The 57,671-nt window shown below is 40.1% G+C and carries 51 protein-coding genes and 2 pseudogenes (1 of these 53 running past the window's edge); 43 read left to right on the top strand and 10 right to left on the bottom strand.

From position 1 onward, the window contains the following. The 13 genes from UNSWCS_RS01090 to UNSWCS_RS01030 all read left to right on the top strand — a co-directional run. Window positions 1-795: the 3' portion of a Jag N-terminal domain-containing protein gene (locus UNSWCS_RS01090; RefSeq protein WP_021086926.1), read on the top strand. 288 nt of this gene lie to the left of the window's left edge; the window shows 795 of its 1,083 coding nt (coding positions 289-1,083); its start codon lies beyond the left edge, outside the window; its stop codon occupies window positions 793-795. Then, window positions 792-2,117, top strand: coding sequence for a tRNA uridine-5-carboxymethylaminomethyl(34) synthesis GTPase MnmE (gene mnmE / locus UNSWCS_RS01085; protein ID WP_021086897.1), 1,326 nt, complete (start codon window positions 792-794; stop codon window positions 2,115-2,117). The genes UNSWCS_RS01090 and mnmE overlap by 4 nt, the downstream gene beginning before the upstream one ends. Before the next feature lie 42 nt (window positions 2,118-2,159). Further along, window positions 2,160-2,741, top strand: a complete 582-nt coding sequence (locus UNSWCS_RS01080; protein WP_021086930.1) for an NAD(P)H-dependent oxidoreductase — start codon at window positions 2,160-2,162, stop codon at window positions 2,739-2,741. 68 nt (window positions 2,742-2,809) lie between these two features. Then, window positions 2,810-3,529 carry a hypothetical protein gene (locus UNSWCS_RS01075; protein WP_021086951.1) on the top strand — a complete coding sequence of 240 codons (720 nt, stop codon included), beginning with the start codon at window positions 2,810-2,812 and terminating at the stop codon, window positions 3,527-3,529. Between the two features lie 56 nt (window positions 3,530-3,585). Next, window positions 3,586-5,775: a phosphoribosylformylglycinamidine synthase subunit PurL gene (gene purL, locus UNSWCS_RS01070; RefSeq protein WP_021086904.1), complete on the top strand. Its 2,190-nt coding sequence runs from the start codon at window positions 3,586-3,588 to the stop codon at window positions 5,773-5,775. Window positions 5,776-5,778: 3 nt separating this feature from the next. Beyond that, complete coding sequence (locus UNSWCS_RS01065; protein WP_021086943.1) at window positions 5,779-6,828, top strand: SDH family Clp fold serine proteinase; 1,050 nt, start codon at window positions 5,779-5,781, stop codon at window positions 6,826-6,828. 1 nt (window position 6,829) lies between these two features. After that, on the top strand, window positions 6,830-7,555 hold the full coding sequence (locus UNSWCS_RS01060; RefSeq protein WP_035143322.1) for a TerB family tellurite resistance protein: 726 nt from the start codon (window positions 6,830-6,832) through the stop codon (window positions 7,553-7,555). Then, on the top strand, window positions 7,556-8,122 hold the full coding sequence (locus tag UNSWCS_RS01055) for a hypothetical protein (RefSeq protein WP_021086907.1): 567 nt from the start codon (window positions 7,556-7,558) through the stop codon (window positions 8,120-8,122). A 30-nt stretch (window positions 8,123-8,152) separates the two neighbouring features. Next, window positions 8,153-9,685 (top strand): bifunctional phosphoribosylaminoimidazolecarboxamide formyltransferase/IMP cyclohydrolase, encoded by a 1,533-nt coding sequence (gene purH, locus UNSWCS_RS01050; RefSeq protein WP_021086891.1) that lies wholly within the window; start codon window positions 8,153-8,155, stop codon window positions 9,683-9,685. A 76-nt stretch (window positions 9,686-9,761) separates the two neighbouring features. Continuing rightward, on the top strand, window positions 9,762-10,802 hold the full coding sequence (gene msrB / locus UNSWCS_RS01045) for a peptide-methionine (R)-S-oxide reductase MsrB (protein ID WP_021086914.1): 1,041 nt from the start codon (window positions 9,762-9,764) through the stop codon (window positions 10,800-10,802). Window positions 10,803-10,875: 73 nt separating this feature from the next. Beyond that, entirely contained in the window at window positions 10,876-11,214 is a 339-nt protein-coding gene (locus tag UNSWCS_RS01040; RefSeq protein ID WP_021086971.1) for a hypothetical protein, read from the top strand. A 1-nt stretch (window position 11,215) separates the two neighbouring features. Further along, complete coding sequence (locus tag UNSWCS_RS01035; protein ID WP_021086969.1) at window positions 11,216-12,406, top strand: hypothetical protein; 1,191 nt, start codon at window positions 11,216-11,218, stop codon at window positions 12,404-12,406. Between the two features lie 3 nt (window positions 12,407-12,409). After that, a complete protein-coding gene (locus tag UNSWCS_RS01030) occupies window positions 12,410-12,706 on the top strand; it encodes a metal-sulfur cluster assembly factor (RefSeq protein ID WP_021086915.1) in 297 nt (98 codons plus the stop codon). 275 nt (window positions 12,707-12,981) lie between these two features. Here UNSWCS_RS01030 and ftsZ read toward each other — a convergent pair whose 3' ends face one another. The 4 genes from ftsZ to UNSWCS_RS01010 form a co-directional block, all read right to left on the bottom strand. Further along, on the bottom strand, window positions 12,982-14,121 hold the full coding sequence (ftsZ, locus tag UNSWCS_RS01025) for a cell division protein FtsZ (RefSeq protein ID WP_012001610.1): 1,140 nt from the start codon (window positions 14,119-14,121) through the stop codon (window positions 12,982-12,984). 14 nt (window positions 14,122-14,135) lie between these two features. Further along, window positions 14,136-15,554: a cell division protein FtsA gene (ftsA, locus tag UNSWCS_RS01020; RefSeq protein ID WP_021086906.1), complete on the bottom strand. Its 1,419-nt coding sequence runs from the start codon at window positions 15,552-15,554 to the stop codon at window positions 14,136-14,138. Window positions 15,555-15,559: 5 nt separating this feature from the next. Then, window positions 15,560-17,017, bottom strand: coding sequence for a peptidylprolyl isomerase (locus UNSWCS_RS01015; RefSeq protein ID WP_021086935.1), 1,458 nt, complete (start codon window positions 17,015-17,017; stop codon window positions 15,560-15,562). Between the two features lie 139 nt (window positions 17,018-17,156). Further along, window positions 17,157-17,744: a class II aldolase and adducin N-terminal domain-containing protein gene (locus tag UNSWCS_RS01010; RefSeq protein ID WP_002940326.1), complete on the bottom strand. Its 588-nt coding sequence runs from the start codon at window positions 17,742-17,744 to the stop codon at window positions 17,157-17,159. 126 nt (window positions 17,745-17,870) lie between these two features. On the opposite strand from UNSWCS_RS01010, the gene rsmH reads away from it, so the two are divergent. Genes rsmH through UNSWCS_RS00995 form a run of 3 tightly spaced genes read left to right on the top strand, consistent with a single transcriptional unit; the run spans window position 17,871 to window position 21,030 of the window. Next, on the top strand, window positions 17,871-18,794 hold the full coding sequence (rsmH, locus tag UNSWCS_RS01005) for a 16S rRNA (cytosine(1402)-N(4))-methyltransferase RsmH (RefSeq protein WP_035143321.1): 924 nt from the start codon (window positions 17,871-17,873) through the stop codon (window positions 18,792-18,794). Between the two features lie 2 nt (window positions 18,795-18,796). Continuing rightward, complete coding sequence (locus tag UNSWCS_RS01000) at window positions 18,797-19,090, top strand: hypothetical protein (RefSeq protein ID WP_002940285.1); 294 nt, start codon at window positions 18,797-18,799, stop codon at window positions 19,088-19,090. After that, window positions 19,081-21,030, top strand: a complete 1,950-nt coding sequence (locus tag UNSWCS_RS00995; protein WP_021086888.1) for an FUSC family protein — start codon at window positions 19,081-19,083, stop codon at window positions 21,028-21,030. The genes UNSWCS_RS01000 and UNSWCS_RS00995 overlap by 10 nt, the downstream gene beginning before the upstream one ends. Here UNSWCS_RS00995 and UNSWCS_RS00990 read toward each other — a convergent pair. Then, window positions 21,009-21,515 (bottom strand): hypothetical protein, encoded by a 507-nt coding sequence (locus UNSWCS_RS00990; RefSeq protein ID WP_021086896.1) that lies wholly within the window; start codon window positions 21,513-21,515, stop codon window positions 21,009-21,011. The two genes, UNSWCS_RS00995 and UNSWCS_RS00990, sit on opposite strands and share 22 nt — an antisense overlap. Window positions 21,516-21,618: 103 nt before the next feature. On the opposite strand from UNSWCS_RS00990, the gene UNSWCS_RS00985 reads away from it, so the two are divergent. From UNSWCS_RS00985 to UNSWCS_RS00960, 6 genes are read left to right on the top strand one after another with little or no spacing between them, the layout of a single operon-like run. Further along, on the top strand, window positions 21,619-22,485 hold the full coding sequence (locus UNSWCS_RS00985) for a D-amino acid aminotransferase (protein ID WP_021086931.1): 867 nt from the start codon (window positions 21,619-21,621) through the stop codon (window positions 22,483-22,485). Then, on the top strand, window positions 22,482-22,925 hold the full coding sequence (locus UNSWCS_RS00980; protein WP_021086941.1) for a DUF523 domain-containing protein: 444 nt from the start codon (window positions 22,482-22,484) through the stop codon (window positions 22,923-22,925). The genes UNSWCS_RS00985 and UNSWCS_RS00980 overlap by 4 nt, the downstream gene beginning before the upstream one ends. Beyond that, window positions 22,918-23,412: a hypothetical protein gene (locus UNSWCS_RS00975; RefSeq protein ID WP_021086922.1), complete on the top strand. Its 495-nt coding sequence runs from the start codon at window positions 22,918-22,920 to the stop codon at window positions 23,410-23,412. The genes UNSWCS_RS00980 and UNSWCS_RS00975 overlap by 8 nt, the downstream gene beginning before the upstream one ends. Then, window positions 23,409-25,424, top strand: coding sequence for an SH3 domain-containing protein (locus UNSWCS_RS00970; RefSeq protein WP_021086970.1), 2,016 nt, complete (start codon window positions 23,409-23,411; stop codon window positions 25,422-25,424). The genes UNSWCS_RS00975 and UNSWCS_RS00970 overlap by 4 nt, the downstream gene beginning before the upstream one ends. Then, window positions 25,425-26,744 (top strand): ATP-dependent DNA helicase, encoded by a 1,320-nt coding sequence (locus UNSWCS_RS00965; protein ID WP_021086981.1) that lies wholly within the window; start codon window positions 25,425-25,427, stop codon window positions 26,742-26,744. It abuts the gene before it with no gap. Continuing rightward, on the top strand, window positions 26,741-27,280 hold the full coding sequence (locus UNSWCS_RS00960; RefSeq protein WP_009293697.1) for a hypothetical protein: 540 nt from the start codon (window positions 26,741-26,743) through the stop codon (window positions 27,278-27,280). Before UNSWCS_RS00965 ends, UNSWCS_RS00960 begins: the two co-directional genes overlap by 4 nt. A 27-nt stretch (window positions 27,281-27,307) precedes the next feature. Here UNSWCS_RS00960 and lolA read toward each other — a convergent pair whose 3' ends face one another. Beyond that, the gene (lolA, locus tag UNSWCS_RS00955; protein ID WP_012001621.1) at window positions 27,308-27,820 is read right to left on the bottom strand and encodes a LolA-like outer membrane lipoprotein chaperone; all 513 of its coding nucleotides are present in this window, start codon (window positions 27,818-27,820) and stop codon (window positions 27,308-27,310) included. A gap of 97 nt (window positions 27,821-27,917) precedes the next feature. Between lolA and secA the strand changes: the two are divergent. The 3 genes and pseudogenes from secA to UNSWCS_RS00945 form a co-directional block, all read left to right on the top strand. After that, window positions 27,918-30,314: pseudogene (gene secA / locus UNSWCS_RS00950) on the top strand (preprotein translocase subunit SecA); the annotation flags it as partial. A 108-nt stretch (window positions 30,315-30,422) separates the two neighbouring features. After that, window positions 30,423-30,524: pseudogene (locus UNSWCS_RS12715) on the top strand (SEC-C metal-binding domain-containing protein); the annotation flags it as partial. A 51-nt stretch (window positions 30,525-30,575) separates the two neighbouring features. Continuing rightward, window positions 30,576-31,775, top strand: coding sequence for an ABC transporter permease (locus UNSWCS_RS00945; protein WP_002940233.1), 1,200 nt, complete (start codon window positions 30,576-30,578; stop codon window positions 31,773-31,775). A gap of 265 nt (window positions 31,776-32,040) precedes the next feature. Here UNSWCS_RS00945 and UNSWCS_RS00940 read toward each other — a convergent pair whose 3' ends face one another. The 3 genes from UNSWCS_RS00940 to UNSWCS_RS00930 are packed head-to-tail and all read right to left on the bottom strand — an operon-like array spanning window position 32,041 to window position 34,932. Further along, window positions 32,041-33,666, bottom strand: a complete 1,626-nt coding sequence (locus UNSWCS_RS00940; RefSeq protein WP_021086900.1) for a cation:proton antiporter — start codon at window positions 33,664-33,666, stop codon at window positions 32,041-32,043. Between the two features lie 3 nt (window positions 33,667-33,669). Beyond that, a complete protein-coding gene (locus UNSWCS_RS00935) occupies window positions 33,670-34,044 on the bottom strand; it encodes a heat shock protein transcriptional repressor HspR (protein ID WP_002940240.1) in 375 nt (124 codons plus the stop codon). Between the two features lie 3 nt (window positions 34,045-34,047). Next, window positions 34,048-34,932, bottom strand: coding sequence for a DnaJ C-terminal domain-containing protein (locus UNSWCS_RS00930; protein WP_021086968.1), 885 nt, complete (start codon window positions 34,930-34,932; stop codon window positions 34,048-34,050). A gap of 155 nt (window positions 34,933-35,087) precedes the next feature. Here UNSWCS_RS00930 and UNSWCS_RS00925 point away from each other — a divergent pair, with 155 nt between their 5' ends. The 5 genes from UNSWCS_RS00925 (at window position 35,088) to UNSWCS_RS00905 (ending at window position 40,438) form a co-directional block, all read left to right on the top strand. Further along, window positions 35,088-36,491 (top strand): Do family serine endopeptidase, encoded by a 1,404-nt coding sequence (locus tag UNSWCS_RS00925; protein WP_021086953.1) that lies wholly within the window; start codon window positions 35,088-35,090, stop codon window positions 36,489-36,491. A 97-nt stretch (window positions 36,492-36,588) separates the two neighbouring features. Beyond that, a complete protein-coding gene (locus UNSWCS_RS00920; protein ID WP_002940190.1) occupies window positions 36,589-37,266 on the top strand; it encodes a response regulator transcription factor in 678 nt (225 codons plus the stop codon). Further along, entirely contained in the window at window positions 37,266-38,507 is a 1,242-nt protein-coding gene (locus UNSWCS_RS00915) for an ArsS family sensor histidine kinase (RefSeq protein ID WP_021086920.1), read from the top strand. Before UNSWCS_RS00920 ends, UNSWCS_RS00915 begins: the two co-directional genes overlap by 1 nt. A 30-nt stretch (window positions 38,508-38,537) precedes the next feature. Next, window positions 38,538-38,975: a pyridoxal-5'-phosphate-dependent protein gene (locus UNSWCS_RS00910; protein WP_002940300.1), complete on the top strand. Its 438-nt coding sequence runs from the start codon at window positions 38,538-38,540 to the stop codon at window positions 38,973-38,975. Between the two features lie 20 nt (window positions 38,976-38,995). Continuing rightward, on the top strand, window positions 38,996-40,438 hold the full coding sequence (locus tag UNSWCS_RS00905; protein WP_035143320.1) for a potassium/proton antiporter: 1,443 nt from the start codon (window positions 38,996-38,998) through the stop codon (window positions 40,436-40,438). A 199-nt stretch (window positions 40,439-40,637) separates the two neighbouring features. On the opposite strand, the gene UNSWCS_RS00900 is transcribed toward UNSWCS_RS00905, so the two are convergent. Continuing rightward, window positions 40,638-41,096 carry a methylated-DNA--[protein]-cysteine S-methyltransferase gene (locus UNSWCS_RS00900; RefSeq protein WP_021086958.1) on the bottom strand — a complete coding sequence of 153 codons (459 nt, stop codon included), beginning with the start codon at window positions 41,094-41,096 and terminating at the stop codon, window positions 40,638-40,640. A 121-nt stretch (window positions 41,097-41,217) separates the two neighbouring features. On the opposite strand from UNSWCS_RS00900, the gene UNSWCS_RS00895 reads away from it, so the two are divergent. The 13 genes from UNSWCS_RS00895 to UNSWCS_RS00835 form a co-directional block, all read left to right on the top strand. Continuing rightward, the gene (locus UNSWCS_RS00895) at window positions 41,218-43,803 is read left to right on the top strand and encodes a bifunctional aconitate hydratase 2/2-methylisocitrate dehydratase (protein WP_021086909.1); all 2,586 of its coding nucleotides are present in this window, start codon (window positions 41,218-41,220) and stop codon (window positions 43,801-43,803) included. Window positions 43,804-43,839: 36 nt separating this feature from the next. Next, window positions 43,840-45,051: an ankyrin repeat domain-containing protein gene (locus tag UNSWCS_RS00890; protein ID WP_021086923.1), complete on the top strand. Its 1,212-nt coding sequence runs from the start codon at window positions 43,840-43,842 to the stop codon at window positions 45,049-45,051. 8 nt (window positions 45,052-45,059) lie between these two features. Beyond that, window positions 45,060-45,806: an SDR family NAD(P)-dependent oxidoreductase gene (locus UNSWCS_RS00885; RefSeq protein WP_021086957.1), complete on the top strand. Its 747-nt coding sequence runs from the start codon at window positions 45,060-45,062 to the stop codon at window positions 45,804-45,806. Window positions 45,807-45,815: 9 nt separating this feature from the next. Beyond that, window positions 45,816-47,519 carry a Na+/H+ antiporter NhaC family protein gene (locus UNSWCS_RS00880; RefSeq protein ID WP_021086925.1) on the top strand — a complete coding sequence of 568 codons (1,704 nt, stop codon included), beginning with the start codon at window positions 45,816-45,818 and terminating at the stop codon, window positions 47,517-47,519. A 2-nt stretch (window positions 47,520-47,521) separates the two neighbouring features. Then, the gene (trmA, locus tag UNSWCS_RS00875; protein ID WP_021086977.1) at window positions 47,522-48,631 is read left to right on the top strand and encodes a tRNA (uridine(54)-C5)-methyltransferase TrmA; all 1,110 of its coding nucleotides are present in this window, start codon (window positions 47,522-47,524) and stop codon (window positions 48,629-48,631) included. A 14-nt stretch (window positions 48,632-48,645) separates the two neighbouring features. Next, window positions 48,646-49,857, top strand: a complete 1,212-nt coding sequence (gene ilvA, locus UNSWCS_RS00870) for a threonine ammonia-lyase (protein WP_021086918.1) — start codon at window positions 48,646-48,648, stop codon at window positions 49,855-49,857. 92 nt (window positions 49,858-49,949) lie between these two features. Further along, window positions 49,950-50,783: an MBL fold metallo-hydrolase gene (locus tag UNSWCS_RS00865; RefSeq protein ID WP_021086963.1), complete on the top strand. Its 834-nt coding sequence runs from the start codon at window positions 49,950-49,952 to the stop codon at window positions 50,781-50,783. A 56-nt stretch (window positions 50,784-50,839) separates the two neighbouring features. Continuing rightward, window positions 50,840-51,535 carry a DUF4230 domain-containing protein gene (locus tag UNSWCS_RS00860; protein ID WP_002942821.1) on the top strand — a complete coding sequence of 232 codons (696 nt, stop codon included), beginning with the start codon at window positions 50,840-50,842 and terminating at the stop codon, window positions 51,533-51,535. Window positions 51,536-51,558: 23 nt separating this feature from the next. Next, window positions 51,559-52,482 carry a Dyp-type peroxidase gene (locus UNSWCS_RS00855; RefSeq protein WP_021086982.1) on the top strand — a complete coding sequence of 308 codons (924 nt, stop codon included), beginning with the start codon at window positions 51,559-51,561 and terminating at the stop codon, window positions 52,480-52,482. A gap of 46 nt (window positions 52,483-52,528) precedes the next feature. Then, window positions 52,529-52,957 carry an EamA family transporter gene (locus UNSWCS_RS00850; RefSeq protein ID WP_414531018.1) on the top strand — a complete coding sequence of 143 codons (429 nt, stop codon included), beginning with the start codon at window positions 52,529-52,531 and terminating at the stop codon, window positions 52,955-52,957. Window positions 52,958-53,054: 97 nt separating this feature from the next. After that, window positions 53,055-53,630, top strand: coding sequence for a cytochrome C heme-binding protein (locus UNSWCS_RS00845; protein ID WP_021086973.1), 576 nt, complete (start codon window positions 53,055-53,057; stop codon window positions 53,628-53,630). Between the two features lie 9 nt (window positions 53,631-53,639). Next, entirely contained in the window at window positions 53,640-56,207 is a 2,568-nt protein-coding gene (locus UNSWCS_RS00840; protein ID WP_021086952.1) for a molybdopterin-dependent oxidoreductase, read from the top strand. Window positions 56,208-56,528: 321 nt separating this feature from the next. Continuing rightward, window positions 56,529-57,671: nitrate- and nitrite sensing domain-containing protein (locus UNSWCS_RS00835; protein WP_200862611.1), on the top strand; the 1,143-nt coding region annotated here is incomplete at its 3' end.

Here is a 57,671-nt window from a genome sequence, read left to right as displayed (position 1 = left end):
TCTAAAAAGCACAAAGATGAGAAAAATGAGACTAAGTCTGAGCAAAAAGAGCATAAAAACGAAAAGCCAAATTTAAGCGAGAAAAACTCAGCTCTTGCTAAAGATGCCTTTGCTGAAAAGGGCGAAAAAGAGGCTGAAGAACCAGGATATGTCATAAAAAGACTTGATGAGCAAAAAGAGCAAAAAGAGACTAAAGTGGCAAAAGAGCCACAAGCTAGTAAAAGTGCTCCTAAAAATATCCTAGATACTTCAATCATCGAAAATTTCAACCAAACTGATAAAGAGAGCGCACCTCAAGCTTTACCAAAAGAGAAAAAAGAGAAAGTTGTAATCGACTTTGATAAAATTTTGCCTGAGATAAAAGAGGGCATGACGCGTCTTTTTAAAGCAAGCTGCTTTGAGATAGACAAAGTAGAAGTTAGTAAATTTAACGATGAGACTGTGCTTATCGAACTAGACGGTGCTGACGCGGCGCTACTTATCGGCAAAGAGGGTTATAGATATAAAGCGATCTCTTATATGCTCTATAACTGGCTAAATTCAAAATACAACCTCGCTATCCGCCTTGAGATCGCGCAATTTTTGCAAAATCAAGAAGCGATGATGGATCAATATTTAAATGGTGTGATCGAGCGTGTGCAAAATAGTGGTAGAGCCCAAACTAAGCCACTTGATGGAGTTTTGGTCAAGATCGCGCTTGAGAAGCTTAGAGAGAAATTCCCAGATAAATATGTCGGCATAAAAAGTGGCAATGACGGCAAATTTGTCGTCGTAAATGACTTTTTTAAAAAATGAGTGAAACTATCGCAGCCCTTGCCACAGCTTATGGCATCGGCTCAGTTTCTATCGTAAGGCTTAGCGGTAAGGACGCCCTGACCACCTCTTTAAAACTACTTAAACTTTCAAATTTAGAGCCAAGATACGCAAAACTAGCCAAAATTTACTCCCTTGATGATGAAATTTTAGACGAGGGCATAGTTATATATTTTAAAGCCCCAGCAAGCTTTACTGGCGAGGATATCGTCGAGTTTCAAACTCATGGCGGCGTGATGGTGAGTGAGAGAATTTTAAATGAGCTAATAAGAGCTGGCGCAAGGCTTGCTATGCCAGGCGAGTTTAGCAAGCGAGCATTTTTAAATGGCAAGATGGATCTAGCAAAGGCCGAGGCGATGCAAGGGCTTATCACTTCAAAAAGCGAGATCGCTGCTAAAATTTTGACCCGCCAGATGCAAGGCGATCTTAGTAAATTTGTAGGTGAGATCAGGGGCGAAGTAGTCAAAACTCTTGCCTTTGTTGAGACGATGATTGACTATGCTGATGATGATCTGCCAGCAAATTTGCTAGAGCAGACTAAGCAGATGCTTTTAAAAAATAGCGAGAAGCTAGAGCGCATAGCCACTCTTAGTGAGCAAAGAAGGGGGCTAATAGATGGCTTTAAGATCGCTATCGTCGGCAAGCCAAATGTTGGTAAAAGCTCTATCTTAAACTCATTTTTGGCATATGAAAGAGCGATCGTTAGCGACGAAGCGGGCACAACTAGAGATAGGATAGAAGAAAATTTCAAGATCGGCTCGCATCTAGTTCGCATAATAGACACCGCTGGCATTAGAAAAGATGCTGGAAAGATCGAGCAAATCGGCATAAATTACTCAATCTCAGCCATAAACGAGGCCGACATCATCCTAGCTGTCTTTGACGGCTCATCTTTAGGCGACGAGCAAGATAAAGAGATAATAAAGCTCGTTTCTAACTCAAATAAAAAAGCCTTTTTTATCCTAAATAAAAGCGATCTTGAGTTTAAATTTGACATAAATTTAGACGATGCCATAAAAATTTCTGCAAAAACTGATACGAGCGTAGTTTTAAAAGAGCTTGAAAACTATCTCAAGACGCAAGATACTGACGAGATCATGCTAAGCTCAAACCGCCAAATTTTAAGCTGTAAAGAGGCGAGCGAGGCTTTAAAAAGAGCGTTTTTTAGGCTAAATGAAGAGGAGCTAGAAATTTTCGCTTACGAGCTAAATACCGCGATAAAGGCGCTCGCAAGTATCACAAAACCATTTGAGAGAAGTGAAATTTTAGATGAGATGTTTAGCCATTTTTGTTTAGGAAAATGATACTTTTTTTGGCTAAAATCTGCGCTTTTTAAAGGAGAAAAAATGAAAATTTTACTTATAAATGGCGGCAAAAAATTTGGCCATTCAGATGGTAGGCTCAATCAAACACTTCACGATCTTGCATACGAAAAACTAGCAAAAATGGGTCACGAGGTAAAGCAAACCATGATAGATCAAGGCTATGATATCGAGGCCGAAGTTGAGAAATTTCTTTGGATGGACGCGGTAGTTTGGCAGATGCCAGCTTGGTGGATGGGCGAGCCTTGGATAGTGAAAAAATATATCGACGAGGTCTTTACCGCAGGTCATGGCAAGCTTTATACGAGTGATGGCAGACACAGGGTCGATCCAACTAAAAACTACGGCAAAGGCGGCTTGCTAAATGGCAAAAATTTTATGCTAAGTCTTACTTGGAATGCCCCAGCCGAGGCATTTAGCGATCCAAATGAGTTTTTTGAGGCGCGTGGCGTTGATGGAGTTTATTTTCATTTTAGAAAGGCAAATGAATTCATCGGCTTAAAGTCGCTTCCGCACTTTATCTGCTGCGATGTTATCAAGATGCCAGATGTGCCAAGATACCTAAAAGAGTATGAAGCACATCTTGAAAAAGTTTTCAAAGCGTAAAAGATTTCTACCGTTCTTTAGCCATTTGTGCTAGAGAGAATCTAAATTTATATCTTGTGTGGGGAAAAATGAGGAGAAAATTTCTATTTTTAGCTGTTGTTATCTTATTTGTAGGGTGTGCTAGCAAGCAAATTCTAAATCCAAGCGAAAAGTCAAATTTACTCTATCTTGAAAATAACGAAACCTTGCAGGAGATGAAAATTGATAAGCTTCAAAATAGTCTAAATGACTTTAATAAATTTGCAAACATTGTTGGCAAGGCTGAGATAAAAGCAGCCGGAGTAAATGCAGAATTTAGCGCTCTTGGCGATCTCATGCAAGGCAGCGAAGCAGACAAAATGGTGCTTGTTAAAAATTTAAGCACAAACCATGAGCTCATCTTGTCAAATGCTAGTGACTTAGAGGAGCTCGTAAATGCAAAAAATATCAAATTTTATGAAATTTCAAATGGCGCTATCAAAAGCGTAGTTTATAGCACAAAAAGCATGTCAGTTTGCGAAGCTTTTGCGAGTGGCAAAGAGGTAATAAAAGTAAAAAGTGTGACAAACCGCCCTTTGAAAAATGGCTTTTTTGCGGTGATCTTAAACTCAGATATATCTAATGATCAAGGCTTTTTTCTAAGAGAGACGAGCTACTATTTCAACCTTTCAAGCGAAGATGAAGAGAAGATTAAGGCTGAGACGCTAACGCAAAATTTTTATAAAACATTTATCGAAAGTGACCTTGTAAATCAAGGCAAAATTCTCTCAAATGTGCTTTGTTTTAGTAAATTTCAAAAGGCTTTTTAGTAACTTTTTATAAGCAAGGTTGTAAAATAGCTTAAAATTCTTAAAAGGTTACATCAATGGATAAAGCTACCATACAAGCACATAAAATCAGCGACGAAGAGTATGAGGAGATCTTAAAAATTTTAGGCCGTGAGCCAAATTTACTAGAGCTTGGCATATTTTCAGCTATGTGGAGCGAGCACTGCAGCTACAAATCAAGCAAAAAATACCTAAACGGCTTTCCGACAAAGGCGCCTTGGGTCATCCAAGGACCTGGTGAAAATGCTGGCGTCATCGACGTTGGCGACGGTGTTGCAGCTGTGTTTAAGATGGAGAGTCACAACCACCCAAGCTTTATCGAGCCGTTTCAGGGCGCTGCAACTGGCGTTGGTGGAATTTTAAGAGATGTCTTTACGATGGGCGCAAGAGTTGTTGCGAACATGAACTCGCTTCGTTTTGGCGAGATAAGAGGCGAGGGCGAGCTAGCTAAAAAGCATAGATATCTGCTAAAAGGAAGTGTCGCAGGTATCGGACACTACGGCAACTGCATGGGCATCCCAACGATTGGCGGCGAGACTACATTTGATCCTAGCTTTAATGGCAACATCCTAATAAACGCCTTCGCGCTTGGCCTTTGCAAAAGTGATGAAATTTTCTACGGCAAGGCTGAAGGCGTGGGCAACCCAGTCATTTACGTGGGCTCAAAGACCGGTAGAGACGGACTTGGCGGCGCTGTGATGGCGAGCGATAGCTTTAACGATGAAAATAAATCACTTCGCCCAACGGTGCAAGTAGGTGACCCATTTGCCGAGAAACTGCTCATGGAGGCGTGCTTGGAGCTCTTTAAAAAAGACTATATCATCGGCATCCAAGATATGGGCGCAGCAGGACTTACAAGCTCTAGCTTTGAGATGGCTGGCAGAAGTGGCAGTGGCATGAAGATGTATCTAGAGCGCGTACCGATGCGCGAAGTTGGCATGACGCCTTATGAGCTAATGCTAAGCGAGTCTCAAGAGCGTATGCTAATATGCGCCAAAAAAGGTTTTGAGCAAAAGGTGCTTGAAATTTTTAGAAAGTGGGACCTTGACGCTGAGATCATCGGCGAGGTCACAAGTAGCGGCGTGATGCAGCTTTACTGGCATGACGAACTTGCAGGCGAAATCCCTATCGGCCCGCTTAGCGAGGCAGCTCCGGTGCTTGATCGTCCAGTCGCACGTCCAAAATACCTTGATGAGATAGTAAATTTACAAATTCCAAATAATGTCGATAACAAAACTGCATTTTTTAAGCTTTTAAAAGAGCCAGAGGTGCTAAATAAAAGCTTCATCTACGACCAATACGATGCAAATATCCAGACAAATACGATAAAACAGCCAGGCCACTTAGGCGCTGCAAGTATCAGAGTAAAAGGCACTCAAAAGGCCGTCTCTATGGCTGCGCAGTGCGATCCTAGAGCAAATTTCGTTGATCCAAAAATAGGCGCTGCAAGAGCTGTCGCTGCAGCTGGTAGAAAGGTAGCGATGAGCGGCGCTGTGCCACTTGCGATCACCGACTGCCTAAACTACGGCAACCCGCAAAATCCAGAAGTAATGTGGCAGTTTAAAGAGGGCTGCGAAGGCATAAAAGAGGCTTGCCGTGAGCTAAATACACCAGTTGTTAGTGGCAACGTGAGCCTTTATAACGACACTGACGGCGTTAGCGTCTATCCAACGCCAGCTATCGTCACGGTTGGCGTAAATGAAGATGCAAATTTAAACCTAAAAAGCACATTTTTAAGCGAGGGCAGGGCGATATATCTACTTGGCGAGACAAGCGGAGAATTTGCAGCTTCGCTTTACGCAAAGGCGCTATTTAACGTGGTTGGCGGTAAGCTAAAAGAGGTTGATTATAAAGCTGAGCGAGCCCTTTGGGACCTAGTAATAGAGGCAAATAAAGAGCAAATTTTAGAGTTTGCAAATAGCGTAGGCGTAGGTGGTCTTGCTATCACGCTGGCAAAAATGGCTAGCATCTCAAACATCGGCGTAAAATGTGAAGTGAAATTTAAAGAGCCAAATTTCATCTTTGACGAGAGCTTTTCAAGGGCGGTCGTGGGTGTGAAAGATGAGGCTAAATTTGAAGCGCTTGCGGCTAAATTTGGAGTGAAATTTGAAAAGATCGGCGTTAGTGGAGGCAAGAGATTTAAGCTAAATGAGATAGATGAGAGCTTAGAGGACGTAAGAGAAATTTATCTAAATGAGTTTGCGAAAATCGTAAAAAAGGAGGACTAAGAGATGTTTTCTAAAAAGGAAAAAGTAAGCGGAGAAAAGGAAGTAGAGCAAAACGAGAAAAAGGGCGTGGCAAAACCACCAGTGCTCTTTAGCGATACTCAAAATTTGATAAGTACGATAGAAAAAAGGCTAAATGCCCCTTTGATAACCTACTACAACTCAAACGCTGGTAATGTTTGCGGTAACGATGCAAGCGCTATGTATGAAATTTTAAAGGGTAAAAAGATAGACACTGCCTATCTTTTCATAAAAAGTGATGGTGGAAGCGGTATAGCCGCACTTAGGATCATTAGCACCCTTAGAAACTACTGCAAAAATTTAATAGCACTGATCCCATCAAACTGCGCCTCAGCGGCTACGATGATGGCGCTTGGCGCAAACGAGATCGTGATGGGTCCGCTTGCCTATCTAACTCCAGTTGATACATCGCTCAAGCACGAGCTAAGTCCTACAAACAAGGGCAACGAGCTTGTTAGTGTCTCTATGGACGAGCTTAACCGTGTAGTCAAGCTTTGGAAAGAGCAGGACAAAGACAGACCAAACGACACAAACCCCTATAACTCGCTATATGAGTATATCCATCCGCTAGTTTTTGGTGCGGTTGATCGTGCTAGCTCGCTCTCACTTAAAATTTGCTCTGAGCTACTTAGATATCACATAGATGATGATAAAAAGATCGTTGAAATTTCAGAGCGTCTAAACGCAGACTACCCAGCACATGAGTATCCGATACTCTTTCGTGAGGCGCAGGAGATCGGTCTGCATGTCAAAAAGATGGACGATGATCTAAACGAGATGCTTCAGGAGCTAACGCTACTTTACTCGGAGATGGGGCAGCGTGCCTTTACTGACTACGATGAGAACAGCTATCATGATAACAACATCGCAAACATCATCGAGACAAACGGCAAGCAAATTTACTATCAGATCGATAAAGACTGGTTTTATCGCCCTGAGGAGCGCCGCTGGAACGTGATGAATGACGAGAGCTCATGGCGCAAAAATGAGCTAGTAAATGGCAAGATAAAAAATACAATCTATCACTTGTGGTAATATGTCTGGAGTCCTGTTTTTACTGATATTAGGCGGTGCGATATTTTTATTTATGAATGTCCAAATAGGTAGCAACCGCAAGAAACAAGCAAATGTAGATGAGGCTAAATTTCTAGTCTCACTGCTTGCAAAAGTCGCTAAAAGTGACGGCAGAGTTAGCGAGCTAGAGGCTAGGCTGATCACTCAAGTGCTAGATGATCTAAGCCAGAAAGTTAGTGGTGTGCGCGAGTATCTAAAAGAGGTCTATAACAGCCAAAAAGAAAATGTAGATAACGCCTATGAAACCGCCAGAAACTACAAGCGCGCGTTTAATCTAAACTACGATACCTGCGTGGCTAGGCTCACTTTTTTTCTAAATTTAGCCTATATAGACGGTGAGTTTAACAAGAGCGAGCAAGATGTTATAAGAAATATCGCTTATGGATTTGGCATCGACAAAGAGACGCTTGATGAGATAATCTTTAAATTTGATAGCTTCTATGGCTCGAGATTTGGTGCAGACCGCGATGAAAGAAGCCAAGAAAATGATGCATTTGAGGTTTTAGGACTTAGTAAAAATGCAAGTCTTGAAGAGATAAAAGCTCGCTACAAAGAGCTTGTGAGGCAGTATCACCCTGACATTTTGATGGGCAGAGGCGAAAGCAAAGAGGTGATAGAGCGCTCTACTAAGAAGCTTCAGGAGATAAATGAGGCTTATGGGAGATTAAAAGAGAAATTTGGAGTTTAGATGAAGAAATTTGTGATTTTGCTGCTAGCGGTGGCTGGCTTTTGCAGAGAGCTAAACGTGAGCGATCTTAATGGAAATGAGATCAAATTTGAGCTAAAAGATAGCGCACTTTATGAAAATGGCAAAAAGATCGGCGAATACAATAAGACAAGCGCTGCTAGCATCATTCTAGCTGGCAGCGATGACGTAGAGGCTGATTTTAAGGCAGTTAGAGCTAAAAATTTAAATGAGTTTAAAGAGTATATATTTTCAGATGAAGGCGGCATAAAGGTAGTGAAATTTAGCGCTAAAAGCCCGATCTGCGAGGCATTTAGTAAAAAAGAGGCTGTAAATTTAAGCGTGCTAAGTTCAAGCTATTTTAGTGGCAAACAAATTTCAAACTATGCCTTTAGTGTGGATATCGCAGGTGGCAAGCTTCAAAATTTGGTTAAAAATAGCCATTTTGCAGTAAATGCTAGTGGTAAAAGTTTAGAAAAACTAGAAAATTTAACAGAAGAAAATATTAAAAAAGACACAGCCATGGGGCTACTTGTGCTTGAAAAAGCGATGTGTTTGGCGGAGAAATAAAATAAATTTAATCAATCTAAAGGAGAAAAAATGAGAGCGTTGCTTAGCGTTAGCGATAAAGAGGGCATTGTAGAGTTTGCAAAGGGGCTAGAAGAGCTTGGCTGGCAGATACTTTCAACTGGTGGCACCTACAAACTTTTAAAGACTGAGGGCGTCAAAGCTACTGAGGTTAGCGAATTTACGGCGTCACCTGAGATGTTTGAGGGCAGGGTAAAGACCCTTCATCCAAAGATACATGGCGGCATCTTGCACAAACGTGACGACGCTACACACGTGGCTCAGGCAAAGGAGTATGGCATCGAGGGCATCGACCTAGTTTGCGTAAATTTATATCCATTTAAAGAGACTACCATAAGGACTGATGACTTTGCCGAGATCATCGAAAATATCGACATCGGCGGCCCAGCCATGGTAAGAAGCGCTGCTAAAAACTTTAAAGACGTGCTTATAGTCACAAATGTGCTTGACTACGACGAAATTTTAAAGCGCCTAAGAGAAAAAAGCGATGATTACGACTTTAGAAGATCGCTGATGATAAAGGCGTTCGAGCATACAGCAGCCTATGACAGCATGATCGCAAACTATATGAATGATAGATTTAATGGCGGTTTTGGCGATGCTAGATTTATCGTGGGAAGCAAGGTTTTTGACACTAGATACGGCGAAAATCCACACCAAAAAGGCGCGCTTTATGAGTTTGATTATTTCTTTTCAAACAACTTTAGAGCCCTAAAAGGCGAGGCAAGTTTCAATAACATGACCGATATAAATGGCGCTTTAATGCTTGCAACTAGCTTTGATGACGCTCCGGCAGTGGCTATCATCAAGCACGCTAACCCTTGCGGCTTTGCGCTAAAAGATACATTGCTTGAGAGCTACGTAGCAGCGCTTAAGTGCGATCCGATCTCAGCATACGGCGGCGTAGTCGCGATAAATGGCACGCTTGATGAGGAACTAGCTAAAAAGATAAATGAAATTTACGTTGAAGTAATCATCGCTGCAAATGTCGATGATGCCGCGCTTAAAGTGTTTGAGAGCAAAAAACGCATCAAAATTTTCACTCAGGATAATAAATTTTTAGTGCGTGCAAATGATAAATTTGACTTTAAGCACATCGATGGTGGATTTGTATTTCAAGAAAGAGACTTCGTAAAAGACGAAGAGCTTGAAAATATGAAGCAAATGAGCAAGAAATTTGCAACTGGCAGCGAGCTAAAAGACGCTCAGATAGCGTGGAAAGTGGCTGCGCTAACGAAGAGCAACTGCGTAGTTTATGTAAAAGATGGCGCGATGGTGGCTATTGGCATGGGTATGACTAGCCGTGTGGATGCTGCACGTGCGGCCGTGGCAAAGGCAAAAGAGCTAAAGATCGACCTAAATGGCTGCGTGCTAGCAAGCGAAGCGTTCTTCCCATTTAGAGACAGTATCGACATTGCTAGCAAAGTGGGCGTAAAATGCGTCATCGAGCCAGGGGGTAGCATCAGAGATGATGAGGTGATAGAGGCTGCCGATGAGCACGGCATGTCGCTATATTTCACTGGCGTTAGACACTTCTTACACTAAAATTTAGGGGCGTTTGCCCCTTACTTCACACTTTATAACTTTAAATTTTATATAATCCTTCAAAAAAGGAGCTCTCATGAAAAAGATATTAAATTTTCTCTTGGTTTTGGCGGTATTTTTGGGTGTAAATTTGACGGCAAAAGATGAGTTTTTAAAGGAGCAGACGATGGCAGGGCAAAATTTGAAAGAAATTTATTTAGCAGGTGGCTGCTTTTGGGGCATGCAGGGATATTTTAAAAAGATATTTGGCGTGGTGGATACGAAGGTGGGCTACGCAAATGGCAAGAGTGAGAGCACGAGCTACCGTGAGCTGCACGAGAGCGATCACGCCGAGACACTTTATGTGAAATTTGATGAAAACAGAGTTGCTTTGGCTGAAATTTTGGCTCATTTTTTTAGAGTGATCGATCCGACCTCGCTAAATAAACAGGGCAATGACGTCGGCAGGCAGTATAGAAGCGGGATTTACTATGTTAGCAAGGATGATCTGGCTGTCATTGAGAGCTTTATGAAGATAGAGCAAAAGAAATTTAAAGATAAGATCGTGGTCGAGGTTGCGCCACTTAAGAATTTCGTCATTGCCGAGGAGTATCATCAAGACTATCTTGATAAAAACCCTTTTGGATACTGTCACATCGATCTAAATTTGGCGAGCAAGCCACTTTACGATGAGGCTAAATTTAAGCCGCTTAGCAAAGAGGAGCTAAAGAGAAATTTAAGTAGCGAGCAGTATGCCGTGACGCAGGAAGCGGCGACTGAGAGGCCATTTAGCAGTGAGTATGATAAATTTGACAAAAAGGGCATCTATGTCGATATCACAAGTGGCAAGCCGCTCTTTTCAAGCGCTGATAAATTTGACGCAGGGTGTGGCTGGCCAAGCTTCACAAAGCCTATCACTACAACGGCGCTTTCATATAAAGAAGACAACTCATTTATGATGAAAAGGGTTGAAGTTAGGTCGCAAAACAGCGATGCGCACCTTGGGCATGTCTTTGAAGATGGGCCAAGCGACAAGGGTGGGCTAAGATACTGCATAAACGGAGCTAGTCTTAAATTTATACCGCTTGAAGATATGGCTAGGCTTGGATACGAGGAGTTTATCCCCTACGTCAAGTAGCTTTTGTTGAAGCAAATCAATGGTTTGAAAAGTTTAATCAGAGTATAATTCTCCAAAATCAAAAGGAGAAAAAATGAGTGAATTTTTCAAAAATGCAGAGCAGTTTAATGTAGAGGGTGCGACGGTGCCTTTTTATAAATTTAGTGAAAATGGTGTAAGCTTTGTAGGCTTTGACTCACGTCCTTGCGTGCCGCCAGAGCCTATGATAAACGCGCTTTTGGCTATAAAATTTGCTGATAAAAACACAAAGATCGTGATGGTAAATCACAAATTTCCAGCTGGGCTCATCCCGAAGATAGAAAAAAGCTTTGACGTGGAGCGAGAGGACCTTGAGGGCGGGGCTGTGAAGATGACTTTTGGCCTAAAAGAGGGTGCGAGCATAGAAAACATAGACACCAGCCTTTGCCACTAAGATGCTTTTAAACACCTATGCGCCGCCATTTAAGCTAGTTGGCGGCTACTTTATCGCTGGCATTTTTTTCTTAGCGCTTAGCATCCCGGCCTTTTTTTATGCTGATTTTGAGGCGATTAGCTCGCTAAATACGGCTGGCTTTTTGCATATATTTTTCGTGGGCTTTGTGATGAGCATCATCATCGGAGCGCTCTATCAGCTAACCTCAGTCATCTTAGAAAAGCCGTTTTTCACGGTCAAAGGGGCTATTTTAAATTTAGCCATCTTTTGTATATCGCTGCTTGCCATGAGCTATGCGATGATATTTGGCGAGGCTAAAATTTTACAAATCAGTGCAGTTTTTCTCTTTGGCGCACTTCTCTTTTTTGGCTCGACCTATGCACTAAGCTTTATGGGTAATGAAAAAAGAAGCTTTGCAGCCTTTGCGCTCTTTGTCTCGGCTATATTTTTGCTAGTTGGCATAACGCTTGGATTTTGCCTAGTGATGATACTTGGTGGCACGCTTATGCTTGATTTTACTATGACGCTAAAATTTCACGTATATTTTGTGCTGGGTTTTGTATTTTTCGTGATACTTGGGGCTGCAAGCGTGCTTTTGCCGATGTTTGCGCTGGCTCATGATCTTAAATTTACGCTTAGCAAAGCTTCTCTTGCTTCTTATATTTTGGCCGGAGTTTTGCTGGCAATCGATGAAAATTTAGCCATTTTTGCAGTGGCTATGGCGGCTTTGCTTTTTGTAGCTCAGGCGTTTTACATCCTGAAAAAGCGCGTGAGAAAGGCGTATGACTACTGGAATGTAAATATCGCCCTTTCGCTGCTTGCCTTGTTTGTGGCTGCTATATTTATAATTTTTGAAAAGCTAAATTTGGCTGCATTTTTTATGATATATGGCTTTTTGTTTGCCTTTATCATGGCTCATCTTTATAAGATCGCGCCGTTTCTCATCTGGTATCACTACGTGGCACTCTTTGTTGGCAAGGCAAAAGTACCGCTGCTCGATGCAATGATATTAAAAAAAGCGGCTTATTACGCCATAGCATTTAATGCCATTTCGCTTGTGTGCTACCCTTTGGCGGTTAGCTTTGAGATGAGAAATTTGGTCTATGCAAGTATGATTTTTATGGCTTTAAGCATCATTTTGCTTGCTGTAAATATGATAAATGTTTTTAAATTTACTGGTTTTAAAGGATAAAAAATGAAAGAAAAAATTTATGATGCTCTATCAAACATCGTCGATCCCGAGGTTGGCTTTGACATCGTTTCGCTTGGGCTAATATATGATGCAAGCTGCGATGAAAACGGCAAAGCAAAGGTGACGATGACGCTTTCAACTAAGTCTTGTCCGCTTCATGAGATGATACTTGGCTGGGTTGAAACAGCTGTGCTTGGTGTGGAGGGCGTAAAAGAGTGCGAGATCGACCTAGTTTGGGAGCCAGAGTGGAATATCCAAATGGCAAGTGACTTTGTAAAAGCACAACTTGGAGTGCACTAATAAATTTGGCTAGAAATTTAGCTTAGCTAGCAAATTTCTAGCTTTTCTTCTTGAACTTCTACTTTAAATTTGAAAAATATCATAAGAAATCGTAGTTAAATTTGCTTGGGGCTGCTAATAAATTTACAAATAAATTTATGCAAGTAAAAACTAAAAAATGCGAGTTATAGAATATAATTTTAGGAATTTGCTAGGTAATGGTTAAAATTTGAATATATAAAAAGGTAAATTGCAAGATAAACTTGCAATTTAATAGGAGAATTTTTAGTTGGGACTTAGTCCATTTGATGGCGAAGATATGATGGGATATCTAGCTGAGAGATATACTCATCGCTGTTATATCCACCACTTACTCTTCTTTTTAAAACGATATTTTTATTTAAAAGATCGTTTTCAGGCTCTTGGGCTATTTTTTTTTCTTCGCTTTCTTTTTCAGCACCTTTAAAACCTGTTGCGATGATGGTAACTTCGACTTTATTGTCTTCTATGTTTTCATCGGTTGTTGTACCAAAGATCACATCAGCATCATCATCAGATGCCTCTTCAATCATTGACATCGCGCTATGAAGATCATCAAGTGAGCAGTTTGGATGCATTTTGAAATGAACTAAAACACCAAGCGCTCCGTTTATATTCATATTATCAAGTAATGGTGATTGGATAGCATTTTTGATAGCTTCTTGAGCTGCACCCTCGCCATAAGCCTCGCCAACGCCCATTAAAGCGTGACCTCTGTGGCTCATAACTGTTTTTACGTCAGCAAAGTCAAGGTTGATATCGCTGACACCAGAGTCAAGCACGATAGAGCACATACCATTTACCGCTCTTGCAAGCACTTCATCAACCATTTTAAAGCTCTCTTTGATGCCTGATTTTTTATCTATTAAAGTTAAAAGTCTGTCGTTTGGTATGATAACGATAGAGTCGCTCTCTTTTCTAAGCTCGCTTAGACCAATATCAGCTAGCTTGCTGCGCTTTTTACCCTCAAATGAAAAAGGCATAGTCACAACAGCAACTGTTAGCGCACCTATCTCTTTTGCAGCTTGTGCAACAACCGGAGCAGCGCCTGTACCTGTACCACCACCAAGGCCTGAAGCGATAAACACAACGTCAGAAGTCTCAAGAGCGCTTTTTATCTCTTCGTAGCTCTCTTGTGCGGCTTCTTTGCCGACCTCTGGTCTCATACCAGCGCCAAGACCTTTTGTCTTTTTCTCACCAAGCTGTATCTTTGTGTGTGCAGGAGAATTGTCAAGTGCCTTAGCATCCGTATTTGCTATCATTAGATCGATGTCTAAATTTGGATTCTCTCTTATGATGTGGTTTATCATATTACCACCACCACCACCTACGCCTACTACCTTTATCTTTGCGCTATATAGGCTCTTGTTCTCTTCGATTGTGAAACTGTTGCTCATTGTAAAAATTCTCCTCAAAATAGTTGCGTCATGCTGTGCCAAAATTTCTTTAAAGCACTTGGTTTTTTTTCTTGCTTACTTATATCAGCAATATTTGCAAGCTCATTTTTGTTGTTTGTTTGCTCTAAATTTATATCCATATTTACAAGCTCAATGCCTTCTTCAAAATCATCTTTATCCTGTTTTTTTACCTCAAATTTCTCTTTTTTCTCTTCTTCAAAAATATTGAAATTTGCTTTTGGCTTTGATCTTAACTCACCTTTATATCTCATCTTTTTTTCTGAGTCTATCTCATAAGGTGTAAATTCACCAGCGCCATACATGCAAAGTCCTATGGCACAAGAATTTGCTGGATCTCTTAAAATCTCATATAAACCATCCATCTCTTTTGGTCTTGCGATCCTAACTGGCATGTTGTCAAATATCGCAGAAGCTAGGTCTTTTAACCCATCAAGTTTTGTCATGCCACCAGTTAGTACTATGCCAGCTCCAACAAGATCTTTATATCCACTATCTTCAAGCATATTTGCAAGCACCATCACAGTCTCTTCTGCTCTAGCTGAGATGACATTTGATATAACATCAAGTGAAACTTCGTGAGTTTTTTGCTCATCACCAAGTCTTGGAAGCTCGATAAGATCAACTGATTTATTTACTAGCTTGCCATATTCTAGTTTTATCTCTTCAGCTTTTGGCAAAGGAGTATGAAGCGCCATTGAAAGATCTATGGTTATATTTGCAGAGCCAACGTGTAGATATGAGTTGTATCTTAGTGAATTTCCAGCGTGCACTACCATATTACATGTCTCGCCGCCCATATCTATAAGTGCAACACCTAGTTCTTTTTCATCTTTTGTTAGTGTTGCTATGGCTGATGCGTAACCAGAAAGAACGACGTTATCGACTTGTACGCCTGCTAAATTTACAGCTTTTCTTAGGTTGCTTAGTTGTGATTTTTGGATACTTATGATATGAGTTTGCACTTCAAGTCTAGTACCATTCATGCCAATAGGATCTTCTATAAATTCTTGTCCATCCACTTTAAAGTTGTAAGGTAAGACATGAAGTTTTTCATATTCTGGGGAAGTCTCGGCATTGTGATCTGCCATCTGCATAGCACGCTCTATCTCTTTTATGCCTATTTCATGATTTGGTATATTTACTACACCACTGCTATTTACGCTTTTAGTATATTTTCCAGATATCGAAACTACTACTCTTTCGTAGTGTGTACCCGCAACTTTTTGCGCTTCTATGAGTGCATTTTTTATAGATTTTGCAGCTAGTTCAATGTTGTTTATAGCACCTTTTTTTATACCTTGTGCTTTTTCTGTACCTATTCCTATTATCTTTATGCCATCATCATTTTGCTCTGCTATAACAGCGCAAATTTGAAATGATCCGACATCTATGCCTAAAATTCTAGTACTCAAAATTTTTACCTTTTGACATATTCTTTAACTTCATAATATTTTAGAAGTTTGTTTGTTAAATCTTTTATCAACTCGTTGTTTTTAAGTATCGCAACATTTTGTTGTGTTATTTGCTTATAGTTGTTATTTATATTGTTAGTAAGCAATCTTTGTTCCAAAATATCGTACACTACGGCTTTGTCATCTAATATAACATAACCTTTTGTGTTGTTAGTGTCAAAAAGTTGAGATACAAAAGCTCTTGTATCGCTCTCATTTAAGCCCGCAATAGAGCCATTTACCTCTCTGCTAACAAAGCCAACATCTGTGCCTTTGAAGTTTTGTAGAGTCTCTTTTGCTTTTGCTGTTAAAATTTCTTTTTCTTTTTTACTTTTATAAATTTCAAGCACATTAGCTCTTGCTTGTTCAAAGCTCATAGGTTGTGGAGGAGTTATACTTTTTACTCTAGCTATCAAATAGCCATCTTTATAGATAAATGGTTTTATCACTTCACCAACTTTTGCACCCTTTATCTCATCAAGTGAAAAAGTAGCATTGTCTTCATTTACACTTATAAAACCATTAGTTGCAAGCTCAGCTTTTTTAACAGCGACATACTTTTCTAAAGCATTAGTTTTGCTTTGCTCTATGTTATAGTCTTTATTAACCTCAGCTTTTACCTCGCTAAAAGGTTTTATCTTGTCATCAGAACCCTTATATTTATCTTGGTTCTCGTTATAGTAAGATTTTAAAACGCTTTCGTTTGCGTCGCTTTTTTCTGACTCGACAAAGTATGTATCTATACCATAAAGTGTCTTTGTCATATAGTTATTTTTATTTATCTCCCAAAGATCTTTTAGCTCTTTCTCATCTACTTTGATATCGTTTTGATCAGCATTTACTACTTGCACAGCTAATTTATCTTGCATGAAAAAGCTAGCTTCCATCATGGCGATATCTTCTTTGCTAGCAGGCAAATTTAAAATAGTTCTAAGTTTATCTAGTAAGATAGTTAGTTTTAGATTGTCTTCAAAATCAGTTGGGTTTATCCTGGCTCTTCTTAGCACATCGTAGTATAAATTTTTGTCAAAAACGCCGTCTTTTTGAAATGTTGGATCGACGATTATATATTTTAAAACATCATCTTTATTAACACTTAGACCTATGTCATCTGCAAAATTTAATAGTAAATTTTCTTGAATAGCAGCTTGAAGTGCAGCATTTTCTAAGCCTAACTCTTCAGCTTTCTCTTGAGTTAATTTGCCTTCAAATACATTGTTGTAGTACTGATATAACCTATCATATTTTTGTTGCAGCTCTTGAACGCTTATATTTCTATGTCCTACTTTGGCTACTGAAGTAGCTCTGTTGCTGTTTAGATCGTATGCGCCCCAGCCGACAAAACCAGCACCGACAAAAGCTATCGTGCTTACCCAAATTGTCACGACTAGGTATTTTTTATGTTTTTGCATCCAAGATAACATTAAGTTCTTCCTTTAAAATACTAACAAAGCTTGTGCGATATTTTATAGAAATTTGGCTTAAATAAGCTTAAAATGGGGCTTTATAAAAACGTTTCTTGCTAAATTTTTACTAACATTTTTTATCTTTGTTAGCAAAAATTTAAATGCTAAAATCGCTGTAATCACCAGTAAAATGAAGCAGTTTGCAGCTATTTTCTAACAAGGCTATATCTTTTGCAAGTAGCTGAGGGCTCCTGCTATACGCGTAAACGCCGTATCCTTTGATCACAACGACGTTAGTATTTTTCTCTATCATCGCTCTATAAATTTCTGTCTCAGCACGCTCATACCAGTCGTCAAACTGTTTTGGATCATAGACTAAAATTTCATTAAATCTCATGCATCCAAAATAGTCTTTTGGTGCGATCTTTTCATGTTTCATTGCATAAGCTGTCACGTATGGAGGCATGGCGTAGCAGACAAATTTTGCTTCATTTATGTTTTTGTAAATGTTTAAGTGTATATCAGCATCTAAACTTGCATCATTCCATCGGTAGTCTTTTTTTGATGAAAGAAGTGTTAGATCACTATCTTGCAAGTCGTCAAAAATGGCACTTTGCTTGTTGATGATAAATTGATTTTTTTCTACTCTTGCCGAGATAGAACCATGAAAAACACCAAAAAAATTCTTTCTAAACATCGAAAGAGATATCTTTTTTATCTCATTTGTTGAGTGCAATAAGTCCATTTTTTCTCCTATGTTTGGGTGATTATATTTAAGCTATCTTAAAATTTGTGTAAAATTTTATGTAATGATAGCTTTTTAAGTAAAATTTCGATAAATTTTCACACTAATTTCACTAAAGAGGCAGTGTTGCAAAGTCCGCATATTAGCGTTTTACTTGACGAAGTTTTATCATTTTTTAAAGACCTGCGTGGAAATTTTATAGATTGCACGCTTGGATATGCTGGACATTCTAGTACCATTTTATCTCAAAATGAAAATCTAAATTTGATCGCTTGCGACAAAGATATCGAAGCTATAAATTTCTCGCTCAAAAAACTTGAGCCATTTGGCAGTAGAGTAAAAATTTACAAGAGCAATTTCTCTGAGCTTATTAGTAAGCTTAGTAGCGATGAAATTTCAAATGTTAGAGGGATTTTAGCCGACATTGGCGTTAGCTCTTTGCAGATAGATAAAGATGATAGGGGCTTTAGTCTTGGCTCAAGCGCGCTTGATATGCGCATGGATAAAGAGCGAGGATTTAGCGCCTATGACGTGGTAAATGGCTACTCGTTTGATGAGTTAGTTAGGATTTTTAGGGATTACGGCGAGCTAAAAAATGCCTCTGGGATCGCAAATAAGATAATAAATGCTAGAAATTTAGGCAAGATAACAAGCGCAAAAGAGCTTGCAAACATAATAGGCACAGCCCAGATAAAAGGGCGCGGTGTTAGCCCTGCGATCCTTGCTTTTCAGGCGATCAGGATAGAGGTAAATGGCGAGCTAGATGAGCTAACAAATTTGCTTGATAGCATAGAAAAAGGCGGTTTTAAAGATTGCCTGGTGGCGATTATTACATTTCACTCGCTTGAAGATAGGATCGTAAAAGAGCGCTTCAAAAAGTGGGCAAACAGCTGTATCTGCCCGCCTGGCATCTACCGATGTGAGTGCGGAAACAACCACGAGCTGGGTGAAATTTTAACTAAAAAACCACTAACAGCAAGCCAAAGTGAGCTAGCGCAAAATTCACGAAGCAAGAGCGCAAAACTGCGTGTTTTTAAGATAAAAGGATAAAGATGCAAGAAAAAGAAGAGCTGCTAACACTTCACGACGAGGAGCAAAAACGTGAGGTAAATTTAAGCTTTAAGACGCTAGTGATGGTCTATCTGGCGGTTTTTATAGCGCTAGCTCTATTTTTGCCAAAAATTTATATAGCAAATCAAATTTATTATATAAGTAGAGATATCGCCGATATCAGCGGCAAACGAGATATGCTCCTTGAAGAAAACAGAGCTCTTAGCATAAAGCTTGAAAATTTGCGTTATAAAAATCAAATTTTAAACAATATGCAAGAGCGTCAATGGAAATAATTAAGAAATTTAAAAGCTTTATCCGCTACTACGACCCTGCAAATTTCCAGCTCATCTACTCGCTAAAAGCTGCCACAACCATAGCTTTTAACTGCTTTTTGTGCTTTTACTTCTTTCATCTAAGCGGCGCTATCATGGCTGTAAATATCACGATGGGTATCTTCTTTCTTGGCGGGCTTGAGTGCAAAGATAGGAGTAAATTTGCATTTTTGCTACTTTACATCGCGCTTTCTTGCGCTTTTATGCCCTTTGTTGATCCATTTATTAGCCTTGGCGTTTGGCTCTCGCTTATCGTATTTGTCTGGATATTTGTGGTAGGCATTAGCCAAATTTATAGCTCAAATTTAAACAAAATTTTACTTGCTGTAAATGCAACAGGGCTAGTTGCTTTTGTGACAAAGGCCGCAGTTGGGCTAAATGTGATTGATAGCATTGGCGGTCTGGTGCTTGCTGGCGTGCTAAGCATCATCATAAAATTTGAAAACTTTGGCAAATACGGCAAATTTACTAAAAAGAGTATCAGCTTTTTACTAGATAACGCCATCTTATCGAGCAAGGCGCTTGGCACGAGCCATTTTTACGCAAGTATTGCAGATTTGATGAGCTCGATTGATAAATCAAAAGAAATTTTTGCAAACAAAAGCCTAAAGATAAAAGATGTCAAGCTAGTTAGAAATCAAGCCAAAGCGCTATTTTATTTTTATAAAGTTGAAGAGATCGCTCTTTTGCTTCGAACATTGGGTGCTTCATTTGAAAGGATCGAGGACAAAGCGCTTTTAAATGAGGTAAAAAATGAGATCGCTTACAACCTTTTTGAGCTTAAAAAAATTTTCAAAAATCAAACTCCAAAGCTAAAATTTGATGCGCTAAATTTAGCTAAAAACTCAAATTTTAAAATTTTCGCAAGCTCGCTTGGCGTGCTTTATGATAAATTTTTGCTTATAAAAGAGGGCGGCGAGGACAAACTCTCGTTTAATAACACAAAAAAGATCACGCTAAAAGAGGCGTTTAAAAAGCTAAATTTAAAAAATGAAATATTAAAAGAGTCTTTAAGGCTTGCCATTTGCATGTCGATAGCCATTTTTATAGCGCAGGCGATGCATATAAATCATGGAATTTGGATCGCAATTGCCGTGATGAGCCTAAACAAAAGCGACGAAGATGCTTTAAAAAATGCAGGCAGAGATAGCCTTCTTGGCGGAGTTATCGGCTTTTTTATCGCGCTTGTTTTTGTGAAATTTATGGGTGAGTCATACGCATTTTACGTGGTTGTCTTTATCGGTATGTTTTTGGTTTATTATCTAAAATCTTACAAACAAATCGTCTTTGCAACAGCTTTTATGTTTGAATTTACAGCCATTTTTTCGCTTATAAAAAGAGACTTTTTAGCCCTTATGGTCGATAGACTGCTTGACGTGGCAGCTGGCTTTTTGATAGTTTTTGCTACCTATCTGCTAACTAGGAAAAATGACTATACAGCGATAAAAAATAGCTTAAGCAGTGCCTTGATGGGTTTTAGAAATTTAGTGCAAATTTCTTTAAATGAGTCAAACAAAGATGCTTTTAGCACGGATGAAAAAAGGGTTTTAGACTCGATAAATGAGCTAAACTACGCTATAAAAGTTAGTAAAAATTTAGACGATGATAATATGAAAAATGCAAAATTTATAGCTAGCAAGCTTGATGATATAAATAGCGATCTGGTTAAGCTTAGAAATTATCTAAATTTAGACGAGTTAAAAGAGAAAAACGCCTTGCAAAATGATATAAAAATCATCTCAGATAGGTTTTTGATGCTTGAAAAGAAGCTGAAAAAGCTACCATACTACTTCATAGAAGAGGTTGGTGTGAAGCTGCTTTGCAAAGAAGAAAACGTTAAAAAGCTAATTTTGCGAGTTGCTTTAAAACAAAATGAAATTTACTCAGCGCTCTCTTTTTGAGAGATTAGCTTTTCATATATATATTGTTCTAAATCTTTTTTTGAAACGTCATTTTTAAGAGCGGTGTTGTAAATTTCTTCAACCTTGCTTGAATACTTTTCATATCCAAAATATGGAAAATGCACGCTCCAAGCCTTTTTTATAAGATCCAAGCTTATCTCTCTTCTTGCCCAAACCTTAAACATATCAAATCCGATAAATACAACTGAAGTGACGATGGTAGTTGCTATTATCGAGATGTGCGCGTCGGCCTTTGCTAAAAAGTGATGCGTGATGATGAGAAGCGGAAACAAGACGACAAAGCAGATAAGTGCGTAAATTTGATAGAGCTTCACGTGGTTAAATCTAAAATTTAGCTTTGCGCCATCAACTAGCATACCTTCGTTAAAAAGGGCATTTGCTTCAAGTAGATCTCTAAATAAAACTGGCTGTTTTGAGACGAAAAAAATATTTTTAATGATAGTGTTTCTTAGATTTTCTTTCATTTTTTATAGACTTTTTACCTTAAAAATTTCAGCTCATTGTATCTAAAAATCTATAAATTCAAACAAAATTAGATACAATTTGCACAAACTTAAGGAGCTAAAAATGGCAGATAAAGCTTTAGAAACAGTCTTTTTAAATGGTGAGTTTTTGCCAAAAGATGAGGCAAAAGTTAGTGCATTTGATAGAGGATTTATATTTGGCGATGGGATTTATGAAGTGGTGCCTGTGATAAACTCAAAAATGGTTGATAAAGAGGGCTTTTGGGCGAGGTTTGAGAGAAGCTTAAACGAGATAGATATAAGCCTGCCTTATGAAAAAGATAAATTTGAAGCGATCTTAAATGAGATGATCGCCAAAAACGCCTTAAAAGAGGGCGGAATTTACATGCAAGTAACAAGAGGCGTGGCGTTTAGAAATTTCTATTTTATGGAAAATTTAACCCCAAGCGTCTTTATCTTTTGCTACGAGAGTGAAATTTTAAACAACCCAGCTGCAAAAACTGGCATAAAAGTGGTAAGTGTCGAGGACATCAGGTGGAAAAGGCGCGATATCAAATCGATCTCGCTTCTAGCTCAGTGCTACGCTAAAAATGAGGCTCACAAAAAGGGCGCAGACGAGGGCTTTATGGTCGAAAACGGCTTTGTCACAGAGGGCTGTAGCTCGAGCGCTTTTATCATCAAGGATAAAACCCTCATCACCAAGCCACTTTCAAATGAAATTTTACCAGGGATCCGCCGTATGAGACTTTTAAGGATCGCTAAAGATATCGGCCTAAAGATAGAGGAGCGTAAATTTAGCATGGACGAGGTTTACGCGGCTGATGAAGTCTTTATCTCGGCTGCTACGCTCATACTTTTACCAGTCATCTATGCTGACGGCAAGGCGATAAATGGCGCAAAAGTTGGCGAAATCTCAAGCAAACTTCGTGAAATTTATGCTAGCGAGCTTTTAAAAGAAGCCAGGCTTTGAGAGAAAAGGTCCTAATAAGCGCTTGTCTGGCTGGCATAAACTGCAAATTTAACGGCGAAAACAACCTTTTGGATAGAGACGTTTTAGATGAAATTTCAAAGAGATATCATCTGCTTTTTGTCTGTCCAGAGGTCTTTGGCGGACTTAGCACGCCAAGAGAGCCAGCTGAGATGAAAGATGGCATAGTTGTCACAAAAACCGCTAAAGATGTGAGTGAAAATTTTAAATTTGGGGCTGAAATTTGCCTAAAGATAGCTAAGCTAAATGGCTGCAAAAAGGCTATTTTAAAAGCTAGAAGTCCAAGCTGCGGGAGTGGGCAAATTTATGATGGAAGCTTTAGTAAAAAGCTAATCTTTGGCGACGGCGTAGCGGCAAAACTACTAAAAGAAAATGGTATTTTAGTCTTTAGCGAAGATGAGATAGGGCGGCTTGATGTTTGAGAGGCTAAAAGAGAACATCTTGCTCGAGGTCGTCTTTAAATACATCATCTTGCTGCTACTTTTTGCCTGCGTGGTGGGACTTTTTGCAAGCGGCGTGCTCTTTTTAAAGGGAGAGATGAGCGAAAATTCGCTAAATTTGCACATTTTCTTTGGCTTTAGTTTGGTTGTCCTCACCATAATCCACAGCTACGTCAAGAAGAAAAAACTAAAAAAGCTAAGCCTTGAGTTTAAAAATATCTTAAAGCATAAGCCAGTTCAGATGGACTGCAACACAACAAGGTTTTTAAACGCACTAAATGATGTCAAAGTGAGCGAGCTTTCAAAGAAATTTGGCTCAGACATTGCAGAAATTTTAAGATCAAACGATATAAAGGTCAAGGATCAAAACGAGACGATGAAGCAAATTTGCAAAAACAACGATGAAAAGATGTTTTATATCTTTGTTTTGATCGTCGAAGCTATATTTAAGGATAAGGAAGAAATTTGAAAAAAGGTATATTTTTAGCACTTAGTGTTGCTTTGTTTTTGGGTTGTTCGCAGACAACAAAGCCAGAGCCAAACAAGCAGCAAAATGCCCTGCCAGACGAAAATGTCTATAAGCCAAATGAGCGCATCAGCTTGCTTGAATTTGAAGTAAAACAAGACGCCTCGTCGCTACCTCAAAATATGCAAAGTGCGAGTTTTGCTCAAGATGAAATTTTAAAAAGAAGGTTTAAAGTTTTTACTTTAAGAGGCGTGAAATTTAACCCAAATGACGCTTTTTGGGCGTTTAATGTATATAAACCAAGCGAGAAAAGAAAGTATTTTGGCTCAAATTTTAGGCAGATACCTCAAAGCTGGTTTGATGCACAAAAGGACAATGCAAATTTCGCTGGCTTTTTGCAAATTTCAGCTTACGCTCTAACTTCAGCAAACACAGCTGTAAGAAATTTCCCAACCGACGAGCCTATATTTTTAAATCCGCAAACTCCAGGTGAGGGCTATCCGTTTGACTATCTGCAAGAATCAACCCTAAGCATCGCTCATCCGCTCTTTGTATCTCACCTCTCAAAAGATAGGGCGTGGGCGTTTGTGAGTGATGATGCGGTTTGGGGCTGGGTGAAGGTTGAAGATATTAAATTTATAAGCGATGAAGAGGCGTTTGCCTATCAAAAATCAAGCTTTGTAACGATAAAAACCGACAAGATGCCAGTTTATGACAAGGGCGGAAACTTCTTGTTTTACTCACGTGTCGGCGCGATACTGCCAGTTTTGGCGCAAGATGACAAAAACTACTACGGCAAAATTTATGTAAGAAATATGCTTAGGGAGTTTGTCCTCCCAAAGTCTTTTAGCGCCCTTTTTCCACTTAAATTTAACGACTCAAATTTAAAAACACTTCTTAGCTCACTTCTTACTCAGCCTTATGGCTGGGGCGGGGTGGATAAGCTAAGAGACTGCTCGCTTTTTACAAAAGACTTGCTAGCAAGCTTTGGCGTGTGGTTGCCAAGAAATTCAAGGGCGCAGGCAAATATGGGAGAAAAGATCAATCTAAAAGGCCTTAGCAACGCTGCAAAGAGCAAAGAGATAAAAGAAAAAGGCGTGCCATATCTCACGCTCGTGCATCTACCAGGTCACATCATGCTCTATGCTGGATACAAGGGCGATGATATCTACGTCGTGCATGATGCTTGGGGGCTAAAGACTGCAAATAATGGCAGAGCGCTAATCGGAGCGACTGCGATAACTACGCTAAATATCGGACAAAACAGAAGCGACATACAAAGTGCAAATTTGCTAATCTCTAAGGTTGATTCTATAAATGTGATGAGGCCTGAGCAAGGGATGCTAGATAAGGCTAGAAAGATGTCGGCATTGCAAAGAGCTTATGGCGTGAAGATCGAAGAAAATTTGGTTAAATTTAGTGATGGCACGAGTTTAGTCTATGATGATTTTAAACAAAAAGATGAAGAGTGCAGCACTGGCGCTGACATAGAAGATATGAACGCGCTTGATTACGCTGCGTTTTCGCCGCTTAGCGCGGCCCTAAGTGATGCTGGCAGGTGCAGAAACTACGAGCTTCTAGGCAAAATTTATGGCTCAAGCGAGAGCGCGGTAAAAGCAAATTTGGTTGATATCATCTGGCTAAAGGATTTTTTAAATTTGCCTTTAAAATTTAACTCTAAAAATGGCGCCGCAGCTGCCTTGCAGGATGTGAGCAACGAGCTAAACGAGATGGTAAAGAGCGATCCAAATTTACTTGAATATCTAAAAGATCCAGGCGGGACATTTAAGTGGCGCATCATCGCTGGCACAAACCGCCTAAGCGCGCACAGCTACGGCATCGCGATCGATATAAATGTAAAAAAGAGCCACTACTGGCAGTGGAGCAAGGGCTATGAGAACTTGATCCCTGAAAAGATCGTGCGAGTATTTGAAAAGCATAAATTTATCTGGGGCGGACGCTGGAAGCACTTTGATACGATGCATTTTGAGTATCGCCCAGAGATGTTTGAGTAGATGAAAGATCAAATTTTAGAAATTTTATCTCGCTCAAACGTCTTTTTAACCGGCGGTGGCGGTGTTGGCAAGAGCTATCTAACCGCCTCCATCATCAGACACTACAAAGAAAATTTTAAAAATGTCGTCATCCTTGGCTCAACTGGCATAAGCGCTGTTAGCCTTGGGGGCGTGAGCTTGCATAGTTTTTTTAAATTTGGCTACTGCAAGGACTACGAGGAGCTAAGACGGCTTGACTACCGCCAAAAAGATAAGCTAAGCAAACTACGAAATATGCTAGATGCTTGCGATCTGCTTGTAATTGATGAAATTTCGATGGTTAGCTCAAATGTCATGGAGATGATAAGATACCGCTTGCTTACTTCTAAATTTAAAGGCAGAGTGCTTATAGTGGGCGACTTTTATCAGTTGCCACCCGTGCAAAAAGAGCAAAATGAGAGCAAACTTTTTAACTTTTTATACGCCTTTAACTCCAGTGCGTGGGAGGATATGAAATTTACAAATGTTGAGCTGCTCGTCTCAAAACGCACAAATGATCTTAAATTTTATGAAATTCTCTCTCGTCTTAGAGTTGGTGAGCTAGATGATGAGATGATGGCTTATATCGAGAGCTTGCGAGTGGATGCTATCGAGCCAGATAGTGAGACTAGCGTGCTTTTTGGCAGAAACGCTGAGGCTGAGATGCTAAATCAAAAAAGACTTCTTGCGCTTAACGCACCACTTGAAATTTCAAACTCGGACGTGCTTGTTATGGATGAAAATTTAGACAAAAAAGAGTTTGAAAAGTGGGCAAATACGCTAAATATCTCACGAAATTTGGAGATGAAGATAGGCGCAAAAATCATCTTTACTTCAAATAAATGGGGCGAGTACTATAACGGCGAGCAAGGCAAGATCATGCAAATTTTAAAAGAAAATGGCGCCATATCAAGCGTGATCGTGCAAAAAGATAGTGGTGAGATATGCGAGATAGAAAAGTGTGCTTATAACTTTTGCGCGCTAAATTTAAACGAAGACGAGATCGAGGAGAACGTGCAGGCTTCGCTTTATCAGTTTCCATTTAAGCTTGCCTATGCGCTAACTATCCACAAGTCTCAAGGCATGAGTATAAATTCGCTCATTTGCAACATCAACCACATCTTTGCCAAAGGACAGCTCTACGTCGCACTTTCTCGCGCGGTAAATCCTAAAAATTTAAAACTTTTTTATGATAAGAAAAGTGATTTTAGGCAGCATTTAAGAAAAGTGGTTAAAATTGACGACGAAGTTAAGAAATTTTACCAAGAAAACGTATTTTTGCATATTAAGGAGAGTTTATGAAAAAGCTATTTTTAAGCCTTGTTTTTGGCGTTTTTGCATTTGCAGACGTGCTAAAAGTGAGTGACTTTCAAACAGATATCTACTCAAAAGCTGGACAAAATTTAACAAAAAAGATAAGCATGAATCTTGAAGTTGTCGGACGTGATGTGGAGGAGAATGAAGCCTACGTGCTTGATGCGCTAAACGTCGTGGTTGGCAGCTTTTACGTGGAGGACATTCTAACCTCAATGGGAAAAGAGAAATTTAAAGAGCTCTTTATGAAATACGCAGCCAAAAAGCACTCGCTTGATATCGATGACGTGCTTATTTTAAACATCAAAGTTATAAATAATCTAGAGCTAAGCGAGATCATAAAAGCGATAAAAAGCCAAAATTTATGCTCTGATCCAAGCGTAAATGAAGATGTGATGACAAAGCCAGAAAAAAAGAAAAAAGGCAATGAGATCATCGTCGCACCTGATCCAAATGACGTGGTGCAAAAGCCGATCGATCTAAATAATGTGCAAGAATTTGGAAAAGACTTCGGAGAGAAGTGAGTAAATTTGGCTAAAAGCTAGCCAAATTTATTGATTTACGATGTCGTAACCTTGTGGGATGACTGGAGTTAGCGTCTCTTTTGGGATGAGTGCGTCTTTTACAGGGTTGCTTAGAGTGATTTTTATCTTATTTGAGAGCTTGTCTTTATAATCAATCGTCGTTGGAAGCGTGTTTTTGATCGTTATAAAGTACTCAACTCCGTCATATATCGCCTTATAAAGTGTCGGCTGAATTTGCTCTGCGTGAGCTAAGACCTGCGTCAAATTTGGCGTGTCATCTAGCCTTGAGATGATGGCTTGCTCAAGCTCATCTTCGATCACGACCACCTTGTCTTTGTCAAAGTAAATTCTCTTTGGCGTTGGACTTTCATATATCCAAAGTGCGGTGTTGTCGCTTTTAGCGTAAAATCTACCCTTATAATTTACACTCTTGCCTTCGCTAAAGACAGTTTGAGTAAAGTCACTTTGCAGGCTTTTAAAATTTAAGCCAGCGCCAAATGAGCAAACTGCGACAAGAGATGCAACTAAAAATTTTCTCATTTTTTATCCTTTTTTGGCGTATTCTAGCCCAGTTTAATTAAATAAATAGTTAAACTATGCTAAGATCCAAAGTTTAAAAATTTAGGAAGGTAAAGTAATGATTTCATCGGTATTTAGAAAGATTTTTGGCACGAAAAACGATAGAGAAGTCAAAAAATACATAAAACGTGTGGCGCAGATAAACGCGCTAGAGCCTACTTATGAGAAGATGAGCGACGATGAGCTTAAGATCAAATTTAACGAGCTAAAAGCCCAAGTCGTCGAAGAGAAAGTCGCTTTAGATCAAATTTTAAATGATGTCTTTGCGTTAGTTAGAGAGGCCAGCAAAAGAGTGCTTAAGATGCGCCATTTTGACGTGCAGCTAATAGGTGGCATGGTGCTAAACGAGGGTAGGATCGCCGAGATGAAGACAGGCGAGGGTAAGACCTTGGTTGCGACTTTGCCAGTTATCTTAAACGCGATGAGTGGCAAGGGCGTGCATGTAGTAACAGTAAATGACTACCTTGCAAAGCGTGATGCGACGCAAATGGGCGAGCTTTATAACTTTTTGGGCTTAAGCGTCGATGTGATACTAAGTGGCGGATATGACGATGAAGTAAGACAAGCTGCATATAACGCCGATATAACATACGGCACAAACTCAGAATTTGGCTTTGACTATCTGCGTGATAATATGAAATTTGAAGCTGGTCAAAAGGTGCAAAGAGGCCATAACTTCGTTATCGTTGATGAGGTCGATAGTATCTTGATAGATGAGGCTAGAACACCGCTTATAATCTCTGGTCCAACAAACCGCACGCTTGATGGTTACATAAGAGCCGATCAAGTCGCAAAACAGCTTACCAGAGGCACTCCAGCTGATCCAAACGTGCCAGGCTCAAAGCCAACGGGGGACTTTATAGTAGATGAAAAAAATAGAACGATAATGATCACAGAGGCTGGCATAAGCAAGGCTGAAAAGCTATTTGGGGTTGAAAATTTATACAACCTTGAAAATGCCGTGCTAAGCCACCACCTAGATCAAGCTCTAAAGGCACACAATCTCTTTGAAAAAGACGTTCATTACGTCGTAAAAGATGGCGAAGTCGTCATCGTTGATGAATTTACAGGACGGCTAAGTGAGGGCAGACGCTTTAGCGAGGGACTTCACCAAGCACTTGAGGCAAAAGAGGGCGTGAAAATCCAAGAAGAGAGTCAAACTCTTGCCGATACAACATATCAAAACTATTTTAGGATGTATAAAAAGCTTGCAGGTATGACTGGTACAGCTCAGACAGAGGCTACTGAGTTTTCTCAAATTTATAATCTTGAAGTTATCTCGATCCCAACAAATGTGCCAGTTAAGAGGATCGATCAAAACGACCTTATCTACAAAACTCAAAACGAGAAATTTAAAGCGGTCATCGACGAAGTTAAAAAAGCTCACGAAAAGGGTCAGCCAGTGCTTGTGGGAACTGCAAGTATCGAGCGTAGTGAGGTGCTTCACGAGATGCTTAAAAAAGCTGGCATCCCACACTCTGTGCTAAATGCTAAAAACCACGAAAAAGAGGCTGAGATCATCGCGCAAGCTGGTGTAAAAGGCGCTGTGACTATCGCTACAAACATGGCTGGACGTGGTGTTGATATCAGGATAAACGACGAGGTGAGAGACCTCGGCGGTCTATATATCATCGGCACCGAAAGGCACGAAAGTAGAAGGATAGATAATCAGCTCCGTGGCCGTGCTGGACGTCAGGGCGATCCTGGTATGAGTAGATTTTATCTAAGCTTAGAGGATAATCTTTTAAGGATTTTTGGTAGCGACCGCATAAAAGCGATCATGGATAGGCTTGGTATCGACGAGGGCGAAAGCATCGAGAGCCGCATGGTGACAAGAGCTGTTGAAAATGCTCAAAAGAAAGTCGAGAGCTTGCACTTTGAGGCTAGAAAGCACTTGCTTGAGTATGACGACGTGGCAAATGAGCAAAGAAAGACTATCTATAAATACCGCGATGAACTACTTGATAAAAACTACGATATGAGCGAAAAGATAGCTCAAAATAGAGTTGAATACGCTACAAATTTACTTGATACGGCTGAAATTTTCCATGGCGGCTTGAAAGATGACTATGACATTAAAAATTTATGCTCTATCATCCTTGCAGACTGCGGCGAAGAGATCGACGAGAGTGAGCTAAAAGGGCTAGAGTATAATGAACTAGTAGAAAAAATAGCGCAAATTTTAGAGGTTAAATATAACGAAAAGATGAGCGTGCTAAATGAAGAGCAAAGAAAAGATATAGAGAAAATTTTATACCTTCAAGTGCTTGATAATGCGTGGAGAGAGCACCTCTATCAGATGGATATCCTAAAAACTGGTATAGGTCTAAGAGGATATAATCAAAAAGATCCGCTAGTTGAGTATAAAAAAGAGAGCTACAACCTCTTTATGGAGCTAGTTGGCAGGCTAAAAACTGAGAGCGTGAAGACGCTTCAAATCGTTAGATTTAAGAGCCGCGAGGAGCAAGAAGAGCAAGCTAGGATGATGCTAGAAGCTAGTCAAAATGCTGAAAATGAGCCTCTAAACTACAACAACCAAGGCGAAGATGAAAATTTCACGCCAGAAAAAAAGATACCAAGAAACGCTCCATGCCCTTGCGGAAGCGGTAAAAAATATAAAGATTGCCACGGCAAAAGTGGCCCTAAAAAAGGCATATTTGCTTAAAATTTCTACTTTTAAGGCGCCAAAGCGCCTTAATCTTTTAAAGGCTATTTGATGACAAGCTTACCAAAGTACCTACTTTTTAAATATTTAAGATTTGATAAAACTCAGCCATTTATCGCTCTAAGCGCCTTGCTCGCCTTTCTTGGTGTTAGCATCGGACTTATGGTTTTAATAGTTGCCATGGCTATCATGAACGGATTTGATAAAGAATTTGAGCGCAAACTTTTTACGATGAACTATCCTATAACCGTTCAAAGTGCCTTTAAAGGATCGATCGATGATGGCTTTGTAGATGAGCTAAAGGCTAAATTTAGCGACCTTAAATTTAGTCCATATATCAGCACGCAGGTCATCTACCGCTCGGCAAATGCGCTTGAAGGCGGGCTAATTTATGGCGTAAATTTTAAAGATGAAAAGCAGATAAACTCGGTCGTAAATGAAGCTTTAAAAGACAAAGAGCTAGAGGGCTTTGAGATACTTGTGGGAAGCGGCATAACGAGTGAGTTTAGGCTAAGAAACGATGAAAAACTAACGCTTATCTTTACAAAGGCCGATCCAGCCGGTTTTTCGCTAACACCAAAGATGAAGCGCTTTGACATAGGCGGCTCATTTACATCTGGGCTCATCGCCTACGACAAGGCGTTTTCATATACTTCAGTTGATGCATTAAGGAAAATTTTGGACTATCCAAAGGGTGTTTATGATGGAATTCACATCTTTTCAAGTAAGCCATTTGATGATATAAAAAGGGTGCGTGAAGGCCTTCCAGCAGGCACGGTTGCCATTGGCTGGTGGGAGCAAAATGGCAACTTTTTCTCAGCGCTCGCACTTGAAAAAAGAGCGCTTTTTATCGTTTTGATGCTTATTATCCTTGTGGCGTCGCTAAATATCATAAGCTCACTGCTAATGACTGTGATGAACCGCAGGCAGGAGATCGCCTTGCTTTTAGCACTTGGAGCTAGCAAAGGCGAGATAAAAAGAAGCTTCTTTTATCAAGGGCTAGTTATCGGCGGAGGTGGCATTATATTTGGCTTAGTGCTTGGCTTTTTGGGGCTATTTTTACTTGGAAATTTCAACATCATAGACCTACCAGCTGATGTCTATGGCTCAAGCAAACTACCGCTTGAACTCTCAACCATCGATCTTGTGCTTATCGTGGTTGGCGCTGTGTTTATCGTGGCTATCTCGTCTTACTATCCAGCCAAAAAAGCCACAGAGGTAAATGTCCTTCAAACTTTAAGAAATGAGTAAAAGCCTGGCACAGCTAGGCTTTAAATTTGATTTTTAAAAGCATATTATTTTCTAATATGCTTTTTCTAATTTGCAATAAATTCTATTTTTTATCTTTTAATAGCTCATCAATTTTTAATTCTTTGCCATTTATATCTAAATGATACTGCGGCTAGACAAATTTTTAGCTTCTTTTTTTCTTATATAATCAACAATATTGCTAATAGTTTTATCAATTTATTTAAACGAACTTAACAAAAAAACGTGTTTTAAGAAGCTAAATTTACTACGCTCTTACGTCGTGGTCGATCTTACACTGAAGGGCTTCGTGAACAAGGGTTTTTGCCATGACGCGCTCTTCGCTTATAAGGTGGAAATTTGCACCTAGCTCGCCAAAGATATCTTTGTTGCCCTCGCCATTTGCTTTGATGATCGTTTGGATATTTGCTCCGTAGTCTTTGATCTTTTGCGCGATTAGCTCAACTCTTTGCTCGTTATTTACAGTTATGATGACAGCGGCTGCATCGTCTAAGCAAGCGTTTTCAAGAGTGTTACTTTGAAGCACGTTACCTAAAAATACATTTTCCCCGCGGCTCCTGCCAAGCTCAACTAGGCTGATGTCGTTATCAAGCACGATGTATAAAAGCTTTGTCTCTTTTAGCCTTAAAACCACCTCTTGACCAAGCCTATCATAGCCAAAGACCACGATGTGATTTTTTAGTTTTTGTGGCTTTAAGGTCTCGTTTGACTCAACTACCACCTCACGCTCTACAAGATCAGCTAAAACGTCAAGCTTTTTAAGTATAAAAGGTGTTGCAAACATCGATATAACAGAGGCTGCGATGAAAATTTGAGCTGTTTGGACATCTAGTAAATTTCTAGTAGTCATCAGCCCAAAGACAGCCAGTGCAAATTCGCCGATCTGGCAGACGCTAAGTGCGGTCTTAGCAGCGACCCTGCGTTTTAAGTAGATATTTAAAACGGCAAAAACGACGATGGCTTTTACGACCATTATGCTAAAGACTAGCCCTAAAACTAGCCAGATATTTGAAAGCACGACTACAAAATTTATCTGCATGCCAACGGTTATAAAAAATAGTCCAAGAAGCAGATCTCTAAAAGGTATGAGATCGACCTCGATCTGGTGCTTATACTGCGTCTCTGCCATCATCATACCAGCTAAGAACGCACCAAGTGAGTATGAAAAGCCAAAGAAGTGAGCTAGCGTGCTAGAGCCAACGACCAAAAAGAGGATCGTTGCGATAAAGACCTCTTGAGAGTTTGTCTGAACTACTTTGTAAAATATCCAGTTGATGACGTATTTGCCGAGCAAAAATAGCACAACGATAAGGATAACCGCACTCGTAAATGTCTTTAGCAAAAGCTCATTTATCGAGGCATCTTGCGAGCTAAACATATCTATCATAAGCAAAATAGGGATGACGGCGATATCTTGAAATAGCAAAATTCCAAGTGCCTTTCTACCATAAATTTTACTCACATCGCCGTTGTCATTTATCGTTTTTAGCACGATCGCAGTTGAAGATAGAGCAAAGGCAAGACCTGCGATAAGTGCTGTCTCGTCCTTTAGATGAAGCGCGTAGTAAAGCATCACGCCCATCACAAAGCCGCTTAAACAAACTTGCAGACCGCCATTTAGAAAGACCTCTTTTTTCATGCTCATCAGGTGCTTAAAGCTAAACTCAAGTCCGATCGTAAACATCAAAAATGCGATACCAAATTCCGCTATATGAGAAATTTCATCGTTGCTTTTTAGGTTGAAAAATTCTGATATAAGCGTGCCGGTTACGATGTAGCCGATGATGGTTGGTATCTGAAATTTCTTAAAAATGACATTTAACGCGACTGAGATCGCAGCGACAAGCAAGAAGCCTTCTAAAATTTGTTCCATATATTATTTTTTGCCTTCGTAAAATACAAGATCAAAGCTACTTTTTCTCTTCACTAGCGATCTTTTGGTGCTTGTTTGACTGGTAGCTTCGTGTAATTTTTTATTTAAATCATCAATAGTTGCTTCTAAATCGTCAATTTTCTCTTTTAGCTGAAGTATCACATCAACACCTGCTAAATTTACGCCAAGTTCGCGGGTCAAATTTAGTATGGTTTTTACACGATCAACGTCTTTTTGCGAGTAGAGCCTCATCTTGCCATCTGTTCTTGAGGGTTCAACTAGTCCCTCTCTTTCGTATTGTCTTAAAGTTTGTGGATGTATGCTTAAAACCTTTGCTACAACGCTTATTAAAAAAAGTGGTTCTTCGTAATTTTGCATTTTTTACTCCGGTAATTTTTCTTTTAACTCTTTTACTAAGCCCTCGTCAAGCTCACTAATGTTTGGAAGTTTTACCCTAGCTTTTAAGTAAAGATCGCCATAAATTCCACTCTTTCTGTTTTGCACACCGTATCCTTTCAAGCGGATCTTTGTGCCTGTTTTTGAGTTCTCAGCGATTTTGATAGTTACATCTTTTTTATATGTATGCACATTTATCTTGCCGCCAAAGAGCATAGTTTTTAGTGGAATTTCTACATCTTTATAAAGATCATCTCCGACTCTTTCATACTCGTCGCTTGGCTCAACGCTAATGGCAAGTATAAGATCGCCAGTTTGACCGCCAGCACTCTTGCCTTTGCCTTTTATGCGAAGTTTTTCGCCACCTTCTATGCCGCTTGGGATCTTTATCTTGATACTTTCGCCATTAAAATTTATCTTATGTTCGCCGCCAGTTACAGCTACGTCAAATGGTATAGAAATTTTGGCATTTACGTCTAGATCAGCTCCGCCAAAGCCAAACCCAGCTCCGCCAAAGCCAAATCCACCTCCGCCAAAGCCTTCAAATCCTTCAAAACCTCCACCAAATCCACCTGAGAAAATATTTTTCACGATATCGTTTAGATCGCCCATATCGGCCGAGCCTCTGGCAAAGTCGTGGAAATTTTGACCGCCAAACATATTATCGCCGTATTGATCATACTGGGCACGTTTTTTCTCGTCACTTAAAATTTCATAAGCAGCGTTTATCTCTTTAAATTTATCCTCTGCTCCAGGGTCTTTGTTGATGTCTGGGTGGTACTTTCTAGCAAGTTTTCTATAGGCTTTTTTTATCTCGTCGCTTGATGCGCCTTTTGAAACTCCTAAAGTTTCATATAAGCTTTCGCTCATATATTCTCCTTATGTTTTTTGACACGGATTATATCACAAAACTTTAGTCTATGCAAGTCAAGTTTATTTTTATTTACAAAGGAGAAAAAAGCGTTAAGATTTTATTTTTAAGCTCTATTTATAATTTCAAGACATTTTCAATTTAAAGGAAAAAAATGAAAAAATTTATGCTAATTTCATTAGCAGCGGCTTCTTTGCTAATGGGAGCTGATATTAAATTTAATGAAGCAAACCAAGATGTAACTAGAGTTTCGCCGTTAAGTGATAAAAATAGTGTCCTATCATACTATGGCTCTATCGCTCAGGCAAAACTTTCAGTTGTAAATATCTCAACTACAAAAACAGTAAGCAACGCTGGCATCGAACAGATGTTTAATGACCCGTTTTTTAATGAATTTTTTGGATTTAACTTTGCAAAACCAAAAGAGAAAGAAAAGACAACCTCTCTTGGCTCTGGCGTCATCATTTCAAATGACGGCTACATCGTTACAAACAACCACGTCATCGAAGATAGCGACCAGATCGTTGTGACCTTGGCAAAGGGCGGCAAGGAGTATAAAGCAAAGTTAATAGGCAGCGATCCAAAGACTGATCTAGCCGTTATAAAGATAGAGGCAAATGGGCTAAATGCTATCACATTTGCTGACTCATCAAAGCTGCTTGACGCAGATGTCGTCTTTGCCATAGGCAATCCATTTGGCGTAGGCGAGAGCATCACTCAAGGCATCGTCTCAGGGCTAAATAAAGATGATATCGGACTTAATCAATATGAAAATTTCATCCAAACAGACGCCTCTATAAACCCTGGCAACTCAGGTGGTGCTTTGGTTGATAGCAGGGGCTATTTAGTCGGTATAAACTCAGCCATACTTTCAAAAAGTGGTGGCAACAACGGCATAGGCTTTGCCATACCATCAAATATGGTAAAAGATATCGCTAAAAAGCTAATAACTGACGGCAAGATTGAACGTGGATTTATCGGCGTAACGATAGCAAATTTAACTGATGAGCAAAAAGAGCTCTACACAAATAAAGAGGGTGCGCTAATAAGCGGCGTAGAGCAGGGCATGCCAGCAGATGAAGCAGGGCTAAAAAGAGGCGACTTGGTTATTTCAGCAAATGGTAAAGCTATCAAAAACGCAAATGATCTTAAAAATTTCATCGGCTCACTAACTCCAAATAGCAGCGTTGATATAACTTACGAGCGATCAAATAAAATTATGAATACAAAAATCAAGCTTGTAAATATGGATCACAACGCAAAAGATGCGACAAAAAGCGTCATCATCGATGGTCTTAGCGTTAGTAATCTAAGCGATGAGATAAGATTTAAATATAAGATCAGTCCAGACACTCAAGGCGTGCTTGTAACTGACGTAAAATCTGGCTCAAAAGCTGAAGACTTTGGCTTTGAAAGAGGCGACGTGATCGTTCAAGTTGGCGAAGAGAGCATAAAAGATATTCAAACATTTGCAAGCACAGTTAAAAACGCAAAAGGCAAAAAGACGCTAGTGTGGATAAACCGCGGTGGCATCATGCAAGGCCTTGTTATAAAATAACTACTTAAGAGCTGAAATTTCAGCTCTTAACTCTTTTAAATTTTTAAAACCTTTATCTGCTATAATCCTTAAAAATAAATTTACATCAGGAAAGATCATGACTAGAATTTTAATGATAGAAGATGATATGGAGCTTGCTGAAATTTTGACTGAATACCTAGAAAACTACGACATAAAAGTAACGACGGCTGAGGAGCCATATATCGGACTATCTACTTTAAATACAAGTGAATTTGACCTAGTTATCCTTGATCTTACGCTCCCTGGCATGGACGGACTAGAGGTGTGCAAAGAGATAAGAAAAAAACACAACATCCCTATAATCATCTCAAGCGCAAGGCACGATATAACAGACAAAGTAAATGCCCTAGATAACGGCGCGGATGATTATCTGCCAAAGCCTTATGACCCACAAGAGCTTCTTGCTCGCATAAAAAGCCATCTAAGAAGGCAGAGCATAGCTCCAGCTAATGAGGCAAGAAATTTAAACAAAGACTTGGTTTTAAAAGAATTTGAGCGGGAAATTTTATTTAAAGGCAGCGTGCTAAATTTAACCGCAGCGGAGTATGACATCTTAAAATATCTGCTTCAAAAAGAGGGTGGGGCGGTCACTAGAGAGGAGCTCATCTACAACTGCGAGAGCATAAATGAAGATAGCTCAAACAAAAGTATCGACGTCATCATCGGCAGAATTCGCCAAAAACTAAATGAAAATCCAAAAGAGCCAAAATACATCCACGCGATCCGCGGCATCGGATATAAGTTGGTCCTTTGATGCCAAGATCTTCTATATTTATCACGATAACGTTTATCTTTGGGCTCGCGCTCGTTTCGATATTTCTAGCATTTTTGTGGCTCATGGGCTTTGATAAACAAAACTACACAAGAGAGCTAAACAACAAATACTCAAACGTCGCTAGGACAAATTTACTATATATGGGCGGCATCATAAATAAAGCTCAGTACGACCGCCAGCTCTCAAACATCGACATGCCAGAGATCACAGCTAAAAATGAAAAAGAAGAAATTTTAAAAAATGCAGCCGTTTTAGAAGAAATTTCAAGTGATCTAGGATCAAGTGCGATCTTGCTTTATGATAAGCATCACTACCTAAAGATCGAGCATTTAGACGAGCTAAAGCTTTTGATGGATAAAGAATTTCAGCCTTATAGATACGAGGTAATTAAGGCTGTATTTGCCGTAGTTGCAGTCATTTTGCTAGCTGCTTATATCTTTGTTATCTATAAGATAAAGCCGCTTAGAAAGCTAAAGCGTCAGATCGTAAAATTTGCAAATGGCGAGCTTGACGGCGTGCAAAATGTCGGTAATGGCAAGGATGAAATTTCTGAAGTTTCAGAGGCATTTTATGAGGCTGTTTGTCAGATCAAAACACTAAATGACTCAAGGCATCTTTTCTTAAGAAATATCATGCACGAGCTAAAAACGCCTATCACAAAAGGGCTGATCGCTGCTCAAATGATAGAAAAAAGTAAAAATCAAGAGAGGCTCATCTCTGTCTTTCACAAACTTGAAAATTTGATAAACGAGCTTGCAGCGATCGAGCAGATCACTTCAAAGATAGGACTTACCAATAAAACGCCTTGCCTTATGAGAGATCTCATCGATGAGGCTATCGATATAGCGATGGTTGAAAAGGAGCATGTTGGCATTAGCGAGCTTGATGAGGTTAGGGTGATGGTTGATTTTAAGCTATTTTCTGTCGCTATAAAAAATATGATAGATAATGGCATAAAGTATTCAACCGATAAGCACGTAAATATCATGGTTAGCAAGGATCATATGAAATTTATAACCCAAGGCGAGAAGCTAAAAAATGACCTTGACTTTTACATCCAGCCATTTATCAAAGGCGAGGATGCGCAAAAGAGCTTTGGTCTAGGTTTATATATAGTTAGCAACATCCTTGAGGCTCACGGACTAAAATTTGGCTACGAATACAAAAACGGAATGAATGTCTTTATTTTTGAAAATTTACAAGATATAATAGCGGCGTAAAATCAAAACCGCAAAAAAAGGAGTGTAAAAATGGCGGCAAAAATCTTCTCGGCAGTTGATATTTTATCAATAATCGATCTTGAGATAGCTTTCATAAAGCGATACAAAAACGTAAAGGACTATGCGAAAAATTTATCTTTGATATATTTTTCTTTGCCAAATAGTAAAGAATATGGCGAAATTTTTGAAAAAATCCTAAGACAAACAGACGTTGTCATAAGAGAAAACGAACACTACGTAGTCGTGCTTCACGGCACAAACGAAAGAGGCGCTAGCGAGCTACTAACTGGCATACAAGAGTTTTTAAACGCTGAGCCGATCGATCTAGTAGTTACCTATCCAAAAGATGGAAAAGACGCAAAAGAGCTTGCTATAAAACTTCAAGATGAGATAAAAGACAACTACGGCGTCTTGCTTGAGATGCTTGTAAATCAAGATAAATTTGAAGTTTTTGAAAGTATAATTTAATATAATTTTGTGGAGTTTATTTGGAGAATTTACTACTATTTTTTGCAGTTTTGCTTATAACTAGCATTCTTTTAAGTAAGATCTCTGATAAATTTGGAATTCCATCTTTAATAATATTTTTAGGCGTTGGCATGCTAGCTGGCTCAGATGGCTTGCTGGGCGTAAATTTTGATGATCAAATGATCGCTCAAAATGTCGGCATGCTAGCACTTATTTTTATACTTTATGCTGGTGGGCTAGATACTGATTTTGCAGCGATTAAACCTATCTTTGGTAGAGGTTTAGCGCTTGCTACACTTGGTGTTTTCTTAACCGCGCTAGCTATCGCTCCAGTAGCAAAATATCTGCTTGATTTTACCTGGGCGGAAGCCTTTTTGCTAGGCTCCATTATCTCTTCAACAGACGCAGCAGCGGTATTTGCCATACTAAGAGCCAAGAAAATTTCACTTAAAAATAGCATTGCACCATTGCTTGAGTTGGAATCTGGCTCAAACGATCCAATGGCGATATTTTTAACTATGACGATCATTCAGATGATCTCGCTAAATAGCACGCCAACAGCGACTGAGTGGGCGATCACGCTGGTTAAGCAGTTTGGCATCGGCATAAGCATGGGCTATCTTTTTGGCGTGGCGCTACCAGCTATTTTCAACAGACTTAGCCTAAAGAGCTGGGGACTTTATCCAGTTTTTTCTATCGCTTGGATCTTACTTTTATACACGATTTGTTTCAAGATCGGTGGAAACGGCTATTTGGCTGTTTATATAGCGGGAATTTTTATAAATAAAAAAGAGTTTTCACATAAGAAAAATTTGATCGGCTTTCACGACGGTATCGCTTGGATGATGCAGATAGTGGTCTTTTTGACGCTTGGCCTTTTGGTAAATCCCTCACAACTTCCTGCAACTGCGCTGTTGGCGCTTATTTTGGCATTATGGCTCATGCTCGTTGCTAGGCCGCTTGGTGTTTTTGCCTCGCTTGCCTTTTCTAAATTTAAGATAAATGAGCAAATTTTCATCTCATGGGTTGGGCTAAGAGGCGTCGTGCCTATCGTGCTTGCGACCTATGTTTATGTAGATGGTATTCCAGACTCGGGTATGATTTTTAACATTATATTTTTCATGGTTTTGATCTCTATTTTGATGCAGGGTATGTCGATCGGCTTTGCGGCTGATAAATTTAAGGTCAAAGAGAGCGAGCAGGCGCCAGCTGAAGTCATCGTAAACTCACCGATCCTTACCTACACGCTTCACCAGCACACCATACACTACGGCTCAAAGCTAGTTGGCAAAAACTTAGCTCAGCTTGAGCTACCAAGTGAGTTTTTGATCCTGCTTGTAAAGCGTAAAAACGAGTATCTAAAACCAACTGGCTCAACAATCTTTGAAGAAAATGACCTATTACTGATACAATGCGAAAATCAAGTGCTTTATCAAGATACGATTAAGTATTTAACGTATTAAATTTAAGTTTTGTCATCGTTTGATGCTGAATTTTGATTTTATAAATTTATAACGCACGATAAATTTTTAAAAATAAAACTGCATGCGATAGCACCATTGTGTCGCATGCGTTTTAAAAGCCCCAATAAATTTTAGATACGCTCGCTCATAAATTTTAAAATTTAATAAAAACTTTTAAAGGTCAAATTTAAATTTCTAGCTATTTATGCTTTGCTTCATGTTCTAAGAGCCAAATTTTAGTTGGCAGGCCTTCGCCGCCTGAGTAGCCACCAAGGCCGCTGTGAGAGAGTACTCTGTGGCAGGGGATGATGATAGGCACGGGGTTTTTGGCATTTGCAGATCCCGCCGCGCGGTAAGCGTTCTTGTGACCAGCGGCAAGTGCAAGAGCTGCGTATGTGGTCGTCTCGCCGTATGGTACTTTTTGCAAATTTTCATAAATTTTGGCTCTAAATTTGGTCGTTTTTACATCAAGTCTAACGCTAAATTTTTTAAGCTCTCCCTTAAAATAAGCCTCTAGTTCATCTAAACAAAGCTTTAAATTTTCATCTTTTACCGCAACTTTTTCAAATTTATCTACAAAATTTATCTCACAAATTCCATTTTCGCTAGTAACGATCTCTAAAATTCCAATGGGCGATTTTAGGTAGGCTTTTGACACATTTGCTCCTTGAAATTTGAAATTTTGGGCAAATTTTACTTTAGATTGTTTTGCTTTTTGATAAAATGCAAGCAAAATCAGCGATTTTGGACTAAAACTGGCAAAATCACAAAGGAAATTTATGAGCTTTTTTACCGACTACGAAAAACACGTGAGTGAGCGAGAAAAAGAGGGCGTGCCACCGCTTGCGCTAAATGCCAAGCAAACAAGCGAAATTTGCGAGCTAATGAGACTTGCTGGCAACTCTAGTGGCGATGAAAAGGCGCAAAACGAGCTAAAATTTCTTATAAATTTGCTCACAAATCGCGTAAATCCAGGTGTTGATGACGCGGCAAAGATAAAGGCAGAATTTCTTGGCGAGGTGATAGATGGGCTTAAGATAGACGGCCTTGATGCGGTTCGTGCCATTAAAATTTTAGGCAAGATGCTTGGCGGATACAACGTAGAAATTTTGGTGCGAGCGCTAAAAAATAGCGACGAAACTATCGCGCAAGCTGCGTCAAATGAGCTAAAAAATATCATTTTGGTGCATGAGCATTTTGACGAGATCGCAAATCTAGCAAATAGCAATAAATTTGCAAAAGAGGTGCTTGCTTCTTGGGCAAACGCGGAGTGGTTTATGCATAAAAAGCCGCTTGATGAGTGCATAAAGGCGGTAGTTTTTAAGGTGCCTGGTGAGACAAATACAGATGATCTAAGCCCTGCAAGCGAGGCCTATACAAGGGCTGACATACCGCTTCACGCAAAGGTGATGCTGGTTAAAAAGATGCCTGAGGGCTTAGAAGTCCTAAAAGAGCTAAAAAGCCTTGGCAAGAGCGTGGCATATGTTGGCGACGTGGTCGGCACTGGCAGCAGCAGAAAGAGCGGTATAAACTCTATACAGTGGCACCTTGGCGATGAGATAGAGGGCGTGCCAAACAAAAAAACTGGCGGCATCGTGATCGGCACGACCATAGCTCCGATATTTTTTAACACCGCCGAAGATAGCGGCGCACTGCCGATAGTTGCAAACGTAAATGAGCTAGAAATGGGCGATGAGATAGAAATTTGGCCATTTAAAGGCGAAATTTATAAGCTCGCAGGCGCCCAAAAAAAGCTCGTGGCAAACTTTAAACTAAGTCCAAATACCCTAAGCGACGAGATAAGAGCAGGCGGCAGGATACCTTTGATGATAGGTAGGCAAGTGACCAAAAAGGTTAGAGAGGCCTTGGGGCTTGGCGAGGAGCAAATTTTCATAAAGCCAGATCAGCCAAAAGAGCTAGGCGGTGGCTATACGCTCGCTCAAAAGATGGTCGGCAAGGCTTGCGGCAAGGCTGGTGTGAGAGCTGGGGCCTACGTGGAGCCTGAAATTTTGACCGTTGGCTCGCAAGACACCACTGGGCCCATGACTAGAGATGAGATAAAAGAGCTTGCTAGCCTTAGTTTTGGGGCGGATTTTGTCTTGCAAAGCTTTTGCCACACGGCTGCTTATCCAAAGCCAAGCGACCTTGTGATGCATGAGAGCCTACCTAAATTTATAAATTTGCGTGGCGGCGTGAGCCTAAAACCAGGTGACGGCGTCATCCACTCGTGGCTAAACCGCATGGTCTTGCCTGACACGGTGGGCACGGGCGGCGATAGTCACACGAGATTTCCTATTGGCATTAGCTTTCCAGCAGGCAGTGGCCTAGTGGCGTTTGCAGCGGTGCTTGGTATGATGCCACTAAATATGCCAGAGTCAGTTTTGATCAAATTTAAAGGCGAGCTAAAAGAGGGCGTGACACTTCGTGATCTTGTCAATGCGATACCTTATTTTGCTATCAAAAAAGGGCTTTTAAGCGTTGAAAAGAAAAATAAAAAGAACATTTTTGCAGGCAAAATTTTAGAGATAGAAGGGCTAGAGAGCCTAAAAGTGGAGCAGGCATTTGAGCTAAGCGATGCTTCGGCTGAGCGCTCGGCGGCAGCTTGTGTGGTAAATTTAAGCGAGGCTAGCGTCGCGGAGTACGTTCGCTCAAACGTTGCGCTAATTGAAGCTATGATAAAAGCAGGATATGAGAGCCACGAAACGCTTGCTAGGCGAAAAGAGAAGATGCAAAAATGGCTAGAAAATCCAACTCTTTTAAGAGCCGACAAGGACGCAAGATATGCTGAAATTTTAGAGATTGATTTATCCAAGATAGATGAGCCGATTTTGGCTTGTCCAAACGACCCAGACGACGTGGCGACGCTAAGTGAAATTTTAGCCGATAACAAAAGAGCGCACAACATCGACGAGGTCTTTGTGGGTAGCTGTATGACAAATATCGGCCATTACAGGGCGCTTGCTAGAATTTTAGAGCGTGAGAGCAAGCTTACAACTAGGCTTTGGATCGCGCCGCCAACAAAGATGGACAAAAAAACGCTTGAAGATGAGGGCGTTTATGAGATATTTAAGAGGCTGGAGGCTAGGACAGAGGTGCCAGGCTGCTCGCTTTGCATGGGTAATCAAGCAAGAGTGAACGACAATGCCGTTGTTTTTTCGACATCGACAAGAAATTTTGACAACAGAATGGGCATGGGCGCAAAGGTCTATCTAGGAAGTGCCGAGCTAGCCGCTGTATGCGCGCTGCTAGGGCGTTTGCCAAGTGTTAGTGAGTATAAAAAGATAGTAAGAGATAGTCTTAGTTTAAACAAAGATCAAATTTATAAATACCTAAATTTTAATGAAATAAGCGAGTTTAGTATATAAATTTGTTACAATATCGCGAAATTTTAAGGAGCTTTGATGAGAAAGATAGTTTTCCCCTTCTTTTTTAGCGTTTGTCTTTTTGCAAATTTGCATGCACTAGAGTGCGAGGACCTTGCTAAAAAAGAGAGCTTTAAAACTACTCCAAAAGAGCTTGCTTACGTGAATGAGGGGCTATTTTATTGCGATGGCTCGCTTTTAAATTTAAAAGAGGTAAAAGAGCTTTTTGATGCGAGCGTGGCAGTTAGAAGTGAGTCTCAAAGTTGCGTTGGAGAGGGCGTTTATAGAGAAAATTTAAATAAATTTAGATGGATCTTGCTAAGAGCTTCATTTGTCCCTGAAATCTATCAAAAAGAGCTTGCAAAGCCAGAGGCTGCTGAGGCTCAAAAAGACGCTCAAATGGAGTATTTTAGATACTGGGCAAATGAGAGCTTGTTTAACTTTTTAAAATATAAAAAATTTAGCGAAGCTTATAAAAACGCTCAAACTCCGCTAGTTAAATTTTACGAGGCTTTGGGCGTTGATAGTGCAAGTGCCGCTTACTACGCAACTAGCGTGATAAATGAGTTTTTAAGCTTTAGTGTCGGCAAAAAGGTAAATAAGGCTAAGGCTCTAACTTCTGAGCAAAAGATGATGGCTCAAAAGCTAAGCCAAGATGAGCTTGCAAATTTGCTCTACTCAAAAAATTTTAGTACCGCTGAGCTTACAAATTTACTTGATATCGCACTGCTAAATGACAAAAGTGGTGACATGATAGAAGAGATCATAAGGCGCGGGGCGGATCTAAATTTAGGCGATGAGACGCCGCTCTTTTTTGCTCTTAAAAATTTAGAAAATGTAAAAATTTTGCTTAAAAATAGAGCCGATGTAAATCATAAAAATTTCTTTGGCAAAAGTGCGCTTTTTTACGCTGTGCAGTTTGAAGATGCGCCTCTTTGTGAGTTTTTGCTAAAGAGTGGGGCAAAAGCGAACGAGAGCTACATAGATGAAAATACTAAGATGAATATGATAAATTTTGGCCAAGCGCAGGTTGAAGATACGTGCGGCCTAGAGCATACAAACAGAAGCGTTTTCATGCACGCAGCAGCTCATGCAACGCCTGAAATTTTAAAGCTTTTGATAGATAGCGGCGCTGATATAAACGCGACTGATGATGCTGGGTTTAACGCGCTTGACTATGCCATGAAAGAACAAAACGAAAAGACGATCAAATTTTTAGAAAATTTGGGTTTAAGACCAAATTTCAATTAGGAAAAACCATGAAAAAGACAGCTTTTGTAACCGGTGCAACATCTGGATTTGGCGAGGCGATCGCCAGAAGACTCTCAAAAGAGGGCTACAAGATAGTCGCTCTTGCAAGGCGCGAAGATAGGCTAAAAAAGCTTGCAAGCGAGCTTGGCGATACGCATATCATCGTAGCTGACATACGCGATAAAGAGGCTGTTTTTAAGGCGGTAGAGAGCCTGCCTGATAAATTTAAGGACATCGAAGTGCTTGTAAACAACGCTGGTATGGCGCTTGGCCTTGAAAAGACGATAGATGCGAAGGTAGAGGACTTTGAAGCGATGATAGACACCAACGTCAAGGGTCTCATTTACTCGACAAAGGCGGTTTTGCCGCTACTTTATAAGCAAGAAAAGGGCTATATCTTTAACCTAGGCTCGACAGCTGGCTCGTGGCCATATCCTGGCAGCAACGTTTATGGCGCTACAAAGGCCTTTGTAAAGCAGTTTAGCTTAAATTTAAGAAACGATCTAGTTGGCACTAATATCAGGGTGACAAACATCGAGCCAGGGCTTTGTAAGACTGAATTTAGCGAGGTTAGATTTAGAGGAGATAAAGCGAAGGCGGATAGTCTTTATGAAAATACAAATTTCATCACGTCTGAGGATATCGCGACTATTTTGGTTAATTGTCTAAATATGCCCGGAAGTGTCAATATAAACAGGGTCGAAGTCATGGCAAATACGCAGACTTGGGCTGGGCTTGCGATAGAAAAATTTTAAGGAGTTTATGTGAGACAAATTTTATTATTACTATTTTTTAGTGTCGCGCTTTTTGGTGTTGATCCAGAAGTCGCCAAAAGAAACGCACAAATTTACGGCGTTTTCACGCTTATACCACCAGTTGTGGCAATAGCGCTTGCTTTTATCACAAAAGATGTCATCTTGTCGCTATTTATCGGTGTTTTTAGCGGAACTTTTCTTATAAATATCGTTAATGAAAATGTCTTTATGGGCATCATCAAAGGCTTTACAGGCATCGTTTCAAGAGTGGTTGAGTCGATGGCTGATAGCACTGATGCTGGCATCTTGCTTCAAGTGCTTTGTATAGGCGGCGTGGTCGCACTTATTACAAAGATGGGCGGCACAAAGGCGGTTGCTCTTTGGCTTAGCAAAAAGGCAAAAACTGGCGTCTCAGCTCAAATTTCAACTTGGCTTATGGGTATCTTTGTATTTTTCGATGACTATGCAAACGCCCTAATTGTTGGTCCTATCATGAGACCAATAAGCGATAAATTTAAAATAAGCCGCGAAAAGCTTGCTTTCATCATCGATGCCACTGCAGCACCGATTGCAGGTATTGCTATCATCTCTACATGGGTCGGACTTGAGGTTTCGCTCATCGAAAAGGGCTACGAGCTTATCGGTGAGACTGGCATAAACGCTTATTCTATATTTATCGAGACCATTCCATATAGATTTTACAACCTATTCATTTTATTTTTCATCGTCTGCACAGCCTTGATGCAGCGCGAGTATGGTCCTATGCTAGCAGCTGAGAGGCGCGCTAGAAAGGGTGAGCTTCACTCTGGCAAAACACAAATTCAAGACCTTGAAGATAAGACTCTTGAGCCAAAAGAGGGCGTAAAACTAAGCGCTTCAAATGCTATCGTGCCGCTTCTTGTGCTAGTTATCGGCGCATTTACTAGCTTTTATTTTAGCGGTCTTGCTGCACTTGAGGGCGATACTCTTAAAAATGCACTTGCAAATCCACTTTCGTTTTCAACATTTAAAGATACTTTTGGTGCAGCAGACTCTGCTACATCGCTATTTCAAGCAGCATTGCTAGCTAGTATCGTGGCTATCGTCATGGGCGTTTGGCGCAAAATTTTTGACGTCAAAGAGGCCATTAGCACATGGGTAAAAGGCTGGAAAACTATGATCATCACAGTTGTTATCTTACTTCTTGCATGGAGCCTTAGCGCGGTTATCAAAGAGCTTGGCACTTCAAGATATTTGGTCGATCTATTAAGTGACTCAACGCCTAAATTTATCCTGCCTGTGGCTGTTTTCATCCTTGGCTCATTTATCAGCTTCTCAACTGGCACAAGCTACGGCACGATGGGCATTTTGATGCCTCTTGCTATCCCGCTAGCTTATGCAGTTGGCAAAAACTACGGCCTAGATGGTGATGCGATGCATGCTTATATGATCGTAAATATCTCAAGCGTTCTAACGGGCGCTATCTTTGGTGATCACTGCTCGCCGATCTCAGATACTACGATACTTTCATCAATGGGTGCAGGATGTAGCCACATCGATCACGTCTCGACACAGATGGTCTACGCACTTAGCGTTTGCGTGGTTTGTGTGCTTGTTGGCTACTTGCCAGTGGCACTTGGTCTTAGCGTTTGGATCGCACTTCCTTGCGGATTTTTAGCGATCTGGGCTTTGGTTAGATTTGTAGGCAAAAAAGTCGAAGAGAAAGCGGCATAAATTTGGACTGCAAATACCTAAAAGAGTGCGGATCATGCACTCTTTTTACCCCTTATAGTGAGCAAATTTCATTTAAAACTGATCTTATTAAGCAAAATTTCTCCCCATTTTATGAGGGCAAATTTGATGTTTTTAGCTCAAGCCCAAAGCACTACCGCACGAGGGCTGAGTTTGGCATCTGGCACGAAGGCAGCAAGCTTAGCTACACGATGCACGCAAGCGAGAAGGGCAAAAGGGTCTTTATAGATGAGTGTCCAAAGGTTTGCGAGCAAATTTCACATCTCATGCCAAGGCTGCTTGAAAGCTTGCAAGATGATGAAATTTTACGCTCAAAGCTCTTTGGAGTGGAGTTTATCGCCTGTAAAAGCGGCACCTTAGTCACGCTTCTTTATCATAAAAAGCTTGATGGCGAGTTTGAAGCGGCGATGAAAATTCTAGCTAGCAAGCTTGATGTGATGATCTTAGCTAGATCTCGCGGTCAAAAGCTGCTAAGTGGTGAGCTAAATTTAGTTGATGAGCTAAATGTCGGAGGGCAAAATTATAAATTTAGCCTAAGTGAGAATGCCTTTATCCAGCCAAATAAAGCGGTAAATGAGAAGATGATAGCTTGGGCAAAAGAGTGCGTGCAAGGTGGCGCTGACCTGCTGGAGCTTTACTGCGGACATGGGAATTTTACTATCCCACTCTCGTTTAAATTTAAAAACGTCCTTGCAACTGAAATTTCAAAAAGCTCGATCGCAAATGCCCTTAAAAACTGTGAGCTAAATGGGGCAGAAAATATCAAATTTTTGCGTATGGACGCTGATGAGCTGATGGGCGCATTTGCTGGTGTTAGGGAGTTTAATAGGCTAAAAGATATAAATTTGAGCGACTTTAACTTCTCGCACGTCCTTGTCGATCCGCCACGCGCTGGGCTAAGTGAAAGTGTCATAAATTTCATTAGAAATTTCAAAAACATCATCTACATCTCATGCAATCCAGAGACGCTAAAAGAAAATTTAAATGAGCTTACTAAAAGCCATAAAGTGATAAAATTTGCGCTCTTTGATCAGTTTGCCAACACTCATCACATCGAGTGTGGCGTGCTACTAGAGGCAAAAGATAAATTTTAAAAGGAAAGTTGAAAATGGTTTCATTAAATAAAATCATCCAAGCAAAGATAACGATCGGTCACTTTGTAAATAAAACTCCATTTGCGCTAAGTGCAAAACTTAGCAAAATTTTAGGCGCAAATGTTTATCTAAAAGAAGAAAATTTACAGCGAACCGGAGCTTACAAGATAAGAGGCGCTTACAATAAAATAGCTAGCCTAAGCGACGAGGAGCGAAAACGTGGCGTCGTGGCTGCAAGCGCTGGCAATCACGCTCAAGGCGTGGCGATAAGTGCAAAAGAATTTGGCGTGCATGCTTGCATCGTAATGCCAGAATCAACCCCGCTTCTAAAGGTAGCTGGCACAAAGGACCTTGGCGCTGAAGTGATCTTAAAAGGTGATAACTTTGATGAGGCGTATGAATTTGCAGTAAATTACGCCAAAGAAAAAGATATGACCTTTGTTCATCCATTTAACGATGAGTACGTCATGGCAGGGCAGGGCACTGTTGGACTTGAGATGTTTGATGAGATAAGCGACCTTGATATGGTTGTAGTGCCAGTTGGCGGCGGTGGCTTAGCTAGCGGCGTGGCAAGCTGTATAAAACAAGTAAATCCAAAAACTAAGGTCGTTTGTGTCGGTGCAAAGGGTGCTCCAGCTATGTTTAATAGCTACGGCGCTAAAAAGAGCATAAACTCAAAGTCAGTTCGCACTATAGCCGATGGCATCGCTGTGCGTGATGCGAGTGAGATAACGCTTAAAAATATCGTTGAGTGCGTGGATGAGTTTGTGCAGGTTGATGATGAGGAGATCGCAACTGCGATTTTGTTCTTGCTAGAGACGCAAAAGATCGTGGTTGAGGGAGCTGGCGCAGCTGGCGTGGCAGCACTTATGCATGATAAGATCAAATTTAAAAAAGGTGCAAAGATAGGCGTGGTGCTAAGTGGTGGAAATATCGACGTGCAGGTGCTTTCTATCATCATCGAAAAGGGTCTCATCAAGTCTCACCGCAAGATGACCTTGCAAATCACGCTTGTGGATAAGCCAGGAGCGCTCATGAGCCTAACTGATAGCCTAAAATCAGCAAATGCAAACATCGTTAAGATCGACTACGACCGCTTTTCAACAAAGCTTGACTACGGCGACGCTAGCATCACTATCACGCTTGAGACAAAGGGTCTTGAACACCAAGAAAAGATCAAAGATACGCTTAATAAAAATGGCTTTTCTTTCACTCAACTCTTCTAAATTCATAAGCTCGCTACCTTTTAAAGTAGCGAGCATTAACTTTCATTAAATTTACAGGACTAAAATTTCGCAAATTTATTCAAGGATGAGATATGAAAAAGAGTTTATTGAGCCTTGCATTGTTTTGCACATTAGCTTTTTGTGCCGATGATGAGGTGGTTGGCAAACAAAATGATCAAGTATGGATAGGAGCTATGGGCGGATGCAAGCTTTATGTATTTTCACTAAAGACGACTGACGCGCCAGTAGATAAGCTAATAGCCAAAGATGAGGCGCAAAAAGAGCTTGTGGCAAATACTAAAAATTTACCAAACAAACACAACGTAATGTTTGCAAAGTGCGAGGACTATACGGCACTCATAGATAGCGGCTATGAAGATAGCTTGAAAAATTTAAAGTATGATCTGCAAACTTTTGGCAATATAAAGCCAGAGGACCTAACCTACGTCATCATCACGCACGCTCATCCTGATCACATAGGTGGGCTCATAGATGGAGGCAAAAAGACATTTAAAAACGCCAAGCTTCTTATAGATGAAAAGGAGTGGGACTACTGGATGAAGGGCAAAGATGAGAGGATAAAAGAAATTTTATCGCTTTATAAGGATGATAAGAGCTTTTTTGATCATAAAAAGCCGCTATTTGACGGGGCGCTAAAGATCATGGCTATCCCAGCTTACGGCCACACTCCAGGGCACAACATGATAAGCTTTGAGACAGATAACGACAAGATCATCTTTATAGCTGACCTTCTTCACGTCCTAGCAGTGCAAGAGGTCGAGCCAAGCATATCTATCACTTATGATGTAGATCCAGTGCAAGCTGCCAAAACAAGAGAAAAGGTGCTTGATGGCTTGGAGGACGAGACTACAAAGATAGTGGGAGCTCATATGCCTTATAAGAGCCCCATCACCTTGCCAGAGTGATAAATTTCTTTTGCTTTACAAATTTAGGATAAAATGCGGGCTTTAAAGGAGAAAATATGAGCGAATACGCAAATTTGATATTAGCTATCTTGCTAGCTATTTTGGCATTTGCATTTTATAGGTCAAACAAGGCGCTAAAAAAGGCAAAAGATGATAGCGAAAATGTCTCAGTCAGCACTGAAATTTCGCAGCTTAAAAGCATCGGCGAACTATCTGTTTTTCAAGTATATAGCAAAGAGATCGTCACAAAGACAGATCATGCGTTTGGAAATTTCGGCAAAGAGTATCTAAGGTGGCTAGTGAGTGAAAAGAAGCTTTCGATGATATTTGAGTTTGAGATAAATTTCATCTACGATCTAACTAGCCCAAAGCTCGAGATCATGCAGATCGCAAACTCTAGTTACAAGATAAAAATGCCCCCATGTAAGTATAAATTTTCAATCGCCGATATGAAATTTTACGACGAAAAAAATGGCAAATTTATACCATTTTTGCTGCCTGACTCGCTAAATGGCTTTTTTGGAAGCACATTTACAGAAGAGGACAAAAATAGGCTGATAGAAGAGGCTAGAAACGAGGTAAAAAAGATGAGCGTTAGACTTATCTCGCAGCTTCAAAGCAAGATCCACAAATCAGCCCGCGACACGCTTGAAGCGATAGCTAAGAGCTTTGGTGCAAATAAGGTCGAGTTTGTCTTTGACGATAGCGACGAGCAGATAAATGAGCAACTAAATTTAGAAAATATCGCATAAAAATTAAACTTAAAGGAGAAAAAATGAGTGTAAATTCACAAGAGGTCACACAAACACCTGGTAACAACACAGTCTTTCAAACATGGGTCTTAAAAGGCGACAAAAAGGCATGTAAAGAGGGCTTTGCTAAGCTTTGCGCTTTGGTTGTAAATTTAAATAAAACTGCCAAAGTTAGATTTGGCGCAAATGAAAATGTAAATTGCGTCCTTGGCGTGGGTCATGATGCTTGGAAGAAGCTTGAAATTTCAAAAGAATTGCCAAAAGAGCTTGTAAATTTTAAAGCGATTAAAGGCGATAAACATGAAGCCGTTAGCACAAAGGGCGATATCCACATCCACATCCGCGCTCTAAACGCGGCTGACTGTTTTGACATGGCGCAAAATATCAAAGAAGTTTTATTTAAATTTGCAGAGCTTACAGATGAGACTCAAGGCTTTAAGTATCACGACGGCAGAGCGATCATCGGCTTTGTCGATGGCACTGAAAATCCTGATGGTGAAGATAGAGACCACTTTGCAAAAGTTGGCAAAGAGGATGCTAAATTTAAAGGCGGTAGCTACGTTTTTGTGCAAAAATACTTCCACAAGATGAAAGAGTGGAACGCCACAAGTGTGAGCGAGCAGGAAAAAGTTATAGGCCGCTCAAAAGAGTATGACATCGAGATGGACGAGAGTGTAAAACCTACAAATTCACACTCAGCTGCTGCAAATGTAGGCGATGATAAAAAGGTCGTGCGTGGCAATATGCCATTTACTGAAGGTAGTAAAACAGGCACTTACTTCATCGCTTATGCTAGCACCTTTTCAACGGTTGAACTTATGCTTAAAAAGATGTTTATCGGCGAGCCAAAAGGCAACTCAGATAGGCTGCTTGACTTTAGTACGCCAGTAACTGGGGCTTTATATTTTGCTCCTACGCTTGATATGCTTGGTGACTACGAGGGATAAATTTAGCTTGGGGCGAAGCAAATTTTGCCCCTTTAAATTTATAAGGATAAAGATGCCAGAGTGGTTTATCTACGCAGCTCTTTCAGCTATATTTGCTGCGCTTACCGCGATCTTTGCAAAGCTAGGTGTAAAGGACATCGACAGCGATTTTGCGACATTTATAAGAACGATCGTCGTCATTTTGATGCTTGTTTTGCTTTTAAGTGTGGCTAAAAAATGGCAACCGCTAAGCTCGCTAAGTCCCAAAAACTGGCTCTTTCTCATACTAAGTGGCATGGCAACTGGGCTTTCGTGGCTTATGTATTTTAAAGCTATGCAAGCAGGCAAGGTCTATCAGGTAGCGCTGGTTGATAAATTTAGCGTTGTGCTAGCTATCATTTTGGCTGTCATATTTCTTGGTGAGAGGCTAAATTTAAAAGAAATTTTAGCCGTTTGCCTTATCGTATCTGGCGTGTTTCTACTCATTTTTAAATAAATTTTTCTGCGTTATTCTTAAAGTATATTTTTAATTTTAATTTGTAATTAATCAAAAAGCCTCTAGAATTTGACAATTTCATTTTGAAGTGAGAAATATGAAAAAAATTATTCTATCAGCCATTGTGGCTTGTGCTGCATTTGGTGCGGGTATGAACTACACAGATGTCGTAAAGGACGTATATGCTGACGCAAACTCAGCTAAGAGCATAGGCAGGCTGCTACCAACCAACGCAATTGAAATTTTGCAAACAAGCGGCGACAGAGCGCAGATCAAAGTAAAAGGCTATCAAAACCCAGCCGTTAGCAACGTAGTTTATTTTGCTGATGGCGCGAGGATCATCTCAGTAGCATTTGCAAAAACTGCACCTTTTGATATCAAAGTGATAAAAGAGGGCAAAAACGGCAAATGGAACGAGGTAGAAACCACAGTTTTTGTTCAAAAAGATGGCTTTAGCACCGATGTAAATGCGATGTTTGCAAAAGCTGATAAGATGTATAAAGAGAGCTGTGGCGTTTGCCATGCGTTGCCTCAAACTACGCACTTTAACGCAAATCAATGGCCGTCACTTCTAAAATCAATGATCGGCAGAACCGCAATAGAGAAAAAAGACGAGTGGCTAGTTATCGAGTACCTACAAAAACACTCATCTGATGTAAATTTAGGCAAATAAGGAGAAAAAATGAACGAGAACAGACGAGATTTTCTAAAAAAAGGTGCAACAGCGCTTGCAGCTACACCTTTGCTTTCAGGCGTAACAGCTTCAAATTTGTTTGCTGATGAGGTTAAAAAGGGCGTTGTAAAAAATGGCGAAACTCTTACAGCTGCTCACTGGGGCATGTTAAAAGTGACAACTAAAAACGGTATCGCTGTAAAGTCAGAGCCTATCCAAAAGACAAGTGAAATTTACAACCCACTTCAGCACTACACGCCAGATATGATCTATAAAAGTCGTATCAAGCACACAATGGTAAGAAAAAGCTACTTGCAAAACCCAGATAGCCCAAAACCAGAGCTTCGTGGCATCGATGAGTGGGTCGAGGTGCCTTACGAAGAGGCGATCAAGCTAGTTGCTAAAGAGCTTAAAAAAACAAGAGCACAAAAAGGCTTACAAAGCGTTTTTGCAGGCAGTTACGGCTGGAAATCAAGCGGCAATGTGCATAACTCAAGAATTTTACTTCATAGATTTATGAATCTTAGTGGCGGCTTTGTTGGTTCGCTAGGCGACTACTCAACAGGCGCTAGCCAGATCATCATGCCTCACGTTGTTGGTAGTATCGAGGTCTATGAGCAGCAAACTAGCTGGCCAGTAGTGCTTGAAAACTCAAAAGTCGTAGTCATCTGGGGCGCAAACCCACTTGCGACACTTCGCATAGCTTGGACAGCGACTGATGAGCAGGGCTTTAAATACTTTGAAGAGCTAAAAAACAAAAAAGATATCAAAGTGATCGTGATCGATCCTATCAGGTCTGAAACAGCGCAATACTTTGACAAAGCTCAGTGGATCGCTCCAGTGCCAAACACCGACACAGCGATGATGCTAGGTATGATGCACTACCTATATGAAAGTGGCAAATACGATAAAGAATTTATCGAAAACTACACTTATGGCTTTGATAAATTCCTCCCATATCTACTAGGCAAGACAGACAACACTCCTAAAAATTTAGAGTGGGCGAGCAAAATTTGTGGCATCGACAAAGATACTTTAAAAGAGCTAGCTGATACATTTGTAAGCAACCGCACGATGCTAATGAGTGGCTGGGGCATGCAGCGTGTTCACCACGGCGAGCAACCACACTGGGCGATGGTGACACTTGCAGCGATGATCGGTCAGATAGGCCTACCAGGTGGAGGCTTTGGCTTAAGCTACCACTACTCAAACGGCGGCGCACCAACATGCAAAGGCGCAGTCATCGGCGGTGTAAATAGCGCAAGTGTGGGTAAATTTAACGATAAAGGTGAATTTATCGGCACTGATACGGGCGAATTTGACAAACGCGGTCGCTTCGTCGCAAAGGCAGCCGCAGTAGCGGGCACAGGTCAAAGCTGGCTACAAAAAGCAACCAACTACGCTTTCCCAGTAGCTCGTATCGCTGATGCGTTGCTTCACCCTGGCAAAGTGATAGATCATGACGGCAAAAAGATCACCTACCCAGACATCGACTTTATCTACTGGGTCGGCGGCAACCCACTTGTTCACCACCAAGATACTAATACAAATTTAAAAGCGTGGAGAAAGCCAAGAACCGTTGTTGTTCACGAAGCCTACTGGACACCGACAGCAAAGATGGCTGATATCGTCTTTCCAGTCACTACAGAGTATGAGAGAAACGACATCACAATGACAGGTGATTATTCAAACATGAATATCGTGCCAATGAAGCAAGTCGTTGAAAAATACCGCGAGGCAAAAGATGACTATCAAATTTTCACCGATCTTTGCAAGGCTTATGCTAAAAATTTAGTGATCGCCTACACAGATAACGGCAAAGACGAATTTAACTGGATCAAAGAGTACTATGACGCAGCCTACGCTCAAGTAAAGGCCGTCCCTGAGCTTGTAAGCGACATGAAGCCATTTGAAGAGTTTTGGAATGAAAACAAACCAGTCACATTTGCCTCATCTCAAGATAGTGATAACTGGGTAAGACTTGGCGAATTTAGAGAAGATCCTGTGCTAAACGCTCTTGGAACGCCTAGCGGTCTTATCGAAATTTACTCAGATACGATCGAGAAAATGGGCTATGATGACTGCAAAGCGCACCCAACTTGGTTTGAGCCGATCGAGTGGCTAGGCATGAAAGATAAACCTGCAAAATACCACATGATAAGCTCTCACCCAACTGACCGCTTGCACTCACAGCTAAGCCAAACTTCACTTCGCGACAAGTATGCTATCGCTAACCGCGAGCCAGTGTGGATAAACGAAAATGACGCAAAAGAGCTTGGCGTAAAAACAGGCGATTTGGTGTGTGTATTTAACGCTCGTGGCGAGGTTTTAGCTGGTGCTTATGTGACTAAAAACATCAAAGAGGGCGTTGTAAAATTAGCTGAGGGTGCTTGGTATGACGGTTTTGACAGCGGTATCTGCAAAAACGGCTCTGCAAACGTGCTAACCATAGATATCCCAACAAGTAAGCTAGCAAACGGCAACATCAGCCACACAGCTCTTGTAAATATCAGAAAATATCAAGGCGATGAAGCACCAAAACTTACAGCATTTTCTGAACCAAAATTTTCTAAATAATTTCAAAGCAGGGGAGTGATCTCCTGCTTAAATTTATCTTTGCTTATAAAATATCTTTAACTACTTTTTCAAATTTATCTATTCATTTTCGTAAATTTTAGAGAAAATTTAAATATTTTTTATTAATTAATATTATTTATTTGTAATTTAAATTTTCTTAAATCACCTAAAATAGGGTATTTGCTAAGTAAAGTAAATTTATTGTTGCTTAAATGTAATTTATATTTTCAAGTTATATTTAATTATTAAAGTAATAAAATCCGCCTTGTTTTTGGGAGAAACAGCCTATATATCGTATTTTGTAATGCAAAGGAATGAAAAATGAATAATTTAAGTATAAAAATAAAGATCCTACTTATTGTAATTTTAAGTCTTATTTGTTTAAGTGCAACAAGTATTTATATTTTAAATGGTGTTTTTAAGACTAGAAGCCAAGCTGTATCAAGTCTTAATACAGCTGAAGACATCATAAAACAAAGTGAATTTATCCATGAACTTCAAAAAGAGCGCGGTTATAGCGCAGGCTTTATAGCTAATGGCAAAGATGCTGATAAAAATTTAAAAGAGCAAAGAGCTAAAGTTGATGGCGTTTTGTCTAAACTTTCTAATAAAGATGAACTCTCAAACGAGCTTAATAGCATAAGAGCAAAAGTAGATAACAAAGAAAGTTTTGCTCTCATAGCTCCTAAATTTCACGACATGATCGAAAATACACTTATATTTGAAAATTCCCTCGCAAGCAGCTCTGAGCCTGATATGAAAGATAACTTGGCTAGAATTTTTAGCATTTCAAAGATCAAAGAGTATTTTGGTATCACAAGGGCGGTGCTAAATGCTGCCTTTATAAAACATAACATCGATAAAAACACATACGTAAATTTGGTTTCATTTAACGCAAATATCAAAAATCTCTTAAATGACTACGTGAAATTTAATGCAGGCACATACGCAGATAGCTTGCAAAAAGAGATCTTGCAAAGTGATGAGTTTAAAAAGATAGATGATATCATCAAAAGTGCTATCGCTACTCCAGATGAGACAGCTAGCAAGTTCGAGGCGGCTAGTTGGTTTCAAAGCATCACAAATTTGATCGATAACTTTAGAAGCTATGAGCTTTATTTATTAAATGATATGAAAGATAAAGCTTTACAAGATATGAGTGAAGCTGGCAACTTGGCTGTTTCTATGGTTATCTTACTTGCCTGTTTTATACTCTTGCTTGTTTTGGTTTCATTTTTTGTTGGTAAAAATATCATCTCAGGTATCGATAGCGTAAAGGGCGGGCTAAGCGAGTTTTTCTTATATCTAAACAACAAGACAAATTCTGCCAAACTTCTAAGCTTAAAAGGCAAAGATGAAATTTGCATCATGTCGTCGCTTATAAACGAAAACATCAAAAAGATACAAGACACTGCTAATCAAGATGCTACTGCTGTTAATCAATCAGTATCAACAGCTAAAGAG

Origin of the sequence: Campylobacter concisus UNSWCS, from assembly GCF_000466685.1 — a bacterium.
Classification (GTDB): domain Bacteria; phylum Campylobacterota; class Campylobacteria; order Campylobacterales; family Campylobacteraceae; genus Campylobacter_A; species Campylobacter_A concisus_A.
Note: the sequence above shows the minus strand (reverse complement) of the source record. Positions and strands in the feature narration are given on the sequence as shown.

What these genes read in the sequence shown, in the direction of transcription:
- mnmE (WP_021086897.1), top strand. Translation starts at nt 792, where the DNA reads ATGAGTGAAACTATCGCAGCCCTTGCCACAGCTTATGGCATCGGCTCA.
- UNSWCS_RS01080 (WP_021086930.1), top strand. Translation starts at nt 2,160, where the DNA reads ATGAAAATTTTACTTATAAATGGCGGCAAAAAATTTGGCCATTCAGAT.
- UNSWCS_RS01075 (WP_021086951.1), top strand. Translation starts at nt 2,810, where the DNA reads ATGAGGAGAAAATTTCTATTTTTAGCTGTTGTTATCTTATTTGTAGGG.
- purL (WP_021086904.1), top strand. Translation starts at nt 3,586, where the DNA reads ATGGATAAAGCTACCATACAAGCACATAAAATCAGCGACGAAGAGTAT.
- UNSWCS_RS01065 (WP_021086943.1), top strand. Translation starts at nt 5,779, where the DNA reads ATGTTTTCTAAAAAGGAAAAAGTAAGCGGAGAAAAGGAAGTAGAGCAA.
- UNSWCS_RS01060 (WP_035143322.1), top strand. Translation starts at nt 6,830, where the DNA reads ATGTCTGGAGTCCTGTTTTTACTGATATTAGGCGGTGCGATATTTTTA.
- UNSWCS_RS01055 (WP_021086907.1), top strand. Translation starts at nt 7,556, where the DNA reads ATGAAGAAATTTGTGATTTTGCTGCTAGCGGTGGCTGGCTTTTGCAGA.
- purH (WP_021086891.1), top strand. Translation starts at nt 8,153, where the DNA reads ATGAGAGCGTTGCTTAGCGTTAGCGATAAAGAGGGCATTGTAGAGTTT.
- msrB (WP_021086914.1), top strand. Translation starts at nt 9,762, where the DNA reads ATGAAAAAGATATTAAATTTTCTCTTGGTTTTGGCGGTATTTTTGGGT.
- UNSWCS_RS01040 (WP_021086971.1), top strand. Translation starts at nt 10,876, where the DNA reads ATGAGTGAATTTTTCAAAAATGCAGAGCAGTTTAATGTAGAGGGTGCG.
- UNSWCS_RS01035 (WP_021086969.1), top strand. Translation starts at nt 11,216, where the DNA reads ATGCTTTTAAACACCTATGCGCCGCCATTTAAGCTAGTTGGCGGCTAC.
- UNSWCS_RS01030 (WP_021086915.1), top strand. Translation starts at nt 12,410, where the DNA reads ATGAAAGAAAAAATTTATGATGCTCTATCAAACATCGTCGATCCCGAG.
- ftsZ (WP_012001610.1), bottom strand. Translation starts at nt 14,121, where the DNA reads ATGAGCAACAGTTTCACAATCGAAGAGAACAAGAGCCTATATAGCGCA.
- UNSWCS_RS01015 (WP_021086935.1), bottom strand. Translation starts at nt 17,017, where the DNA reads ATGTTATCTTGGATGCAAAAACATAAAAAATACCTAGTCGTGACAATT.
- UNSWCS_RS01010 (WP_002940326.1), bottom strand. Translation starts at nt 17,744, where the DNA reads ATGGACTTATTGCACTCAACAAATGAGATAAAAAAGATATCTCTTTCG.
- UNSWCS_RS01000 (WP_002940285.1), top strand. Translation starts at nt 18,797, where the DNA reads ATGCAAGAAAAAGAAGAGCTGCTAACACTTCACGACGAGGAGCAAAAA.
- UNSWCS_RS00995 (WP_021086888.1), top strand. Translation starts at nt 19,081, where the DNA reads ATGGAAATAATTAAGAAATTTAAAAGCTTTATCCGCTACTACGACCCT.
- UNSWCS_RS00990 (WP_021086896.1), bottom strand. Translation starts at nt 21,515, where the DNA reads ATGAAAGAAAATCTAAGAAACACTATCATTAAAAATATTTTTTTCGTC.
- UNSWCS_RS00985 (WP_021086931.1), top strand. Translation starts at nt 21,619, where the DNA reads ATGGCAGATAAAGCTTTAGAAACAGTCTTTTTAAATGGTGAGTTTTTG.
- UNSWCS_RS00975 (WP_021086922.1), top strand. Translation starts at nt 22,918, where the DNA reads ATGTTTGAGAGGCTAAAAGAGAACATCTTGCTCGAGGTCGTCTTTAAA.
- UNSWCS_RS00965 (WP_021086981.1), top strand. Translation starts at nt 25,425, where the DNA reads ATGAAAGATCAAATTTTAGAAATTTTATCTCGCTCAAACGTCTTTTTA.
- UNSWCS_RS00960 (WP_009293697.1), top strand. Translation starts at nt 26,741, where the DNA reads ATGAAAAAGCTATTTTTAAGCCTTGTTTTTGGCGTTTTTGCATTTGCA.
- lolA (WP_012001621.1), bottom strand. Translation starts at nt 27,820, where the DNA reads ATGAGAAAATTTTTAGTTGCATCTCTTGTCGCAGTTTGCTCATTTGGC.
- UNSWCS_RS00945 (WP_002940233.1), top strand. Translation starts at nt 30,576, where the DNA reads ATGACAAGCTTACCAAAGTACCTACTTTTTAAATATTTAAGATTTGAT.
- UNSWCS_RS00940 (WP_021086900.1), bottom strand. Translation starts at nt 33,666, where the DNA reads ATGGAACAAATTTTAGAAGGCTTCTTGCTTGTCGCTGCGATCTCAGTC.
- UNSWCS_RS00935 (WP_002940240.1), bottom strand. Translation starts at nt 34,044, where the DNA reads ATGCAAAATTACGAAGAACCACTTTTTTTAATAAGCGTTGTAGCAAAG.
- UNSWCS_RS00930 (WP_021086968.1), bottom strand. Translation starts at nt 34,932, where the DNA reads ATGAGCGAAAGCTTATATGAAACTTTAGGAGTTTCAAAAGGCGCATCA.
- UNSWCS_RS00925 (WP_021086953.1), top strand. Translation starts at nt 35,088, where the DNA reads ATGAAAAAATTTATGCTAATTTCATTAGCAGCGGCTTCTTTGCTAATG.
- UNSWCS_RS00920 (WP_002940190.1), top strand. Translation starts at nt 36,589, where the DNA reads ATGACTAGAATTTTAATGATAGAAGATGATATGGAGCTTGCTGAAATT.
- UNSWCS_RS00915 (WP_021086920.1), top strand. Translation starts at nt 37,266, where the DNA reads ATGCCAAGATCTTCTATATTTATCACGATAACGTTTATCTTTGGGCTC.
- UNSWCS_RS00910 (WP_002940300.1), top strand. Translation starts at nt 38,538, where the DNA reads ATGGCGGCAAAAATCTTCTCGGCAGTTGATATTTTATCAATAATCGAT.
- UNSWCS_RS00895 (WP_021086909.1), top strand. Translation starts at nt 41,218, where the DNA reads ATGAGCTTTTTTACCGACTACGAAAAACACGTGAGTGAGCGAGAAAAA.
- UNSWCS_RS00890 (WP_021086923.1), top strand. Translation starts at nt 43,840, where the DNA reads ATGAGAAAGATAGTTTTCCCCTTCTTTTTTAGCGTTTGTCTTTTTGCA.
- UNSWCS_RS00885 (WP_021086957.1), top strand. Translation starts at nt 45,060, where the DNA reads ATGAAAAAGACAGCTTTTGTAACCGGTGCAACATCTGGATTTGGCGAG.
- ilvA (WP_021086918.1), top strand. Translation starts at nt 48,646, where the DNA reads ATGGTTTCATTAAATAAAATCATCCAAGCAAAGATAACGATCGGTCAC.
- UNSWCS_RS00865 (WP_021086963.1), top strand. Translation starts at nt 49,950, where the DNA reads ATGAAAAAGAGTTTATTGAGCCTTGCATTGTTTTGCACATTAGCTTTT.
- UNSWCS_RS00860 (WP_002942821.1), top strand. Translation starts at nt 50,840, where the DNA reads ATGAGCGAATACGCAAATTTGATATTAGCTATCTTGCTAGCTATTTTG.
- UNSWCS_RS00855 (WP_021086982.1), top strand. Translation starts at nt 51,559, where the DNA reads ATGAGTGTAAATTCACAAGAGGTCACACAAACACCTGGTAACAACACA.
- UNSWCS_RS00845 (WP_021086973.1), top strand. Translation starts at nt 53,055, where the DNA reads ATGAAAAAAATTATTCTATCAGCCATTGTGGCTTGTGCTGCATTTGGT.
- UNSWCS_RS00840 (WP_021086952.1), top strand. Translation starts at nt 53,640, where the DNA reads ATGAACGAGAACAGACGAGATTTTCTAAAAAAAGGTGCAACAGCGCTT.